Annotated in this window: 40 protein-coding genes (1 of these 40 running past the window's edge); 17 read left to right on the plus strand and 23 right to left on the minus strand. The window is 67.5% G+C overall.

Annotated features, from left to right (window positions below):
* A partial coding sequence (locus VGK20_01610; protein ID HEY2772726.1) for a hypothetical protein occupies positions 1–845 on the minus strand: 845 nt, incomplete at its 3' end.
* On the opposite strand from VGK20_01610, the gene VGK20_01615 reads away from it, so the two are divergent.
* Positions 844–966 (plus strand): hypothetical protein, encoded by a 123-nt coding sequence (locus VGK20_01615; GenBank protein ID HEY2772727.1) that lies wholly within the window; start codon positions 844–846, stop codon positions 964–966. The genes VGK20_01610 and VGK20_01615 overlap by 2 nt on opposite strands.
* A gap of 365 nt (positions 967–1,331) precedes the next feature.
* On the opposite strand, the gene VGK20_01620 is transcribed toward VGK20_01615, so the two are convergent.
* The 6 genes from VGK20_01620 to VGK20_01645 form a co-directional block, all read right to left on the minus strand.
* Positions 1,332–2,963, minus strand: coding sequence for an AMP-binding protein (locus tag VGK20_01620; protein HEY2772728.1), 1,632 nt, complete (start codon positions 2,961–2,963; stop codon positions 1,332–1,334).
* A 14-nt stretch (positions 2,964–2,977) separates the two neighbouring features.
* Positions 2,978–3,742, minus strand: a complete 765-nt coding sequence (locus tag VGK20_01625) for an SDR family NAD(P)-dependent oxidoreductase (protein HEY2772729.1) — start codon at positions 3,740–3,742, stop codon at positions 2,978–2,980.
* Positions 3,743–3,798: 56 nt separating this feature from the next.
* Complete coding sequence (locus VGK20_01630) at positions 3,799–4,995, minus strand: amidohydrolase family protein (GenBank protein HEY2772730.1); 1,197 nt, start codon at positions 4,993–4,995, stop codon at positions 3,799–3,801.
* Between the two features lie 201 nt (positions 4,996–5,196).
* Positions 5,197–13,029: a hypothetical protein gene (locus VGK20_01635; protein HEY2772731.1), complete on the minus strand. Its 7,833-nt coding sequence runs from the start codon at positions 13,027–13,029 to the stop codon at positions 5,197–5,199.
* 499 nt (positions 13,030–13,528) lie between these two features.
* Positions 13,529–20,434 carry a hypothetical protein gene (locus VGK20_01640; GenBank protein ID HEY2772732.1) on the minus strand — a complete coding sequence of 2,302 codons (6,906 nt, stop codon included), beginning with the start codon at positions 20,432–20,434 and terminating at the stop codon, positions 13,529–13,531.
* 409 nt (positions 20,435–20,843) lie between these two features.
* Positions 20,844–21,602, minus strand: a complete 759-nt coding sequence (locus tag VGK20_01645) for an SDR family oxidoreductase (GenBank protein ID HEY2772733.1) — start codon at positions 21,600–21,602, stop codon at positions 20,844–20,846.
* Between the two features lie 206 nt (positions 21,603–21,808).
* Here VGK20_01645 and VGK20_01650 point away from each other — a divergent pair, with 206 nt between their 5' ends.
* The 3 genes from VGK20_01650 to VGK20_01660 are packed head-to-tail and all read left to right on the plus strand — an operon-like array spanning position 21,809 to position 23,825.
* A complete protein-coding gene (locus tag VGK20_01650) occupies positions 21,809–22,207 on the plus strand; it encodes a CbiX/SirB N-terminal domain-containing protein (protein HEY2772734.1) in 399 nt (132 codons plus the stop codon).
* Between the two features lie 57 nt (positions 22,208–22,264).
* On the plus strand, positions 22,265–23,137 hold the full coding sequence (locus VGK20_01655; protein HEY2772735.1) for an LLM class F420-dependent oxidoreductase: 873 nt from the start codon (positions 22,265–22,267) through the stop codon (positions 23,135–23,137).
* Between the two features lie 4 nt (positions 23,138–23,141).
* Positions 23,142–23,825 (plus strand): TetR/AcrR family transcriptional regulator, encoded by a 684-nt coding sequence (locus tag VGK20_01660; GenBank protein HEY2772736.1) that lies wholly within the window; start codon positions 23,142–23,144, stop codon positions 23,823–23,825.
* Positions 23,826–24,224: 399 nt separating this feature from the next.
* Here the strand turns inward: VGK20_01660 and VGK20_01665 are convergent, their stop codons facing one another.
* The 6 genes from VGK20_01665 to VGK20_01690 all read right to left on the minus strand — a co-directional run bounded on the left by VGK20_01665 (position 24,225) and on the right by VGK20_01690 (position 30,112).
* The gene (locus VGK20_01665) at positions 24,225–25,154 is read right to left on the minus strand and encodes a cyclase family protein (protein HEY2772737.1); all 930 of its coding nucleotides are present in this window, start codon (positions 25,152–25,154) and stop codon (positions 24,225–24,227) included.
* A gap of 52 nt (positions 25,155–25,206) precedes the next feature.
* On the minus strand, positions 25,207–26,445 hold the full coding sequence (locus VGK20_01670) for an LLM class flavin-dependent oxidoreductase (protein HEY2772738.1): 1,239 nt from the start codon (positions 26,443–26,445) through the stop codon (positions 25,207–25,209).
* Positions 26,446–26,786: 341 nt separating this feature from the next.
* Positions 26,787–27,257 carry a VOC family protein gene (locus VGK20_01675; protein HEY2772739.1) on the minus strand — a complete coding sequence of 157 codons (471 nt, stop codon included), beginning with the start codon at positions 27,255–27,257 and terminating at the stop codon, positions 26,787–26,789.
* Between the two features lie 34 nt (positions 27,258–27,291).
* Complete coding sequence (locus VGK20_01680; GenBank protein ID HEY2772740.1) at positions 27,292–28,566, minus strand: alpha/beta hydrolase; 1,275 nt, start codon at positions 28,564–28,566, stop codon at positions 27,292–27,294.
* Between the two features lie 8 nt (positions 28,567–28,574).
* Complete coding sequence (locus tag VGK20_01685; protein HEY2772741.1) at positions 28,575–29,693, minus strand: homogentisate 1,2-dioxygenase; 1,119 nt, start codon at positions 29,691–29,693, stop codon at positions 28,575–28,577.
* The gene (locus tag VGK20_01690; GenBank protein ID HEY2772742.1) at positions 29,690–30,112 is read right to left on the minus strand and encodes a nuclear transport factor 2 family protein; all 423 of its coding nucleotides are present in this window, start codon (positions 30,110–30,112) and stop codon (positions 29,690–29,692) included. Before VGK20_01690 ends, VGK20_01685 begins: the two co-directional genes overlap by 4 nt.
* Positions 30,113–30,271: 159 nt before the next feature.
* Between VGK20_01690 and VGK20_01695 the strand changes: the two genes are divergently transcribed.
* Positions 30,272–30,943, plus strand: coding sequence for an O-methyltransferase (locus tag VGK20_01695; GenBank protein HEY2772743.1), 672 nt, complete (start codon positions 30,272–30,274; stop codon positions 30,941–30,943).
* Positions 30,943–31,947, plus strand: coding sequence for an LLM class F420-dependent oxidoreductase (locus tag VGK20_01700; protein ID HEY2772744.1), 1,005 nt, complete (start codon positions 30,943–30,945; stop codon positions 31,945–31,947). Before VGK20_01695 ends, VGK20_01700 begins: the two co-directional genes overlap by 1 nt.
* 45 nt (positions 31,948–31,992) lie before the next feature.
* On the opposite strand, the gene VGK20_01705 is transcribed toward VGK20_01700, so the two are convergent.
* Entirely contained in the window at positions 31,993–32,829 is an 837-nt protein-coding gene (locus VGK20_01705; protein HEY2772745.1) for an SDR family oxidoreductase, read from the minus strand.
* A gap of 134 nt (positions 32,830–32,963) precedes the next feature.
* On the opposite strand from VGK20_01705, the gene VGK20_01710 reads away from it, so the two are divergent.
* Positions 32,964–34,187, plus strand: a complete 1,224-nt coding sequence (locus VGK20_01710; protein ID HEY2772746.1) for an SDR family NAD(P)-dependent oxidoreductase — start codon at positions 32,964–32,966, stop codon at positions 34,185–34,187.
* Here VGK20_01710 and mtgA read toward each other — a convergent pair.
* The 3 genes from mtgA to VGK20_01725 are packed head-to-tail and all read right to left on the minus strand — an operon-like array spanning position 34,153 to position 36,350.
* Positions 34,153–34,848, minus strand: coding sequence for a monofunctional biosynthetic peptidoglycan transglycosylase (gene mtgA, locus VGK20_01715; protein HEY2772747.1), 696 nt, complete (start codon positions 34,846–34,848; stop codon positions 34,153–34,155). The genes VGK20_01710 and mtgA overlap by 35 nt on opposite strands.
* A 25-nt stretch (positions 34,849–34,873) precedes the next feature.
* Positions 34,874–35,650 carry an SDR family NAD(P)-dependent oxidoreductase gene (locus VGK20_01720; protein HEY2772748.1) on the minus strand — a complete coding sequence of 259 codons (777 nt, stop codon included), beginning with the start codon at positions 35,648–35,650 and terminating at the stop codon, positions 34,874–34,876.
* Positions 35,651–35,681: 31 nt separating this feature from the next.
* Positions 35,682–36,350, minus strand: a complete 669-nt coding sequence (locus VGK20_01725; GenBank protein ID HEY2772749.1) for a 2-hydroxychromene-2-carboxylate isomerase — start codon at positions 36,348–36,350, stop codon at positions 35,682–35,684.
* A gap of 160 nt (positions 36,351–36,510) precedes the next feature.
* On the opposite strand from VGK20_01725, the gene VGK20_01730 reads away from it, so the two are divergent.
* Entirely contained in the window at positions 36,511–37,278 is a 768-nt protein-coding gene (locus tag VGK20_01730; protein HEY2772750.1) for an NAD kinase, read from the plus strand.
* A gap of 16 nt (positions 37,279–37,294) precedes the next feature.
* Here the strand turns inward: VGK20_01730 and VGK20_01735 are convergent, their stop codons facing one another.
* From VGK20_01735 to VGK20_01750, 4 genes are all read right to left on the minus strand, one after another.
* A complete protein-coding gene (locus VGK20_01735) occupies positions 37,295–37,927 on the minus strand; it encodes a choice-of-anchor V domain-containing protein (protein HEY2772751.1) in 633 nt (210 codons plus the stop codon).
* Complete coding sequence (locus tag VGK20_01740; GenBank protein HEY2772752.1) at positions 37,920–38,360, minus strand: hypothetical protein; 441 nt, start codon at positions 38,358–38,360, stop codon at positions 37,920–37,922. The genes VGK20_01735 and VGK20_01740 overlap by 8 nt, the downstream gene beginning before the upstream one ends.
* Positions 38,361–38,569: 209 nt before the next feature.
* A complete protein-coding gene (locus VGK20_01745; protein ID HEY2772753.1) occupies positions 38,570–40,366 on the minus strand; it encodes an FAD-dependent oxidoreductase in 1,797 nt (598 codons plus the stop codon).
* A gap of 9 nt (positions 40,367–40,375) precedes the next feature.
* The gene (locus tag VGK20_01750; GenBank protein ID HEY2772754.1) at positions 40,376–41,347 is read right to left on the minus strand and encodes a Rieske 2Fe-2S domain-containing protein; all 972 of its coding nucleotides are present in this window, start codon (positions 41,345–41,347) and stop codon (positions 40,376–40,378) included.
* Positions 41,348–41,617: 270 nt separating this feature from the next.
* Here VGK20_01750 and VGK20_01755 point away from each other — a divergent pair, with 270 nt between their 5' ends.
* From VGK20_01755 to VGK20_01770, 4 genes are read left to right on the plus strand one after another with little or no spacing between them, the layout of a single operon-like run.
* Positions 41,618–42,403 (plus strand): SDR family oxidoreductase, encoded by a 786-nt coding sequence (locus tag VGK20_01755; GenBank protein HEY2772755.1) that lies wholly within the window; start codon positions 41,618–41,620, stop codon positions 42,401–42,403.
* 30 nt (positions 42,404–42,433) lie between these two features.
* On the plus strand, positions 42,434–43,228 hold the full coding sequence (locus VGK20_01760; GenBank protein ID HEY2772756.1) for an enoyl-CoA hydratase-related protein: 795 nt from the start codon (positions 42,434–42,436) through the stop codon (positions 43,226–43,228).
* On the plus strand, positions 43,225–44,454 hold the full coding sequence (locus VGK20_01765) for an MFS transporter (protein HEY2772757.1): 1,230 nt from the start codon (positions 43,225–43,227) through the stop codon (positions 44,452–44,454). Before VGK20_01760 ends, VGK20_01765 begins: the two co-directional genes overlap by 4 nt.
* Positions 44,451–46,043: a hypothetical protein gene (locus VGK20_01770; GenBank protein HEY2772758.1), complete on the plus strand. Its 1,593-nt coding sequence runs from the start codon at positions 44,451–44,453 to the stop codon at positions 46,041–46,043. Before VGK20_01765 ends, VGK20_01770 begins: the two co-directional genes overlap by 4 nt.
* A gap of 36 nt (positions 46,044–46,079) precedes the next feature.
* Here the strand turns inward: VGK20_01770 and VGK20_01775 are convergent, their stop codons facing one another.
* Positions 46,080–47,630: a glucan biosynthesis protein gene (locus VGK20_01775; protein HEY2772759.1), complete on the minus strand. Its 1,551-nt coding sequence runs from the start codon at positions 47,628–47,630 to the stop codon at positions 46,080–46,082.
* Positions 47,631–47,854: 224 nt separating this feature from the next.
* On the opposite strand from VGK20_01775, the gene VGK20_01780 reads away from it, so the two are divergent.
* A complete protein-coding gene (locus VGK20_01780) occupies positions 47,855–48,634 on the plus strand; it encodes a hypothetical protein (protein ID HEY2772760.1) in 780 nt (259 codons plus the stop codon).
* A 76-nt stretch (positions 48,635–48,710) separates the two neighbouring features.
* On the opposite strand, the gene VGK20_01785 is transcribed toward VGK20_01780, so the two are convergent.
* Positions 48,711–50,297 (minus strand): MBL fold metallo-hydrolase, encoded by a 1,587-nt coding sequence (locus VGK20_01785; GenBank protein ID HEY2772761.1) that lies wholly within the window; start codon positions 50,295–50,297, stop codon positions 48,711–48,713.
* 189 nt (positions 50,298–50,486) lie between these two features.
* On the opposite strand from VGK20_01785, the gene VGK20_01790 reads away from it, so the two are divergent.
* The 4 genes from VGK20_01790 to VGK20_01805 all read left to right on the plus strand — a co-directional run.
* Positions 50,487–52,106, plus strand: coding sequence for a glycosyltransferase family 39 protein (locus VGK20_01790; protein HEY2772762.1), 1,620 nt, complete (start codon positions 50,487–50,489; stop codon positions 52,104–52,106).
* A 131-nt stretch (positions 52,107–52,237) separates the two neighbouring features.
* The gene (locus tag VGK20_01795) at positions 52,238–53,863 is read left to right on the plus strand and encodes an acyl-CoA synthetase (GenBank protein ID HEY2772763.1); all 1,626 of its coding nucleotides are present in this window, start codon (positions 52,238–52,240) and stop codon (positions 53,861–53,863) included.
* 77 nt (positions 53,864–53,940) lie between these two features.
* Complete coding sequence (locus VGK20_01800; GenBank protein ID HEY2772764.1) at positions 53,941–55,797, plus strand: autotransporter assembly complex family protein; 1,857 nt, start codon at positions 53,941–53,943, stop codon at positions 55,795–55,797.
* 8 nt (positions 55,798–55,805) lie between these two features.
* A protein-coding gene (locus VGK20_01805; GenBank protein HEY2772765.1) for a translocation/assembly module TamB domain-containing protein crosses the window boundary here: on the plus strand, positions 55,806–57,671 show its start. Its footprint extends 2,538 nt past the window's final position; only the first 1,866 of its 4,404 coding nucleotides appear in the window; the start codon lies at positions 55,806–55,808; its stop codon lies off the right edge, out of view.

The following is a 57,671-nucleotide window of genomic DNA, read 5'->3' on the forward strand; positions in this document are numbered from 1 at the left end:
GAGTTCGGCGCGCCGCGGCAGGCACCGTCAAGGCAGGTATCGCCGACGGTGCAGAAATTGCCGTCGTCGCAGGATCCGGTGCGCGCGGCGTTGCTGCACGCCTGGAGGTCGGGGTTGCAGGAGTCGGTGGTGCAGTCGTTGTTGTCGTTGCACGGGTTGGCCGTGCCGACGCAGTCGCCGTTGGTGCAGGTGTCGCCGACGGTGCAGAAGTTGCCGTCGTCGCAGGAGCCCGTGTTCGGCGTGCTGCCGCATCCGAAGATGTCGGCGCCAGGCGCACCGTGGCCCAGGCACACTTCATTCGTGCACGGATTGCCGTCGCTGGCGCAGTCGCTGTTGACCGCACAGGTCGGGACCGACTGGTCGGTCTCCACCTGCTGGCACTGGCACTTGGAGCCGGCGCTGGGCAATGCCTCGGAAGGGCCGGTGCACGTGTGGTTCTTGTTGACGTCCCAGCTCGTGCAGACGTTCATGTCGAACGTGCCGTTGCCGTTGCTGTCGGTACAGAGGACCGAGACGCCGAAGACCGGAACGGAGTCGGCATTGCCGTCGTAGTCGCCGCAGGTGTCGGCAGGATCCTGGCTCGATTCGAGGTTCGGAGCCGGCGGGATCGGCAAGTCATAGACGTCGCAGTTGCCGCCCGAAAGGGCATCGGAGCCGTCGGCGCCGATGTAGATGCCGACGTCGAAACGGTTAGCGTGTCCGGAGCTGATGTTGACCGTGCCGTCGAACGTGAACGTGTCGCCGACGAACTCGCACGCGTGAATCACATTGGTGACGGAGATCGACGAGACGGAGAAGTCGTTGGCGGTGCAGTTCAGGTTGGTCAGGCCGGAGGCTGCCGCCATGCAGTTGGCGGCGTGCGCGGCCGGTGTGCTCGAGATCACGCCGATGGTGGCCAGCAACGCGATCGTCGCCGACAAGCTCGTGCTGCGGCGCCTGGCCGAAGACTCGCGAAACTTCATGTAGACCCCCTGGACGTCGCGGCGTGGCCGCGCCTGCTGTTTTGCGAGTTCCCGATGGAAGCCGCGTTCCCTGGTTTTTTTGCCGCGCCCGCCTCGCGCCCGAGCCGCGTCCCCTGCAGCGACAGACAAGTCGCCGCGCCGACTGCGCCAGCCCCAAACTGGCACCCCCCGGATTGGGGGACCATGGCTGGACGTATTGTCAGTTGCAAGGAAAAAATACCTGAATTTGCGGGAAAAATTCGTCACGCTGGCCGACCGGCGAAACCGGGATTGCGCGGCTGCAAGGGTCCGCCGGGGGTGGTCGGGAGTTCCTGCAAGAGCCGGCTGAGAGCGGTGCCGGCACGCCGGCCGGACCAGGCTTCGTGCCTGTCAGTCGTCGAGCCCGAGCTGGCGCCGAAGCTCTCGCTTGACGATCTTCCCCATCGAGTTGCGCGGCACGCTGGCGACGAAGTGGAAGCGTTCGGGCACCTTGTAGCGGGCCAGGGCGGTCGCGCAGACTTCGCGCAGCTCCTCGGCTGTCACGCTGCCTGCTCCGTCGGCAACCTGGACGGCCGCGACGACCCGCTCGCCGAGCCTTTCGTCAGCAATTCCGAATACCGCACACGCCGCAACGCGCGGGTCCGCATGCAGAACCCTTTCGACTTCGGCCGGGTAGACGTTGGCTCCGCCTCTGAGAATGAGGTCGCCGCGGCGGCCGCGGATGTAGAGCTGGCCGGAGGCGGGGTCGCGCACACCGAGGTCGCCGGTGTGCAGCACGCCGTCCACCAGAGCCGCCGCCGTCTGGTCCGGCTTGTTCCAGTAGCCGAGCATCGGCGTGTACACGCCGGCAAACGGTCCTTGCGACGAAGGGGCGACGCAGATTTCGCCGACCTCGCCGTCGGCAACCTGGCGTCCGTTCTCGTCGAGCAGCCGGATTTCGATCTGCGGTAGCGGCCGGCCGATCAGGCCGGGCTGCGGCGGCGTGTCGCCCGGTGAGCGGGTCACGGCGGTCGGTGCCTCGGTCATGCCGTAGCCGATCGACACGTCGGCGCCGAACCTCTCGCGGTACAGGCGAAGAAAAGACGGCGGACACTCGGCGCCGCCCACTTCGGGCCGCACGAGGCTGGCCAGGTCTGCCCCGCTTACCTGCGGGTGCGTCAGAAGGTCGTGGTAGGTGGCCGGCACCGCGGCAAAATGCGCGACGTTTTCGTTTCGCACCCACTCGGCGACGCCCTCGGCATCGACGCGGTCGATGCACACGCATGTCCCGTCGATCTGGAACACCAGCAGCGGCACGAGGACCATCAGGTTGAGCACGCCGAGCGGCAGCAGCACCCCGTGGATCTGCCCGATCGGATGGGCGCCGGTCGCAGCAGCGACGGCGCCGGGCAGCACGAGGTTGTGCTGGCTGTGCACGGCGCCTTTGGGGAAACCCGTCGTGCCGCTCGTGTAGGCAATCGCCGCGGGCGCGAACGGATCGATCGCGACTCGCTCGGCCACGTCGTTTCCGGCGTGCGCAAGGGCAGCATTCCACTTCGACTGCGCATCGCCGGGATCGGCATCGAGGACGTGGCGCAGCGACGGCACCGCGGCGCGCACGCCGTCCACCTGCGCGCACATCGCGCGATCGCCGAGGAACACGCACGCTTCGCAATCGGCGAGGATGTACGCTTTTTCGGCGGGCGCCAGCGGCCTGGCCACGCCCACCCACAGTGCTCCGAGGCGCATCGTCGCGAGGAATGCAATGACGATCTCGGCGTGGTTGCCGAGGCTTGCTGCAACTCGGTCTCCCGCACCGACGCCGAGCGATGCAAGCGCTGCCGCAGCGCGGTCGACGGCAACGTCGAGCGTGCGGTACGTGTAACGCGAGTGCCTGGCTACCAGCGCGGTCCTGTCCGGGCAGCGTGCAAGCGGTCCTGCCAGGATGTCGGCGACCGTCTGCGGCCCTGTTCCCGGAATCGGCGGCCGCGACGCGGGCACGACGAGATGGCGGGCGCGGACGAGCGATGCCGTGTCTTCCACGCCGATCCCGCTGCCTACGGTCTCATGTACCAGCCGCCGCTGATGTTGATCGCTTCGCCCGTGATGAAGGCCGAGCGGTCCGAGCCGAGGAAAGCCACGAGCTCGGCGACTTCTTCGGGCTTGCCGAAGCGTCGCAGCGGCGTGCGATCGACTTCGCTCTGGAACTGGTCGGCATAGCGGGCGACGAACTTCGACCAGATCAGGCCCGGCGCGATCGCGTTGCAGCGCACGCCGAACGGGCCGCCCTCGAACGCGACACTGCGCGTGAGGCCGAACAGCGCGGCTTTTGCACACGCGTACGGCGCCTCGCGGCCTTCGTTCGCATCGCCGAGCCAGCCGGCGATCGACGAGATGTTGACGATGGCGCCGCGACGCCTCTCGATCATCCCCGGCAGCAGCAGCCGCGTCAGGTGGAATGCTGCCGTGATGTCGACGTCGAGCACGCGGTCCCAGTCGGTCATCGTGAATTCGCGAATCGGCGCGAGCACGTTTTCGGCCGCGTTGTTGACGAGCACGTCGACCGGACCGAGCGACGCTTCGATCTCGCCGATGACGTCGCGCATGCGCGCGCGGTCGGCGATGTCACCGGGAAACGCAAGCACCCGCGCGCCGGTGTCGGCGGCAATCCGATGCGCGACTTCCCGGCAACGCCGTTCGTGGATGTCGACCACTGCCACCTGTCCGCCTTCGCGCGCGATGCGTTCGGCGCTGTGGCTTCCGATACCCGCACCGGCGCCGCCGGTGACCAGCGCGACCTTGCCTTCGAAGTCTCTCGACATGGGGGACTGCCTTTTTTCTGACGCTCGCTCGGGCGGTGGATATACGGGCAGTCGCTTCAGGAATTCAGGCCGACCAGGCGGCGCTGGTTGTCGCGCATGATCAGGCGCGTATCGGCGGCGCTCATCTTTTCGCAGCCGTGCACGAAATCGACCGGTTCGGCGAGTCCCTCGGGATGCGGAAAATCGGAGCCGAAGACGACGTGATCGGTGCCGATCAGGCTGCAAAGGTGCGGGATGTCCTCTTCGTGGTACGGCGAGACGTAGACGTGGCGGCGGAACACCTCGCTCGGTCTTCCCGACCAGCGGCCCCCGATCCACGGCCCGTTGCGGCCCATGCCCTTCATCTTGTCCATCGCCTTGAGCAGGTACGGAACCCACAGGCAGCCGTTCTCGACGCTGACGACCTTGACGTTCGGGAAGCGGCCGAACAGGTTGTGGAAGATCAGCGCCGACATCGTGTCCATGATCGGACGGTCGCCGTAGAAATTGCACCACTGGAAGGCCGACTGGCTGTGCGAGCTCGGGTTGGGCTGCTCTCCCCAGGCCACCGACATCGCCTCGTTGTAACCGGACTCGCCGACGTGGAACGCCACTGCCAGGCCCGCTTCGTTCACCCGCGACCAGAACGCATCGAACACCGGATCGGCCGGTGATTTGCCGCCCTGGGGCCCGGGCCTCATGCCGATGATGCGCGCACCGCGCGACAGCACCCACTCCAGGTCCTTGACCGCTTCGGCCGGATCGAGAAGCGACAGGATCGGCGGCGCGAAGATGCGGCCGAGGTACGAGAAGCCCCACTCCTCGTCGAGCCAGCGATTGAACGCGCGCAGGTTGGCGTAGCTTTGCTCGACGTCGTCCTTCATGAAGTGCTCGACGCAGACGGCGAGCGTCGGGAACAGCAACGCGCTCTCGAGCTTCTGGGCGTCCATCAACGCGAGGCGCGCTTCGCGGTTCACGTAAGCCGGCTGCACCGGCTCCTTGATGCCGTCGTCGCCGCCGGAGTGTTCACCGGTCAGGTAGCGCAGGTAGTCGCGAAGAGATCCCGGCTTCAGCGTGACGTCGTAATTCAGCTCCATGTCGGCCAGGAAAGTGAACGGTTTTTCGCCGATGCGGACGCTCTCGGTGCCGTTGGCCCCGCGCACGACGCGCACCGCCTTGTCGCGATGCTTCGGCTCGATGAAGCGCGTGAACGCGTCGCGGGTCTCGTAGTAGTGGTTGTCGCCGTCGAAGCTGAGGTAGTCGAGATGAGTCATCCGGCGGTTTCCTTCCTGCGGGGGCGCCTGCGGCGCCCCCGAATTCGCGTGCGCCTGCGGCCCCGACGAGTCACCCGAACAAGAACATGTTCTAGTCGGGCAGACAAGGGCCGGCCTGGCGGCGGGGCCGTCGATCGATCGTGCGGGAGGAAGTTCCCGGGCCCGGGCCACCGCAGTGGCCCGCGCCCGGGGGGAAGGGGATCAGCGGACCGACGTCGAAGAAGCCGTGCTGGCCGAAGCGCCACTGCCGTCGCTCACCGTCACGCTGACCGGCAGCGAAGTTCCGCTCGCGAGGCTGCTGGAGACCAGCGTCCTTACTTTCACCGATCCGCTCGCCGAGGCGAGGTTGCTGAAGACGACGTCGTTTCCGGAGACCGTCGCACCGTTCGGCGTCGTGCTTTGCTCGCTCATGCCGTCGGGCAGCGTCAGCACCAGCGTTCCGGTGCCGGTGAGATTGGCGTAGTCGGCCGAGACGTCCGACGTCAGGCCGGACGTCACCGTCCGCGGCAGCGTCAGCGACACGGTTGGTCCCGACGCCGTCGAGCCGTCACGTACGATCGTCGAAGCCTGGCCGTTGTACGTCGTGCCGCTGCCGTCCAGCGCGGAGGCGGCGATCTGCAGCGTCGAGCCCGCAACCGCGCTCGAGCTGACGGCAACGCGCAGCTTGACCGATCCGCTGGTGTCCGTGAGCCGCCACTGCGCGCCGTCGGGCAGCAGCGACGCGCTCGGCACGGCCAGCACCGGCGTCATCTCCGGCGGCAGTGTCATGGTCAGCGTCGAGGGACTCACCAGTCCCGAGTACGAAATCGCCACGTCGGTCGTCGTGCCCGGAGTCACCGAGCGCAGCGCCGTCACGTCGAGGGCCGGAGTGCCGGACCCGCCGCCCGTCGTGCCGAGGCCGATCACGGTCTGGGTCTCGGATGCAACGATGGTGCCGGTCTCGTCGCTCATCGTCATGCTGCCGACGAGCACGGTGCCGGTGGCGACGTCCGCCGCGATCTGTGCGTCGATCTTGACCGACCCGGACGGGTCCATCAGGTCGCTGAACGTCAGGGTGCGCTCACTGCCACCGCTCGGCGCCGGCTGCGAGCGCAGCACCGTCACTTCGTCCGGCAGCGAGATCGTCAGCTGGTTGTGCCCGACGGCTTCGCGGTAACGCGCGGTGTAGCGCAGCGTCAGGCCCGCGCGACTGTAGGTCTGCGAGCGGATCGACGCGAACAGCTTGTTCGACGCCGTGACGACGCTGGTCTGCTCGCACACGGCGTTGTTGCCCGCACCGTCGTTCATCGTCGCACTGCTCGGCAGCACGGTCTGGTCGGGAGCGAGCGGGCTCACCTGCGTGTTCACCTTCACCTTGCCGGCGGTGGCCGCGAGCGAGTCCCAGAACAGCGTCTGGCCCTGCTGCGCAGTCGGCGTCGGATAGGCGCTGATGATCGTCACATCGTCGGGCATGGTCAGGTTGACCGAGTTGCTCTCCGAGCCGTTCTTGTAACGCAGCTCGTACTTCACGAAGCTGCCGGGCGTCGCGTAGATCTGCGCGCGCAGGAAGCACGACAGCGTAGCGCCGCCGGTGCCGTCGTCGCGCACGTGGAACACGTTGTCGGCGGTCGCGTAGTGCCCGGCCGGATCCGACAGCGTCGCGACGTTCAGGACCGACGCGCCGGAGCTCATCGTGGGATCGATCGTCGCGGTGATGAAGCCCTGGCCGACCGTGCCCGCCTTGAACGGGTCGGCAGTGAAGGTCGCAGTGTTGCCTGAGACGGACGCGGAGGCGTCGCCGGACGACGCCGACACGAGCGTCAGTCCCGCCGGCAGCGGATCGCTGATCGTCACGTCGGCCAGGTCGTCGGCGCACGCGTTCGACCATTGCAGCGTGTACTGGATCGTGCCGCCCGGGTTGTCGTTGCCCGAGTGCACCTTGCGCAGCGCGACCGGGCAGAGGTCCGCCTGCGAACGCACGTTCAGCTTGTCGGTGGCCTCGGCCGACGGGATGCCGGCGGTCGTCAGCGACGCCGTGTTGACGATCGTCGTCCCCGGCTCGGTGCTGTCGGCGATGCGCACCGTGATCGTGCCCTGGCCGACGTCGCCGCCGCCCCACGAATCCATGTGGAACGTGACGGTGTTGCCGCTGATCGTCGTCGTCGCCACCGGCGACGAGGCCGACTCGACGGTCATGCCGCCCGGAATCGGATCGGTGACGTTCAGATCCGAGACCGGATTTCGGCACGAGTTCGACCACTGCAGCGTGTACGTGACCTCGCCGCCCGGCGTGGTATCGCCGGTGTGGGTCTTGCGCAGCGATGCCGCGCAGTCTTCGCAGACCTGGTTGGTCTGGCAGACCCCGGAAAGACAGGTATCGGGCTGGTCGCAGGAGCTGGAGGCCTGCGAACCGCACGCCGATCCGTCCGGCTTGAAGCCGTCGGACGGGCAAGAGCCGTTGCCGTCGCAGTTCTCGGCGACGTCGCACTCACCGGCGGCGAGGCGGCACACGATAGACGCGGATGCGTGATTGACCAGGCAGCTTCCCGAACCGTCGCAGGTATCGGGTGCGTCGCAGATCGAGCTGCTCGAGCTTCCGCACGCGAAACCTGCCGAGCGGAAGGCGTCGGCAGGGCACGACGTCGAGGCGCCGGTGCAGTTCTCGGCGGCGTCGCACTGCGAAACCGCCGCGCGGCAGGTCGTGGCCGATGCCGCGAACGAATCGGCGGTGCAGGTGGCCGAGGCGCCGGTGCAGTTCTCGGCGACGTCACAGACACCGCCCGATCCGCGGCACACGGTCGTCGAAGCGACGAACGCGTCGGCCGGGCAGGACGCCGAGGCGCCGGTGCAGCTCTCCGCGACGTCGCAGACTCCCGCCGACGGGCGGCAGGCCGTGGTCGAAGAGGCGAACGTGTTGGCGGGACACGCGGCCGACGTGCCCGTGCAGTTCTCGGCAACGTCACAGATGCCGCCCGATGCGCGACACGTCGTCGTCGATGCGACGAACGAATCGGCGGGGCAGGCGCCGGAAGTGCCGGTGCAGTTCTCGGCCGGATCGCAGATTCCGGCCGACGGACGGCAGACGCTCGTCGATGCGGTGAACGAGTCGGCCGGACACGCTGCTGCGATGCCGCTGCAGTTCTCGGACGGATCACAGATGCCGGTCGAAGCGCGGCACAGCGCCGCCGCCGACAGGAACGCGTCTCCAGGGCACGCCGCGGAAGTTCCGCTGCAGTTCTCGGCGGTGTCGCAGACTCCGGCGGAGGGGCGGCACGTCGTCGTCGAAGAGACGAACGCGTCGCCGGGGCAGGCGCCGGAGGTTCCGGTGCAGCTCTCGGCTACGTCGCAGATGCCGCCGGATGCGCGGCACGTCGTCGTCGACGAAACGAACGCATCGGCAGGGCAGGCGGCAGCAGTGCCGGTGCAGCTTTCGGGCGTGTCGCAGACTCCCGTGGAGGTGCGACACGTCGTCGTCGACGAAACGAACGCGTCGGCCGGGCACGCGCCGGAGGTCCCGGTGCAGTTTTCGGCGACGTCGCAGACGCCGCCGGATGCGCGGCATGTCGTCGTCGACGCGGTGAATGTATCGGCAGGGCACGACGCTGCGGTACCGGTGCAGCTCTCGGACGGGTCGCAGACGCCCGTCGATGCGCGGCACGTCGACGTCGAAGAGACGAACGCATCCGCCGGGCAGGCGCCGGAGGTTCCGGTGCAGTTTTCCGCAACGTCGCAGATGCCGCCGGATGCGCGGCAGACGGTCGTCGATGCGGTGAACGTATCGGCAGGGCACGCCGCTGCGGTTCCGCTGCAGTTTTCGGACGGATCGCAGACGCCGGTCGATGCGCGGCACAGCGTGGTCGACGCATCGAACGCATCGGCCGGACACGCGCCGGAAGTGCCGGTGCAGTTTTCGGCGACGTCGCAGACTCCGCCGCTCGGGCGGCACACCGTCGTCGATGCGGTGAACGTATCGGCGGGGCACGCCGCTGCGGTTCCGCTGCAGTTTTCGGACGGGTCGCAGACGCCGGTCGATGCGCGGCACGCGGTGGTCGAGGCGACGAAAGAATCGGCCGGGCATGTCGACGACAGTCCGGTACAGTTCTCGGCGACGTCACAGACGCCGCCCGAGGCGCGGCACGTGACGGTGGGAAGCGCGAAGAGGTCGAGCGGGCACGAGGCGAGCAGGCCGGTGCAGTTCTCGGCCACGTCGCAGATGCTGACCGCATCGCGGCAAACGGTGGCGGAGCTGACCAGGACATCGGCCGGGCAGGTCGCCGAGGTTCCGGTACAGTTTTCGGCGACGTCGCAGACGCCGCCGGACGCGCGGCAAGTGGTAGTGGACGCGACGAACGCATCGGCGGGGCACGCACCAGAAGTGCCGGTGCAGTTTTCGGCGACGTCGCAGACACCGCCGGACGCGCGGCAAACGGTCGTGGATGCCGCGATCGCATCGGCGGGACATGCCGCGGCGGTTCCGGTGCAGTTCTCGGACGGATCGCAGACGCCGGTCGACGCGCGGCACAGCGTCGTCGATGCGACGAACGCATCGGCCGGGCACGCGCCGGAAATTCCGGTGCAGTTTTCCGCCACGTCGCAGACGCCGGCCGAAGCGCGGCACGTGACGGTGGGAAGGGCGAAGACGTCGAGCGGACACGTCGCGAGCAGGCCGGTGCAGTTCTCCGACGGATCGCAGACGCCGGTGGATGCGCGGCACAACGTGGTCGACGCGACGAACGCGTCGGCCGGACACGTCGACGACGTCCCGGTGCAGTTTTCGGCGACGTCGCAGACGCCGGCGATTGAGCGGCAAAGAGTCGTCGATGCAGAGAACGCATCGGCAGGACAAGCGCCGGAAGTTCCGGTGCAGTTCTCGGCCACGTCGCAGACGCCGGTGGCTGCGCGGCAAGTCGCCGTCGAGGCGACGAACGAGTCGGCCGGGCACGCCGCTGCCGTTCCGGTGCAGTTCTCGGCCACGTCGCAGACGCCGGTCGATGCGCGGCACGCGGTGGTCGAGGCGACGAACGAATCGGCAGGACATGTCGACGACAGTCCGGTGCAGTTTTCGGCGACGTCGCAGACGCCGGCCGAGGCGCGGCACGTGACGGTGGGGAGCGCAAAGAGGTCGAGCGGGCACGAGGCGAGCAGTCCGGTGCAGTTCTCGGCGACGTCGCAGATGCTGACCGCATCGCGGCAATCGGTCGTGGAACTGGCCAGGGTTTCGGCCGGGCAGGTCGCCGAGGTTCCGGTGCAGCTCTCGGCGACGTCGCAGACACCGGTCGTCGCGCGGCACGTCGTCGTCGAAGACACGAAGGCGTCGGTGGGGCAGGCGGCGGAAGTTCCGGTGCAGTTCTCCGCGACGTCACAGACGCCGGCCGAGGCGCGGCACGCGGTGGTCGAGGCGACGAACGAATCGGCAGGACACGAGGCCGAAACCCCGGTGCAGTTCTCGGCAACGTCACAGATGCCACCCGACGCGCGACAGGTCGTTGTGGACGCGACGAAGCTGTCGGCGGGACATGCGGCCGAGGTTCCGGTACAGTTCTCGGCGACGTCGCAGACACCTCCCGAGGCGCGGCAGGTCGTCGTGGAGGCGACGAACGCATCGGCCGGGCACGCACCGGTCGTTCCGGTGCAGTTCTCGGCGACGTCGCACACACCGCCCGTCGAGCGACAGACCGTCGTCGATGCGGAGAACGCATCGGCGGGACATGCCGTCGCAGTTCCAGTGCAATTCTCTGACGGATCGCAGACGCCGGTCGATGCGCGGCACGCGGTGGTCGAGGCGACGAACGAATCGGCAGGGCATGTCGACGACAGTCCGGTGCAGTTTTCGGCGACGTCGCAGACGCCGGCCGAGGCGCGGCACGTGACGGTGGCAAGCGCGAAGAGGTCGAGAGGGCACGAGGCGAGCAGGCCGGTGCAGTTCTCGGCGACGTCGCAGATGCTGACCGCGGTGCGGCAGACGGTCGTGGATCCGGCAAGGGCATCGGCAGGGCAGGCCGCCGAAGTTCCGGTGCAGCTCTCGGCGACGTCGCAGACACCGGTCGTCGCGCGGCACGTCGTCGTCGAAGTCACGAAAGCGTCGGTGGGGCAGGCGACGGAAGTTCCGGTGCAGTTCTCCGCGACGTCACAGACGCCGGCCGAGGCGCGACACGCGGTGGTCGAGGCGACGAACGAATCGGCAGGACACGAGGCCGAAGTCCCGGTGCAGTTCTCGGCAACGTCACAGATGCCACCCGACGCGCGACAGGTCGTTGTCGATGCGACGAAACTGTCGGCGGGGCATGCGGCGGATGTTCCGGTGCAGTTCTCGGCGACGTCGCAGATGCCGCCCGAGCTGCGGCAAGTCGTGGTGGACGCGACGAAGCTGTCGGCCGGACATGCGGCGGATGTTCCGGTGCAGTTCTCGGCGACGTCACAGACACCGCCCGCGGTGCGGCATGTCGTCGTCGAGGCTACGAAGCTGTCGGCGGGGCATGCGGCCGACGTGCCGGTGCAGTTCTCGGCGACGTCGCAGATTCCGGCCGAGGTGCGGCACGCGGTGGTCGAGGCAACGAAAGCATCGGCGGGGCATGCGGCCGACGTCCCGGTGCAGTTTTCGGCGACGTCGCAGATTCCCGCCGACGAGCGGCACGCCGTGGTCGAGGCAACGAAAGAATCGGCGGGGCAAGCCGCCGATGTCCCGGTGCAGTTCTCGGCGACGTCGCAGATTCCAGCCGACGAGCGGCATGCCGTGGTCGATGCTACGAAAGAATCACCGGGGCACGCCGCCGAAGTTCCGGTGCAGTTCTCGGCGACGTCGCAGATGCCGCCAGAAGTGCGGCATGTCGTCGTCGAGGCTACGAACGAGTCGGCAGGGCAGGCCGCCGATGTCCCGGTGCACTTCTCGGCCACGTCGCAGATGCCGTTCGTCGTGCGACACGTCGTTGTCGAGGCTACGAATGAGTCGGCCGGGCACGCTGCCGAGGTGCCGGTGCAGTTTTCGGCCGCGTCGCAGACCCCAGCCACGGCGCGGCACGCAGTCGTCGATGCGACGAACGAGTCCGACGGGCATGCAGCGGAGGTCCCGGTACAGTTTTCGGCACTGTCGCAGATTCCGGCGGAGGCGCGGCAGGCGGTCGTCGAGGCGACGAAGGAATCGGCAGGACACGCGCCCGAGGTCCCGGTGCATTTCTCGGCATTGTCGCAGATGCCCGCCGAGTTGCGGCACGTCGTCGTCGAGGCGACGAAGCTGTCGGCCGGACAGGCTGAAGAAGTTCCCGTGCAGGTTTCGGCCGTGTCACAGATGCCGGACGCCGAGCGGCACACGGTGCCGGCCGTCACGAAAAAGCCGCCCGAGCAGCAGGCGCCCGTCGTGCAGTGCGTGACGGCGATCGCCGGGCTCGGCTCGACCTGGACACATTTGCACTTGGAGTTGGTCGCCGGCCACGCCTGCGTGTAGTCCGCGCAGTTGTTGCCGGCGTTGTTGTCGTAGCTGGAGCAGATGTTCAGATCGAGGAAACCGTTGTTGTCGGAGTCGTAGCAGCTGACCGTGATGTCACCCGTGTTGATGACGAAATTGCCGGTGACCGAGGCCGAGCCCGGGTAGTCGGGGCAGAAGTCGCCGTCGATGTTCTGGCCCTGGTCATAGGGCGCAGGGGCGCCGGGAGTGCGGATGAGATCGATGTAGCACTGCGTGCTGGTCTCGGCGCTGACGCCGTCCTTCGCGATGTAGACGGCGCCGTCGTAGCGCTGCGGGGATGTCGGGGCGATGGTGATGTCCGCGTGGAACGTGACGGTGTCGGTGGGAAGCCCGTTGCAGCCGCCGCCGGTGACGACCGCGTTCGACATTCCCGCGACGCCGAAGTCCGCGGCCGTGCAGCTCGAGATGGATTTACCGTTCAGCGCGGCTCGCGGCGTGATGCACAGGTCGGGGCCGTTCGGATTGACGACCTGGGCGCCGGCGCCGGCGCCGCTGCCGAGCAATGCGATCGATGCGGCGAGCAGCGATAGCGCGACGCGCGAACGCCTGCTCGACGAAGGAGATGACCGCCGCGAAGAAGAAGAAACCGTCATCCGACCCCCTTTCGTCGCTGACGCAGCGCTTTTGACACGCTCATCGACGACGGCAGTCGCTCGGCGTACAGCGTCGAGCGGCTCAAAAAGCGATGGATTCGTGAAGAGGAGGCGGGGGGCAGTGAGCGCGCGAACCCTTCCCCGGGATTCTCCGCAATGCGCTCCGTAGTTTCCCCGACCCGATCCCCTCGCCAGGAACCACTTCGCGACCGTTACCCACCCAAGAAAACGGCCGCTGCGGAATGCATATTCGCCGCGGAAACGTACTGAAGCAAACGGGTTTCGCGTGGCCTGTGCCGCGTGCCGGGGCAAACCGGGCGGCCGGATTTCCGGATCTGTGGCGGCAGTCACGACCCAGAGGACGGCCTTCCGCAGCCCGGGGTTATCCGGGCGAAAAAAAGGTGAATCTGGTCGTGATGGGACGCCCGGAAGCAGGAAGACGGGATTGGCGGCGGCTGCCGGCCCCGGATCCGGGCCCGGCAGCCGCCGCTGGGATTGCTCAGCGAACCGACGTGGTACCGGCGGCGCTGGCGCTGGCACCGGTCGTGTCACCGATCTGGCCACTGACAGCCAGCGAGCTGCCGCTTGCGGCGCTTGCCGGGATGAGCACGCGCACCTTGGCCGTGCCCGATGCGTCGGTCAGCCCGTTCCAGGTCACGTTGCTGCTGCTGATCGCCGCACCGCTCGGCACCGTGCTCTGGGCCGTGACGCCGGACGGCAGTGTGATGACGAGGTGCCCGGTGCCCTGCAGGCCGGCCCAGTCGGCGTAGAAGTCCGACGTGAGTCCCGCGGTCACCGTGCGCGGCAGCGTCAGCGTCATCGACAGGCCCGGCGACGATGTCGTGTCGTCACGCACGATCGTCGAGGCCTGCGCCGTCTGGCTCGCTCCGCTGCCGTCAGTCTCGGATCCGTTGATGACCAGCGCCTTGCCGGCCGCGGCGGACACACCGACCATCACGCGCAGCTTGATCGAGCCGCTGCTCGTCGCGATGCCGGACCAGGTGGCCTGGCCGTCGGTCAGCGTGCCTGACGGCACCGCCAGCGTCGGTACGAGCTCCGGCGGCAGCGTCACCGTGATCGTCGCAGGCGGCTGCAGGGCGTCGTAGCGGATCGTGATGTCGGTCGTCGTCCCCGGCGTCACCGACTTGACGGTCGTCAGCGTGAGCGCCGAGGTGCCGCCCGCGGTCGAACTCGCGTCCCCGACCACCGTCTGCGTTTCGGCGCCGACGATGTCCTTGGTTTCGTCGGTCATCGTCAGGCTGCCCACCAGCACGGTGCCGTTGGCGACGTTGCCGACCTGCGTGTCGATCTTCACGACGCCCGCCGGAACCGGCAGGTCTTTGAAGATCAGCGTGTTGTCGGTTCCGCCGCTGGGCGCCGGCAGCGCGCGCAGCACGGTGACGTCACTCGGCAGTGAGACCGTCATCTGGTTGTGGCCGACTGCATCACGGTAGCGCGCGGTGTAGCGCACGCCGAGGCCCGGCCGGCTGTGGGTCTGCGCCTTGATCGACGCGAACAGCACCTGCGAACGCGAGACCACGCCCTCGTGCTCGCAGACGGCAACGTCACCGGCGTGGTCGTCGACGAACGCGCTCGTCGACAGCACGGTCTGGTCGGTCACCAGCAGTCCGACCTGGGTCTCGACCGACACCTTGCCGGCCGTCAGCGCCAGGTTGTCCCATTCCAGAGTCTGCCCGTCCTGCTTCGACGGCGGCGGGAAAGCGCTCTCGATGTTGACCTCGTCAGGCAGCGTCAGCGACAGCGCGTTGTTCTCGGTGCCGTTGCGGTAGCGCACCTGGTACTTCACGAAGCTGCCGGGCGACGCGAACACCTGGCCCGACACGGCGCACGACAGGCTCGTCGTTGCCGTGCTTCCGCCTCGGACGCGGAACAGGCTGTCGGCCGTTTCGTGGTGACCGGCCGGGTCGGAGAGCGTCGCGACGTTGAGGATCGACTCGCCGACGGGTGCCTGCGGATCGATCGTCGCGGTGATCAGGCCCTGGCCGACGGTGCCGGCGCTCCAGCTCGCCATGTGGAAGATGGCCGAGTTGCCGTCGATCGTGACGTCGGCATCCGACGACGTGGCCGACAGGAGCAGCACTCCGTCCGGCATCGGATCGGAGATCGTCACGTCGGTGACGTCGGCCTGGCACGCGTTCGACCACTGCAGCGTGTACTGGATCTGGCCGCCCGGGTTGTCGTTGCCCGAGTGCACCTTGCGCAGCGAGACCGGGCACAGCTCGTCGATGCTGCGTACCGTCAGCTTGTCGCTGCCGGTCGCGCTGTGCGAAGCGTCGTCGACGTAATGGGCGACGTTCTCGATCGTCGAGCCCGGCGACGCATCGTCGGCAACCCTGGCCGTGATCGTGCCCTGGGCAACGTCGCCGCCGGCAAACGTGCCCATGTTGAACGTCACGGTGTTGCCGGCAGTCGACGCCGACGCGTCCGGCGAGCTTGCCGACACCAGCTCGAGTCCGTTCGGCAGCGTATCGCTGATGACGGCGTTCGAGATCGGATCGCGGCAGGAGTTCGACCACTGCAGTGTGAACTCGACCGTGCCGCCGGGGGTCGTGTCGCCGTTGTGGATCTTGCGCAGCGTAACCGAGCAGTCCTCGCAGATGATGTTGTCCTGGCACGAGCCGGCAAGGCAGGTGTCGGGCTTGTCGCACGTCGTCTCGGCCGGGGAGCCGCACGGCGAGCCGTCGGACTTGACGGAGTCGCCGGGGCAGTGGCCGAAGCCGTCGCAGTTCTCGGCAACGTCGCAATCGCTGGCGGCCGGGCGGCAGACCTTGGAGATCGGCGCCAGGTTGCTCTGGCAGGTGCCGGAGCCGTCGCAGGTGTCGGCGCCGTCGCAGACGCTTTGCGCCGAGCTGCCGCAGCTCGAGCCGGACGGCTTCTTGCCGTCGGCGGGGCAGCTGGCCGCTGCGCCGTTGCAGTTCTCGGCTGCATCGCACTGGTCGGCTGCCGGACGGCAGACGGTGGAAGCACCGAGGAAACCGTTGGCCGGGCACGTCGCGCTGACGCCGGTGCAGCTTTCGGCGACGTCGCAGACGCCGGAGGCCGGGCGGCACACGGTGGACGCAGCGACGAAGCTGTTGGCCGGGCACGCAGCCGAAGCTCCCGTGCACTGCTCGGCGACGTCGCAGACCCCACCTGCTGCGCGACAGGTGACCGAGGCCGATGCGAAGTTGTCCGGCGGACAGAATGCGAACGAGCCGGTGCAGTTCTCGGGAACGTCGCACACACCGGCCGAAGCACGGCAGACCCTGGACGCGGACGCGAGTGCGTCGCCGGGGCACGCAGCCGAGTTGCCGGTGCACTGCTCGGCAACGTCGCAGACGCCTGCCGCGGCACGACACGTGGTCGTCGCCGAGACGAAGGTGTCGCCGGGGCAGGTGGCAGAGCCGCCGGTGCAGTTTTCCGCGACGTCGCAGACGCCTGCGCTCGGCCGGCACGTGGTGGCCGCACCGGCAAACGTATTGGCAGGGCAAAGCGGCGATGCACCGGTGCAGTTCTCGGCGATGTCGCAGACACCGGCCGCTGCGCGGCAAGTCACTGCAGCCGAAAGGAAGGCATCGGCCGGACAGGCGCCGCCTGCGCCGGTGCAGTTCTCCGGCGTGTCGCAAATGCCGGCCGGCGCACGACAGACGGTGGTCGGCGGCAGCAGCGTATCGGCCGGGCAGCTGCCGCTTGCGCCGCTGCAGTGCTCGACCGGATCACACACTCCGGTGGAGACACGACAGATCGTCGCTGCGGACAGGAACGTATCGACCGGACACGTCGCGCCGCTGCCGGTGCAGTTCTCGGACGCATCGCAGACGCCGGTCGACGCGCGACAGGTCGTCGCTGCCGACTGGAACGAATTGCCGGGGCACGAGGCCGATGCGCCGCTGCAGTTCTCCGCGACGTCGCAGACGCCGGCTGACGCGCGACAGAGCGTCGCAGCGCTGAGGAATCCGTCGCCGGGGCAGCTCGCGCTGATTCCGGTGCAGTTCTCGGGCGTGTCGCAGACACCGGCCTTTGCGCGGCACACGGTGGCCGCGCTCAGGAACGAGTTGGCCGGACACACAATCGAGGTGCCGGTGCAGTTCTCATCGGTGTCGCAGACGCCGGCGGCTGCGCGGCACGTGAAGTTCGAATTCGCGAACGAGTCGGACGGGCAGGCGGCCTCGGTGCCCGTGCAGTGCTCGGCCAGGTCGCAGACGCCGGCCGTACCGCGGCACGAGGTCGTCGTGCCGAGGAACAGGTCGGACGGACACGCCGCCGACGTGCCGGTGCAGTTCTCCGCGATGTCGCAGACGCCGGCGACGGCGCGGCAGGTCGTCGTCGACGCGAGGAAACTGTCGGCCGGGCATGCAACCGATGCGCCCGTGCACTTCTCGGCCGGATCGCAAACGCCTGCCGAAGGACGGCACGTCGTCGTCGAGGAGACGAAGACATCGGTCGGGCACGCGGCAGAGGTGCCCGTGCAATCTTCGGCAACGTCGCAGATGCCGCCCGACGCGCGGCAGGTCGTGGTCGAGGAAACGAAAGCATCGGCCGGACACGCGCCCGAGGTTCCGGTGCAGTTCTCGGCGACATCGCAGACGCCGCCGGTCGAGCGGCAGACCGTCGTGGACGCGGTGAACGTATCGGCAGGGCATGCCGCTGCAGTTCCGCTGCAGTTTTCGGACGGGTCGCAGACGCCGGTCGATGCGCGGCAGAGCGTGGTCGATGCGACGAACGCATCGGCAGGACACGCACCGGAGGTTCCGGTGCAGTTCTCGGCAACGTCACAGACGCCGCCGGACGGGCGGCAGACGGTCGTCGATGCGGTGAATGTGTCGGCAGGGCATGCCGCCGCGGTTCCGCTGCAATTTTCGGATGGATCGCAGACACCGGTCGATGCGCGGCAGAGCGTAGTCGACGCAACGAACGCATCGGCCGGGCACGCGCCCGAGGTTCCGGTGCAGTTCTCGGCGACGTCGCAGACGCCGCCCGACGAACGGCAGACGGTCGTCGATGCAAGGAAGGTGTCGCCTGGACAGGCCCCGGAAGTTCCCGTGCAGTTCTCGGCCGGATCGCAGACACCGCTCGAAGCGCGACAGGTCGTCGTCGAGGCGACGAATGCATCGGCCGGACATGCAGCGTCGGTTCCGGTGCAGCTCTCGGAAGGATCGCAGACCCCGGTGGACGCACGGCAGACCGTCGTCGATGCGACGAACGTATCGCCAGGACAGGCGCCGCTGGTGCCGGTGCAGTTTTCGGCGACGTCGCAGATACCGCCGGTCGAGCGGCAGACCGTCGTCGACGCGGTGAACGTATCGGCGGGGCACGCCGCTGCGGTTCCAGTGCAATTTTCAGACGGATCGCAGACGCCGGTCGACGCGCGGCACAGCGCGGTCGACGCCACGAACGCATCGGCCGGGCATGCGCCGGAGGTTCCGGTGCAGTTCTCGGCGACGTCGCAAACGCCGCCCGACGCACGGCAGACCGTCGTCGATGCGGTGAACGTATCGGCGGGGCAAGCCGCAGCCGTTCCGCTGCAATTCTCGGACGGGTCGCAGACGCCGGTCGATGCGCGGCACAGCGTGGTCGACGCGACGAACGCATCGGCCGGGCACGCGCCGGAGGTTCCGGTGCAGTTCTCGGCGACGTCGCAGACGCCGCCCGACGAACGGCAGACGGTCGTCGACGCGGTGAACGTATCGGCAGGGCACGCCGCCGCGGTTCCGCTGCAATTTTCGGACGGGTCGCAGACGCCGGTCGATGCGCGGCAGAGCGTAGTCGATGCGGCGAACGCATCGGCAGGACACGCGCCGGAGGTTCCGGTGCAGTTCTCGGCGACGTCGCAGACGCCGCCCGACGAACGGCAGACGGTTGTCGATGAGGTGAATGTATCGGCCGGGCACGCGGCGGAGGTTCCGGTGCAGTTTTCGGCAACGTCGCAGATACCGCCCGAGGAACGGCAAGTGGTCGTCGAAGCGACGAAAGCGTCGGCCGGGCACGCGGCGGAGGTTCCGGTGCAGTTCTCGGCAACGTCGCAGATGCCGCCCGAGGAACGGCAAGTCGTCGTCGAAGCGACGAAAGCGTCGGCCGGGCACGCGGCGGAGGTGCCGGTGCAGTTCTCGGCAGCGTCGCAGACGCCGCCCGAGGCGCGGCACGTCGTGGTCGAAGCGACGAAAGCGTCGGCCGGGCACGCGGCGGAGGTGCCGGTGCAGTTTTCGGCAACGTCGCAAAGGCCGCCCGAGGCGCGGCAAGTCGTCGTCGACGCGACAAAGGCGTCGGCCGGGCACGCGGCAGAGGTGCCGGTGCAGTTCTCGGCGACGTCGCAGATGCCGCCCGATGCACGGCAAGTCGTCGTCGATGCGACGAAGGCGTCGGCCGGGCACGCCGCCGACGCGCCGGTGCAGTTCTCGGCGACGTCGCAGATGCCGCCCGAAGCGCGGCAGGTCGTCGTCGAAGCGACGAAGGCGTTGGCTGGGCATGCGGCGGAAGCGCCGGTGCAGTTTTCGGCAACGTCGCAGATGCCGCCCGATGCGCGGCACGCCGTGGTCGATGCGACGAACGAGTCGGCCGGGCACGCGCTCGAAGTGCCGGTGCAGTTTTCCGCGGTGTCGCAGACGCCGGCCGATGGACGGCACACGGTGGTGCTCGGCAGGAAAGAGCCGGCCACGCAGCAGGCACCAACCACGCACGTAGGTACCACTATCTGGGGAATCGTATCTACATGGGCGCAATTGCACTTCGAGGCGGTTTGAGGGTTGGCCTGATCCACGCTGTTGCAAATGGGGGCAGTGTTGTTGGCCCACGATGTACAGACGGCGAGATCGAGGATGCCGTCACTCCCCGCGACCTGGGTAGCGTTGACGATGAAATCCGAGCACGCCAACGTCACGCCGGTGAAGTGGGAAGAGTAGGTGCCGCTGCTATTGCCGTCCGGGCATGAGTCGCCGTCCTGCACCCACGGTTGACCGGGAATGGGGTACGTGTCGGTCAGCAGGGTTGCCGAGCAAGTACCGGTAAGCGCATCCACACCGTCTGCGCCCAGCCACAAGCCGATGTCGTAGCGATCGGGTGCATTGGACGTGGCGATCAAATCTCCATCGATCGTGATCGTGTCCGAAGGGCTGGTGCAGATGATGTCGGCCGAGTTGACCGTGTCGATGTTAATGTGGGTGACCGCGAAGTCGTTGGCCGTGCAGTTCAGGCTCGTGCCGGCCTGGTCCTCCAGGCATATATGGGGGTAGACGGCCCAAGCGTCTCTGCTCCAGGCGACTGTGAGTATTGTTACTGCGACTGCAGCCGACGCGACGCGTGTGAAGAACGCGCGCCCCCCGTACGTACGCCCCCGCGTATTCATGCCGGACACAGTCGTGAGCCTGGCAGCCACCCACGGCTTCCGAGAACAGGTTGCCTCAGTCATCAGATCCCCCTTTCGACGATCCACGCACGAAGCCCGTCCGCTTCGTTGCCGGTGTTTCGCCCGCTTCCGCTTAGCGGTCCGGATTCCCGCCGAATCCGGAAATGCTTTGCCCACGGGTGAAGAGATCCTCTTCACAGCAGGGCTCGCCGGCTCTGGTGAACCGTCGCCCTGCGATTCGTCGGACCGTCGCTGCGAGCGCGCTCCGCGAAGAGACTCACCCGCCGGGCCCGTAGGCAATCCTTGTCAACCCCGGATTCCGCCGGCTGCGTACTTCCCGCGGCCGTTCCCCGGAATCCCCCTGGAGGGGGCGGATTATGCGTCAAAATGCCTTGAGAAGTCTAGGGAAAAATATGGCAGTCCGGCTGACATTGGGTGCGGCCGCAGACCCGCAAACAGCGTGCGAACGTCGTCAGAAGACTGCGTAGCCGCCGTCGACCCGGATCGTGTCGCCGGTGTGGAATCGCGACGCCTTCGACGCGAGGTAAACGGCGATGCCCTCGAAGTCTTCGGGGAGGCCCCAGCGCCGTGCCGGCGTCCTTTGCACGACGGTGTCCCTCAGCTTTTCCCAGGCCCTGGCCGCTTCGGTCATGTCGGTCTCGATCCAGCCCGGCAGGATCGCGTTGGCCTGAATGTCGTGGCGCGCCAGCTCGACGGCCAGCGAGCGCACCAGCGCACAAAGTCCCGCCTTGCTCGCCGAGTACTGGGCCTGGCGCGGCATCCCGTGGATCGAGCCGATCGACGCGATGCCGACGAGCTTGCCGCCGCCGCCGCGCTCGATCATGTGACGTGATGCCTCACGAAATACGAGGAAGGCCCCGACAAGGTTGACGTTCATCACCGACTCCCAATCGGATACGGACATCTCGGTGAACGGCCGCGCCAGGCCGGCCCCGGCATTGGCGAAGCAGGAGTCGATGCGGCCGAAGCGGTCGACCGCCTGCTTCATGCAACTCGAAACCTGGTCCTCGCGTGTCACGTCGACCGCGAAGGCCTCGGCATCCGCGCCGAGGGAGCGCAGCTCGGCGATCGCCGCGTCGTTCTTGGCAGCGTTCCTGCCCCAGACCGCAATGGCGGCGCCGGAGCGGGCCAGGCCTCGGGCCATGCCGAGTCCGATCCCTCCGTTGCCGCCCGTTACCAGCGCGACGTGTCCCGCAAGGTCGAAAAGCATTCGGCCTTCTAGCCGGAAGCGCCCGAGTGTCCAGCTCGCGCGTCGCGCACTGCAATGCAATGCCGCCGCGGGCGCTGGCAAGGGCGCGGCCGGACTGGCAATCTCGCGTCTTTCGGCCGGCCTCGAGTGGCCTCGTCACTCGCCCTGGCCAGGCCCGTTCGCCGCGACCGTGAAGGCGCCACTTAATAAGGCGCCATATAATAAGGATGGAAAGCGAAGGTCCCGTTGCGCTGGTCATCGTCGATCACGGCAGTCGCGTGCCCGCATCCAACGCGGCGCTCGATGACGTGGTCGCGACCGTCTCGGCGCGCTGCGGCAGCGAGTTCATCGCCGTGCTCGCGGCACACATGGAGCTGGCCTCACCGACCATCGGCGAGGCAATCGATGCCGCCGTGCGGGCGGGAGCAGCCAAGGTGGTGATTGCGCTGTATTTTCTCGCGCCGGGACGCCATTCCGAGACCGACGTCCCGGCTCTCGCAGCCGAGGCCGCGGCCCGGCATCCCGGCTTGACCGTGACGGTCACGGCCTGCCTCGGGCCCGACCCGTTGCTGGCCGACCTCGTCGCCCGCCGCGCCCGAAGTGCGCCAGGCGCAAACAGAATCTGACCGGAGTTCGTCCCGCCTCGTGTTTTTTGACAGATTTGTTCCCAAGGAGACCCGAGCGTGAAGTTCGCAGCGGCACTGGCTTTCAACGACCCCACCCATTTTCTCGAGCTGGCTCGCACCGCGGACGAAGCGGGATGGGACTGGTTCGCAGTCTCCGACCACATCGTCTTCCCGGAGAAGCTCTCGAGCGCCTATCCGTACGCCAAGGACGGAAAGCCGTACTGGACCGGCGCGACACCGTGGCCCGATCCGTGGACGGCGATCGCCGCGATGGCCGCGGTGACCAGCCGCCTGCGCTTCATGACCAACATCTACATCCTGCCGGCGCGAAACCCCCTGCTCATCGCCAAGCAGATAGGCACGGTCGCGGTGATGTCGGGCGGACGCGTCGCGCTCGGCATCGGCACCGGGTGGATGAAAGAGGAGTTCGAGCTGCTCGGCACCGACTTCCATACGCGCGGCAAGCGCATGGACGAGCAGGTCGAGATCCTGCGCAAGCTGTGGCGCGGCGGCATGCAGGAGCACCACGGCAAGCACTACTCGTTCGACCGCCTCGAGATGAGCCCCGTTCCGACGGAGCCGGTGCCGGTTCTCGTCGGCGGCATCAGCGACATCGCGCTGAAGAGGGCCGCACGCATCGGTGACGGCTGGATCGCCGTGCAGCACACGACCAGCGAGCTTCGCGAGCTGCTCGGCAAGCTCGGGGCCCTGCGCAAGGAGTTCGGCACCGACTCACGACCGTTCGAAGCGGTGGTCGCGTGCACCGACGTGTTCGACGTCGACGGCTACCGCCGCATCGAGGACCTCGGCGCGACGACGATGACGACTGCGCCGTGGATGCTCTACGGCGCCGATCCGAACTCGCTCGAAGAAAAGAAGGATGCGCTCAAGCGCTTCGGCGACGAGGTGATCTCGAGGTTCAAGGGGTGAAGCGATGACAGCCGTCAAGAAACCCAAGCGCATCCGCCGCACCGCCGAGGAGGCCAAGAGCATCATCCTCGATGCGGCCGAGAAGAGGCTTGGACAGTACGGGCCTGCCGGCATCAAGCTGCAGGAGCTGGCGGCCGACGTCGGCGTTTCGCATCCGGCGATCCTGCATCACTTCGGCAGCCGCGACGGCCTCGTCGAGGCCGTCGTGAGACGCGCTCTCGACACGCTTCGCGAAGCGGTGCTCGACGAAGTGCGCCAGCAGATGACGCGCGAAGTGGACATTCCGTCGATCCTCGACGCCGTGTTCGGCATTCTCGCCGAGCGCGGGCATGCGCGCCTGGTGGCGTGGCTCATTCTCGAAGGCACCAACGCGCGCGACGACAGCCGCCTGATGCGCGCGCTGGCCGAAGCGGCGCACGTGCGCATGGTGAGCGGCGGGTGGACCAAGGGTCGTCGCTTCGAGTTCGAAGACATGCTCTTCGTCGTGATGATGGTCGGCGCGGCGGCGCTCGGCACCGGCGTCGTCGGCGAAGCGATGCGGTTCAGCTCGGGACTGGAGGCGGACGAAGGCGCCGAGGGGCGCTTCCGGCACTGGTTCAGCGCGCTGCTGTCGCGCTACCTGGCGGCGCAGGGGGAGTTCGCGCCGGCGACGGCGCGCAAGAAGGAAGAATCGGACGCGGCCAGCTGATCCCCCTACGCCTCGCTGATTCCCCCGCGGCGTTGCGTACTGCCTTGGCGGGCGGCGGTGGGCATTCGCGCTCGCTACGTCCTCGGGCGCATGAATCGCAGTCTCATGAACGGACGCTGGTGGGCGCGCTGCGGAGCCGCGAGCGCGAACGCCCACCGCCGCCCGCTCGCTGCGTTCTCCTTGTCGCGGCGCCCGCTCGCGACGTCTTCGGGTTCGCGCTGCTCGCTCGCTTCGGTTTCCTGGTTGCGGCGCTCGGTTGCGACGTCCTCGGTTCGCGCCGCTCGCTTGCGACGTTTTCGGCGTTGCGCCGGCGGCTCGCGACGTTTTTGGTTTTGCGGCGGCTTGGTCGCGAGGGTTTCGGGTTCGAGCCGTATCGCGCTGGTCGCTTTCGACAGGGTGCTACTTGATTGCCAGGGGGTTGATCGGGGAGCCGATGCCGCCGGTGACTCGCAGGGGCGGCGCGGTCAGCAGGAAATCCCAGCACCCGTCGGCTTCGCAGTCGCGGGCGAGCTCGTCGAGTTCGAACATCTCGCCGAACGGCATTCCCATGTCGCGGATGCACAGCAGGTGAAGCGGATACAGGAGCGAAGGATCCTCGCACGGCATCACTTCGACGGCGGTCGTGTCGGAGCAGACCGCGGCAAGATCGCGCTCACGGATCCATTCGGCGGCGTCGAGGCCGAGACCGGGGCCCTGCCAGAGGTAAGTTTCGCGGTCCCCGTCCTTCGTGAACACCGAAAGGTGACCGGTGCGAAGCACGAGGATGTCGCCGGGCAGAAGCCGGCAGCCCTGGGCGGCAAGCGCGTCGTCGAGCTCCGAGGGGCGGATCGCAGTGCCGGGCGCGATGCGTTCGACGCCGCGATGGCGGGCCAGGTCGACGAGCACTCCGCGTGAGACGATGCCTGGCGACGCAAGCTTGTCGATGCCGTTGCGCGTGGCGCCGCCGGCGCCGAGGTGCTCGCCGGCCGCATAGCCGTTGTAGAGCTTCCCGTCGTAGTGCACGTGCGCGAGGCTGTCCCACTGCGTGGACGATTGCAGCGGCAGCGACAGCACGTCGTCCGAGTAGCAGAAGCCGCGCGGGTCTTCGCCGATCAGCGTGCCGATCGCGGTCATGTAGTGCTGGGGATTGAAGCGGCCGATTACCGATCCGGTCTGCGGCCCTTCGGGCCCGAGCGAGAGGCCGAGACTGAAGACGTCCCCGCGCCGCACGCACGCCACCGCGCGCCGGACGACCTCGGGCGTGATCAGGTTGAGCGTGCCGCGCTCGTCGTCGGCACCCCAACGCCCCCAGTTCGAAACCTTCCCCGCAATATCCCGGACTCTTTTCATAACTCTTGTGTAATGGGGTCAGGCACCACAGGAATAGTGCCTGTCCTCATTCCTAGTAGTGGAACTCCGGAAGCACCTTGGTGACGAACAGCTCGAGCTGCTCGGCCTGCACGTCCATCGGCACCGTGCCCTGGTAGAAGAAGTTCCACGAGATCCACTCGAGGTCTCCATCGCCGTGGCACTTGACCAGTGCGGCAAGCTGCTTCTTGACGTCGTCGATGGTGCCGCAGAGCTGGTAGCCGCGGTCGATCATCCTCTGCGTCGCCGCGTGCTCGTCCTTGAACTTCAGCGGCATGATCGCCTTGTCGTCGTCTGGAGTGCGGAACACTTCGCCGAAACCGAACAGGTTGAAATAGTGGTGGTACTCGTACCCGGTCGTGCGCGCGGCCAGCTCGAAGGCCTCTTCGCGCGTCTTGCCGATCGTGATCGCGCGCACGGCACCGAGCCTCTGCCCGAGCTTCAGGTCGTGGCCCGCCTTGGCCGCTTCGCTCTGGTAGAGCTTCGCCCACTTCTGGAAGCCCTGCGGCGAAGCTTCGAAGATCCACGGGAGGATCCCGCGACGGGCGCAGTCGATCAGTGATTTTTCCGACAGAGTAAACGGCGCCCAGATCGGAGGATGAGGGTGCTGGTACGGCCTCGGCACGACGCCGATCTTGCGAATCACGCCGTTGTCGTCGATCTCGCCGGGCGCTCCGTACTTGCGCGTCCACTCCGGAGCCGCCCAGCCGTCGATTCCGGAGAAAGGGAAGGGAACCTTGTAGTGTTGCCCGTCGTACGAGAAGCAGTCCTCGGTCCAGGCCTTCTGCACGATCTCGAGCTTCTCGTCGTACACGTCGCGGTTGGCGGCGTCGCCCTTGTCGCCCATGCCGGTCGCCGACTCGGCACCTTGGCCTAGCACTTTCATCCACTTCTTCTGGTAGCCACGCGCGAACGCGACCGCGACGCGGCCCTTGGTGAGCTGGTCGAGGATCGCGATGTCTTCGGCAACGCGGATCGGATCGGCCGTCGGCAGCACCACCGACATCGGCGCGAATGTAATTTGCTTGGTGCGCGCCGCGAAGTCCGCGTACAGCAGCACCGGGTTGACCGAGACCTCGCCGCCTTCGGTGTGGAAGTGGTGCTCGGTGGTCGAGAACGCGTCGACGCCGAGCTCGTCGGCGTGGATGACCAGGCGTCGCAGCTCCTCGAGCATCATCTGGTAGCGCTCGGTGTTGCGCCCGATCGGCCGCAGCGAGCTGCGCTCCTCGTTGGTGGACGGAATGGTGGGCATCGCGAACAGGTCGAGCTTCAAGATTGGTCTCCTCGCGGGGCGATTGCCGCGGCCGCACCGTAAGACAGGCTGCGCCGGGGGCGGCTGGAACGTGTTCTACCTGCGCTCCCCGGCCGTTTCCAGCCCGCGCGCGTCCCGAGCGACGCGGTTGGGGACAGGCACTATGCCATTGCTTGAATGGGGTCAGGCACCAGAGGAATGGGGTCAGGCACCACAGGAATGGGGTCAGGCACCAGAGGAATGGGGTCAGGCACCACAGGAATGGGGTCAGGCACCAGAGGAATGGGGTCAGGCACCAGAAGAATGGGGTCAGGCACCACAGGAATGGGGTCAGGCACCACAGGAATGGTGCCTGACCCCATTCAGAGCGGCTTGCCGAAGGGGATGTAGGGATCGCCGGGGATTTCTACCAGCTCGACCAGGGTGCCGTCGGGGTCGGCGACGAACACGAGGCGAGAGCCGTACGCGGGATAGTCGGTCCGCGTCGAGTCGAGCACCGTGACCGACGCCTCGCGCATCTTCGCGAGCGTCGCGTCCAGGTCGTCCACGCGCAGCATGATCGCAGCCAGCCCCGTGCGGTTCATCTGTCGCGGAGGATCCGGCGGCGGCGACTTCGGCGCGCGGAACTCGAACAGCGCCAGGCGCACGCCGTCGCGCTCGAGGAAGACGGTGGTCTGATCGACGCCGCGAAGACCGAGAAGCCGGTCGGCATCCTCGCCGCGGACATCCGTCTGCGTCATCGCGCGAAAGCCGAGCAGGTCACGATAGAACGGAACCGACCGGGACAAGTCGGAGACGCAGATGCCGATGTGACCGAAACGAACGACTGCCATGGGTGATGGTTGCTCCGCCGCAGGTACGGTCGCTTCAGGCCGCGGGGAAGCGCTCCCGCAGCCACGCCGCGATGATCTTCATTGCGCCCGCTCGTCCGGTCGCGCCGGGCTTGCACTTCGGAGGCAGCCCGAGGTGGTCGCCGTCGACGTAGTGCATCTGCTTGTCGCGCGCCCCCGAAGCCGCATGGACCGCCTCGAGGTCCGAAATCCACACGACGTTGTCGCTCGTGTAGCTGATGACCAGCGTCGGCGCCTGGATCTTCGGGATGCACTCGAGCGTGGACGCGCGCGACGAGAGTCCGGACCAGGTCGACAGCCACGCGCGCGGCGTCTGGATCTTGCCGAAGCCCGCCTCGAGCGAATTGAAGATGTCGGGCCGCGGCGAGAAAAATGACCCGTAGTCGCGCTCGGACGCGTGCAGCGAAAGGTCGCAATACGCCGGATTGGCCTCGGTGCGGTGGATCTCCATGAAACGCCCGCAGAAGGCGCGACGCCAGACGAACTGCTTCTGCTTGAGGCTCAGGCCCTCGAAGGCCTCGTCGCCCATTTCTCGCTGGTGGTGGCGCTGCACCTCGATGTAGCTGCGTGCGATCGCGTCGACCCGGGCGACGCGACCTCGCTGCGCGGAGCGGTAGCGCGCGAGGAACTCCTCGCTGTAGCTGCTCGAAGCGTCGGGTTCCCGAAAGCCGTTGTCCGGGTTGAACATGTCGAGGCCGGGATCGACCGACAGCGGCCCGTCCTCGCGGATCACGGAAGGGTCGATGCACGTCAGCATCAGCGCGCCCTGCCCGAGATGCGTGGCGAGCTGCACGATGCCGTCGGCAACGGGCATCTCGAAGGCATTGAGGTCGTAGGGGTCGCCGGCAGCGGTCGTCGTCAGTCGATCCGGCGGCGCCGTGGCTGCCTGGGACTGGTAGAACGTGTACAGCGCGCCGCCGCCGCTGTTGCCGAGCAGCACGATGCGCTCGAAGCCGCGCTTCTTCAGCTCGCGCATCGAAGCGGCGATGTCGGTGATCAGCATCTCGTGAATCAGGCCGATGTCGTTGTTGACCCAGCGTCCGGCCTGGCCGAACGCCGCGTAACCTGCGTCGAGCAGCGCCGGAATCGCGTAGTGGCGGCTCATGTCGCCGCGCGGATGCATCATGCAGACGACGGTGCGCTCGCCGCCTCGCGTGTAGAGTACGCCGTGCGACTCGCCTCGGTCCTGGGCCAGCAGCGGAATGTTTTCGATCGTCACGCCCGAAGGCAGCGAGTCGAAGGACCACAGGCTGGGCCCGAGCTGGGGATAGCGAAGGAGCTGGATCGCCACGGCCGCGTTCACCCGCCCTGGATGAGCTGCACGGCGCTGCGTGCCGTCGCGCGAGCTTCGGGGGCGATGGCAAGCGGCTTTACCGCGTCGATGTTGACCGCCTGCAGGTCGTAGTACGAAATCGCGTCCCAGTGCTGCTCGGCCATCGCGCGCGCCTCTTCGCCCGGGCCGTGCACGGAGCCGCGCGGATGCACCATGAAGGTGGCGCGCAGCATCGGCGCTCCCATCATCGTGCCGTCGTGCAGGAACCCGATCTCGTCGTAGTCCATGTTGCGGTGGTAGTACGGAAGCCGCGCGGTACCGCGCTCCATCTCCGCCGGCCGCGGCACGAAGTTGCAGATCACCCAGCCCGTTCCCTGGAACAACGCGAACGCCGTCGGCGGCACGTGGTTGCGGTCGCTCACCACCGCGCGGAAGTCGAGGTTGTGGAAACGGAACGGAAACAGGTCTCCCTTCCAGCCGACGACGTCGAGAGGATGGTGCGCGTAGAAGAACGACGTGAACGCGCCGCAGCGCTTGACGCGCACTTCGTATTCGGCGCGGCCGTCGTTGGCGTAGGCCGTGGGCTCAGGGATGCCGAGAACGGTCGGATCGTAGGGGTTGTGGCGCCCGAGCAGCGTGTGCTCGGCCAGCGTCACCTCGCCGCTGCTTTCCAGATGCAGGAAGTAGTTGTCGCGGGTCGACGGAACGACTCGAAAAGTGACACCCTTCGGGAGCACGATGTAGTCGCCGGGCTTGAAATCCAGGGGTCCGAACTCGGTTTCGACCACGCCTTCGCCGCGGTGGGTGAACCAGATCTCATCGCCGTCGGCATTGCGGTACCAGTACGGCATCGGCTCGCTGCGGCGGCTCACCGAGATCACCAGGTCGTCGTTGTAGAAACAGCGCGTGGGGCGCCCGCGCGAGTCGCTGCGATCGTCGGCGTCGATCTTCTGGCCGTCCAGGTCCAGCGGCGCGAAATCGCCCTCGACCCGGGTCCACGCCGTCGGCTCGTTGCGGCGGTACATTTCGGCCACTCGGCCCTGGAAGCCTCCGCGCCCGATCTCCTCTTCCTTCAGGCCCGACGGAACCCGCACGTGGGCCTGCTTCGGAACTTCGCCCTTGCTCAGGTGGATCCAGGACTTCACGAGAACAGGGTCCTTTGTGCGTAGAGCGTGTCCACGTACTCCTTGACGCCTGCGATCTTGCGATCCGCTTCGCCCGGGCCGCCGCGAACCTCGAACAGGAAATGGTAGAAGTTCGAGTAGTCGGCGCCTTTGGCGGTCGTCGCGCAGATGTGCACTTCGACGGCGACCTTGTGCTCGTCGGCGACCATGCCGAGGATCTCGATTTTCATCGGCTTGGGCGCATACAGCGACACGCCCTTGGCGAACATGCCGAGCACGGCGTCCTTTCCTTTGTAAGTACCGGCCATCGGCGACGAAGGCGGCACCCACCAGGTGACGTCGTCGGCGAAGGCGGCGACGACCTTGTCGCTGGCTCCGCTGGAGACCGCGTCGAAATAATCGCGGATCAGCTTCTTGTTCGCTTCGGGGGTGGATGCCATGTGCTGCTCTGCTCCTGTCGAGTGGCTTGGACGGGCGCCGATGCTACCCTCAGCGCGCCGCCCGAAGCAAGAACATGTTCTAGACCCGGCCCGGAACTCCTCGACATCGTTGGGGCAGCCGCGCCGCGGCCCGAAGGACGAGCGCGAGGAGACCAGTCCATGTCGGAAACTCCGAAAGCCTTTCACCTGACTCCCCGGATCCAGAAGTACGTCGTCGACCACAGCGCCGCGGTCGACGAAGTGCAGCGCTCGCTCATCGCCGAGACGGAGGGCCTGGGGTTCATTTCGATCATGCAGATCTCGCCGGAGCAGGGCGCGTTCATGGAGCTGTTCGCGCGCGCGATCGGCGCTCGCCGCATCATCGAGGTCGGCACTTTCACCGGTTACTCCGCGCTGTGCTTCGCGCGCGCCCTGCCCGAAGGCGGCAAGCTGCTGTGCTGCGACATCAGCGAAGAGTGGACCTCGATCGGACGTCGCCACTGGGAAAAGGCCGGCGTCGCCGGACGCATCGAGCTGAAGATCGCTCCTGCCGGCGAGACCCTCGCCGCGCTTCCGGCCGATCCTGTCTGGGACCTCGCGTTCATCGATGCCGACAAGGGCGGCTACCGGACCTACTACGAAGAGATCCTCGAGCGCCTGAGACCGGGCGGCGTCATTCTCGTCGACAACGTGCTGTGGATGGGAACCGTGGCCGATCCGACGATGGCAGGCGAAGACGTCGAAGCGATCCGCGCGTTCAACGACTTCGTCGCGTCCGACTCGCGTGTCGAGGTTGCAATGCTGACGATCGGCGACGGTCTTTCGATGATCCGCAAGAAGGGAGGCCACTGATGGAGCTGGGATTGATGGTCGGCTATTGGCAGGGCGGCGGTCCCTGGGATTTCGTCACGCACGCGCAACTTGCCGAGAGCCTGGGCTTCGAGTCGGTGTGGACGGCCGAAGCGTACGGGTCCGACGCGTTTTCTCCGCTTTGCTGGATCGGCGCCCACACGTCGCGGATCAAGCTCGGGACCGGCGTCTGCCAGATTTCCGCGCGCACGCCCGCTTGCGTCGCGATGACGGCAACTACCATCGATCACATGTCGGGCGGGCGGCTGATCCTCGGAATCGGCGTGTCCGGGCCGCAAGTGGTCGAGGGCTGGTACGGGATGCCGTTCGCGAAGCCTTTTACCCGCACGCGCGAGTTCATCGAGATCCTGCGCGCGATCTGGAAGCGCGAGGGGCCGGTTACCTACGAAGGCAAGTACTACCAGCTTCCGTATGGCGGCCCCGGCTCGGTGGGTCTAGGCAAGCCGCTGAAATCGATCACGCACCCGCTGCGCGAGCGCATCCCGATCTATCTCGGCGCCGAAGGCCCGAAGAACGTCAGGATGGCCACCGAGATCGCCGACGGCTGGCTGCCGCTGTTCTTCTCGCCGTACCGGCCGGAGGTGTACGCCGAGTCGCTGTCGCTCGTAAAGCCGGGCTTCGAGATCGCGTGCACTGCGCAGGTCGTCGTCGGCGACGACGTCGCGAGCTGCCTCATCCCGGTCAAGTGGATGCTCGCGTTCTACATCGGCGGCATGGGCGCCAAGGACAAGAACTTCCACATGAACATCATGGGACGCATGGGCTTCGAGGCCGAGGTCACCGAAGTGCAGCGCCTCTTCCTCGAAGGAAAGCGCGCCGAGGCGGCCGACGCGGTGCCAGACCAGCTTGCCGACGAGATTTCCCTGGTCGGCCCGCCGGGACGCATCAAGGAAAGGCTCGAGGCCTGGAAGAAGAGCCCGGTGACGAAGCTGCTGGCGGGAACCCAGGATCCGAACGCACTGCGCGCGCTGGCAGCGGCGATGTAGCTGGAGTCCTCGGCCGCGGGCGCGTTGCACCTGCGGCCGAGGACGCTAGGCGCGCGACGTGCCTTCGTCCATGCCGCTCGGGAACGCCTTCTCGAACTCGCCCTTGTAGATGTTCGGCCCGGCCGCGGTAAGCCCGCCGTCGACCACCAGCTCGATGCCGGTGACGAAGCGCGCGTCGTCGCTGGCCAGGAACACGGCTGCGCCGGCGATGTCGGTCGCGCGCCCGGCCGTCTTCATCGGCTGCGAGGCCGCCATGACGCCGTCCATCGCTTCCTCGTTTCCGCGGTGGACCAGCGGCGTGTTGATGCCCCCGGGGCAGATCGTGTTGGCGCGGATGTTGTTCCTTGCCAGCTGGACCGCCACCGCGCGCGTCATGTTGATGACGGCAGCCTTGCACGCGGTGTAGGCCACCGGTCCGCAGCCTCCGCTCAGGCCGGCAACCGAGCCGGTACTCAGAAGGCAGCCGCCCTGGCCCTGCTCGAGCATCACGCGCGCTCCGTGCTTCATGCCGAGGAACACGCCGCGCACGAGCACGGAAAACGTCTTGTCCCAAGCGGCGGCGTCGATTTTGTCGATCTTGCCGAGAGCGCCCGGGTAACCGGCATTGTTGAAGACGACGTCGAGGCGGCCGAACTGGGAGCGGGCCTTCTCGATCATTGCCGAGACTTCGGCTTCGTCGGCCACGTCGGTCCTTTGTGCGACGACGCTGGCGCGGAAGCCCTGGCCTGCCGCCAGCTCGAGCGTTTCGGCCAGAGTGCGGTCGTTGATGTCGCTGGCGACGACTTTTGCGCCTTCGGCCAGGAATCGAAGGACGGTATCGCGGCCGATGCCGCTGCCGCCGCCGGTGATCACCGCAACTTTGCCTTCCAGACGTCCTGCCATGTCGTGTCCTGCCTTGGGAATATTGCGTTCGAGCCGCGATTCTTAGTTGCGAACCGAAGCGGAGTCCAGAGCGCAAGGCCGCGTGACGAGGCCGGCGCCTGTGTTAAGGTGCGCCCCGAACCGGAGGAAAACACATGCAACGTTTCACGAGCTGGCTCAGGCATCGTCTCGCGCAGCGTCCAACGTGGATGAATGCGCTGATGCTGTTCGCGGCGTTCCACGTCTTCCTTTATTCGCCGTGGGACATTTTCGTAAAGCCGCTGGCCAGGGACCAGGACGTCTGGTTCGGCATCATCTTCACGGGATGGGCCGCCAAGGTCGGCGACACCCTTCATTTTCTCGTCTACGCGGTCGCGCTCTACGGGTTCTGGCGCATGCGCCGCTGGCTGCGGCCGTGGGCGGCGCTCTACGTCGGCCAGATGGCGTTCGGGATGCTGGTCTGGCCGATCCTCTATGTCGGCGGGTTTCGCGGGTGGCTGATGGGTATCGTCTCGGGCGCGGTTTTTGCGCTGCTTGCGTGCGCAATCTGGCGCTCCCGCGACGCGTTCCGCGAAAATCCGGTGGACTTCGTGCAGCGCTACGGCCGCTGGGCCGTCGTTACCGGCGCCACGGCCGGCATCGGCCTCGAATTCGCACGTGCGCTGGCGGCCCGCGGTGTCTCCTGCGTGCTGGCCGCACGCCGCGGCGACCGTCTCGAGACGCTGGCCGAAGAGCTGAAGGCGTCGAGCGGAGTCGATACGCGCATCGTCGAAGTGGACCTCGCAAGCGATGCCGGACCGGACGAGCTTGCCGACGCGGTGGCCGACCTCGACGTCGGGCTTCTCGTCAGCAATGCGGGAGTCGGTTACGCGGGGCGCTTCGAGAAGCAGGAGCTTTCGCGCCTGAAGCAGATGATCGCGCTCAACTGCACGGCCAACGTCACGCTCGCTGCGCGCCTGCTTCCGTCGATGCTGTCGCGGGGGCGCGGCGCCATCATCATCACCGGCTCGGTTGCAGGGCGCCAGCCGGTTCCATTCCACGGCCTCTACTCGGCGACCAAGGGTTTCGAGCTGCTTCTCGGCGAGGCGCTGTGGGCCGAGGTTCGCGACCGTGGCGTCGACGTGCTCGTGGTCCAGCCCGGGCCGGTGGCCACCGAGTTCGAGCAGGTGGCCGGCGAGGCGCGGCAGAATCCCGGCGCCGACGAGAGCCCTCAGTCGGTCGTCGAGACTGCGCTCGATGCGCTCGGCAAGCAGCCGTCGGTGGTCACGGGCTGGCTGAACGGGATCCGCGCCAACGCCAGCCGTTTCGTGCCGCGCACGCTGATGGTCTGCATCGCGAGCGATTTCATGGAGGGCCAGACGCCGGCGGCGATGCGTTGATGCGCCTGAGCCACGCGGTGCCGCCGAGCGCGTCCATCTGACGCAGAATCCACTGCTGTCGATGGCGCACGAAGGGCGACGGCGCATCGGCCCGGAAGCTCTCCGGATCGGGAAGAACGGCTGCGAGCAGCGCGCACTCGGGCGCAGTGAGCTGTCCCGGCGTCTTCGAGAAATAGTGCCGTGAGGCCGCGCCGATCCCGTAGATGCCGTCGCCCAGCTCGGCGACGTTCGCGTAGACGTCGAGGATGCGCCGCTTCGTCCAGATCTTCTCGACGATCACGGTAAGCGGCGCTTCCAGCGCCTTGCGCAGCCAGCTTCGGTCGGGCCACAGGAAGAGGTTCTTGGCCACTTGCTGGGAGATCGTGCTCGCCCCGCGCACGCTGCCGCCGCGGCTGTTGTGCTTTGCGGCGCTCTCGATGGCCTGGAAATCGAAGCCGGAATGCTCGGCAAACCTCTGGTCTTCGGCGGCGACCATTGCGACCAGGCAAAGAGGCGCGATCCCGGTGTGCGAAGTCCAGCGGTAGTCGATCCATCCGCCGCGATGGATGCTGTCCTCGACCATGAACGCCGTCAGCGGCGGCGGCACCACGGCCAGCACCGCGACGATGACGACCACCGTCGCGACGAATGCGAGCGTCAGCCTGAGGATCAGCAGCAGCAATCGAGGCGACGCAGCCGGCCGGAGCTCAGGCGCAGGTCGCCATTCCGCCGTCGACCGGGATGACGGCGCCGGTGACGTACGCTCCGGCGCGGGATGCGAGATAGATCGCGACGCCGGCCATGTCCTCGGGTTCGCCGATGCGTCCGCGCGGCACCTGGGCGACGATCATGTCTCCGAAGCGCTCGAGGGTTTCCTTCATCATCTTGCTCTGGAAAGGACCCGGCGCCACCGCGTTGACGGTGATGTTCTCGGACGCCAGGCGCTTGGCCAGGCTGCGGGTCAGGTGATGCACCGCCGCCTTGCTGGCCGAGTACGCGTACGTCTCGAGCACCGGCACGTGGATGCCGTCGATCGAGCCGATGTTGATTACTCGCGCCGGATCTTCCTTGGTCGCAGCGTTGCGGAGAAGCGGCAGCAGCTCACGAGTCAGGTTGAACACCGATTTGACGTTGGTCGCGAGCACTTTCTGGAAGGCATCGTCGCTGTAATCTTCCAGTGACGCTCCCCAGTTGGTCCCCGCGTTGTTGACGAGGACGTGCAGCTTCTGTTCCCGCGACGAAAGCCCGGACGCGAGAGCCTTGACGCCGTCTTCGGTGCTGATGTCGCCGGCGATCGCAATGCACGTGCCCGGCCCCGCGGCGTTCAGCTCGGCGGCCACTTCGTCGCAGGCCTGCTGCTTGCGCGACGCGACGTAGACGCGCGCGCCGGCCTCGACATAGCCGCGCGCGATCATCAGGCCGATGCCGCGCGAGCCGCCGGTGACCAGCGCCGTCTTTCCTTCGATCGAAAACAGGTTCTTCATCCGGATATTGTCTCCGCGGGCGCCGTTGCCGTCAGCTGGCGGCGGCCGCTGATTTCTGGTCGCTCTTCCTGCCGCTGTTTTTGCCGCTGTTTTTGTCGTTCTTTTTGGCCAGCGCGTGCTCGACGAGCACCAGGCGATCGTTGCCGAAATACATGTCGTCGCCGTCGATGAACATCGTCGGCGAGCCGAAGCCGCCGCGCGCGATCAACTCCTCGGTATTGGAACGCAGCTCGTCCTTGACTGCCGGATCGGCCGCGGCGGCAAGCAACGCTGCGGCGTCCAGCCCGATTCCCGCGGCGATGTCCGCGAGCACGTCGTCGCGCGAAATATCGCGCAGATCTCCCCAGTAGGCTTCGAAGACGCGGCGTGACCACAGCGGCAAGAGGCCGGTTCGATTCGCGACCAGGGCCGCGCGCATCGCCTTGACGCTGCTCACGGGGAAAACCGCCGGCTGGCCGATGCGCAGCCCGTACAAGGACGCCCAGTCCTGCAGGTCCTTCACGTACCAGCGCAGCTTCGGCATGACGGGGCTGCGGCGCTGCTCGTAGACGCTCTGGTTGACCGCGTTGAACACGCCGCCGACGAGGATCGGCCTCCACACGAGCGTGGCTCCGGCGCTGGCCGTCACTTCCTCGATGCGGTGGAACGCAAGGTAGGTCCAGGGGCTCGAGCAGTCGTAGAAGAATTCGAGGTTGGCCATGCGATTTCTGCGGCGGATTCGAAGATCCTGCGACGAAAAGGGCAGGGGGTCCAGCAGGCCGCAGATGTTGCCACGACGCCCGCGCGTTCCCAACCAGCGAGAGGGAAGCGGGCCGCGGCCCGCTGTGGCCATCGCGACGGTGCGCGGCTATGGTCGGCCGATGCCGCGCGAAAAACTCGCATTCGTGGCCTCGACGACTCCCGAAGCGCGCGAGGCGAAGGCGCGCCTGGTGGCGCGCTACGGCGGCGTCGCGGTCGGGGAGGCCGACGTGGTCGTCGCCCTCGGCGGCGACGGGTTCATGCTCGAGGCCCTGCACGGCCAGCTCCGGCGCTGCACGCCGATTTACGGCATGAACAAGGGGACGGTCGGCTTCCTGCTGAACGATTACAGCGAGGACGACCTCGTCGAGCGCATCCGCGGCGCGGTTTCGGCATCGATTCACCCGTTGTCGATGCATGCCAGCTGCCGCAACGGCGTTCTCGTGGACGCGGTCGCGATCAACGAGGTCGCGCTGCTGCGCCAGACCCGCCAGGCCGCCAAGATCCGCGTTTCGATCGACGGCCGCGTGCGCCTGGCCGAATTGATCTGCGACGGAGTGCTGGTGGCAACGCCGGCCGGCAGCACCGCGTACAATCTTTCTGCGCACGGGCCGATCCTGCCGGTCGGCTCCAACGTGCTCGCGCTGACGCCGATCAGCGCGTTCCGTCCGCGGCTGTGGCGCGGCGCGATCCTGCCGCGCGAGGTTTCGGTGCACTTCGAGGTTCTCGATCCCGGTCACCGCCCGGTCAGTGTCACGGCGGACACGACCGAGGTGCGCGACGTCGTCGACGTCCAGATCTGCGAGAACCGCGACGTGACGCTGCAGATGCTCTTCGATCCCGAGCACGCGCTCGAAGAGCGCATCCTCAAGGAACAGTTCATCCCGTAGCCCGGCGGCGTCGCCGTCAGCTTCCGGCGCTGGTCTCGGCGATCGGCGCCGGCGAATGCGTGTAGATCCGGTCTCCCTGGTTGGAGCCGTCGGCGTTGGCGCAGTTTCCGGCGGCGAAGAACCCGATGCGGCCGATCCTGGCGGCCGGCGCTTTCCAATCGAACGTCCATGACGTGCCGCCGGTCTGGCCGATCGCCGTGCCTCCGTAGTTGTGCTCGATGTAGGACCGCGTCCCCATCGCCGCCGGGAGCACCTGCGTCGTCGCACCGTCGGACGAGAATTCGCCGGCGCCCGAGCCGTCGCTCATCGCGATCGCCGTCATCTGGAAGCCCCAGCGCAGCACTTTCGCATCCTTGTGCGCCAGGTGCACCGTCAGCGTGTACGTCTTGCCGGGCTCGTACTTCGGCGGCACCCCGTCGATGGTGATCGAGCCGTCGCCGTCAGGGTTGGCGGGGAACTGGTTGTGGCACTGGATGCACAGGCTCTCGGCGGCCTGGCCGGCGATTGCGGGCGCACCCGTCACCGCCGGCTGAGGACCGGCCGAGGCGGCGAACGTGTTGCTCGCTCGCAGCACCAGCATGGATGCGACCAGCAGTGCAATGCGTGCGGCGCGCGCGCTCCGCCGGCCGGCGAGCCGGGCATCAGCCATTCGGATGCTCCGCAAAGCCCCGCAGCCATGCGGTCACTCCGCCAGCGAGATCCGCGACGCCGACCACGCGCGCGTCGCGCTGTTCGAGAATCGACGCGCTGCGGTCGCGCGCGTGAACGGTGACATCGTCGATGACGAAGTCGATGCCGGCAAGACTCTCCAGCGGCATGTCCCATCCGTCTACGTTTGCAATGGCCCCGCGGCGCGCGATCACCGCGAGCAGCCGCGGCGGCGCGAACAGCGCAAGCGTCGTCGAGAGCACGCCGCCTTGCCCGTCGCCGCCGAGCACGAACGGGCGCTCGAGCGCGAGGACGAAATTTTCGACCTCGCCGATCGCATCGGCGAAGCTCGCCGCTTCGGGCCGCTCGTGATCGTCGCCGAGGTACCACGAAAATCCGGCGTAGGAATCCGACGAGCGAAGGTTGCTCTGCATCGGGTTGCAGGGACGCGCGGCCTGCAGCGCGAAGATGTCCGGCTCGCTTCCAGCCAGGGTGCGCGCGTCGCCAAGTCCGCCGCCGGCGTCGCCGCCGCGCGCATGCAGCCAGACGACGACCGGAAGAAGGTCACCGGCGCTTCCCGCCGAGTGGGAGCGAAGGAGCGAGCAGTCCGGCGCAGGGCCGGAAGTCGGGCGCCCTGGCGGGTTCAGTCGATTTCCTTGACCGGCGCGGCCGCCGCGCCCTTTCCTGCGAGCATCGCGAACGTGATCGCCGGTCCGAGGGTGCCGCCGCCGCCGTAGTAGTACTGGCCGGTCGGCGACGCGATGCAGTTGCCGGCACCGTACAGGCCCGCGATCGGCTCGCCGTCGGCGCCGAGCACCTGCGCGCTCGCGCTGGTCGCCGGACCGCCGTTGGTGTCGAGCGTCCCGGCCGCAAGGATGATCGCGTACAGGTGACCGGTCGGGTCGATCGGATGCATCGTCGGATTGAGCGTCTGGCCGATTGCCTGCGAGGTGCCCTGGTTCGGATACGACCAGACGTGCGAGAACCAGAGGCGGTCGTAGAGTTTCTCGCCGCGATGGAAGTCGACGTCGATGCCGTGGCCGGCAAACTCGTTGTAGCGCTTGAAGGTCGTCGACAGCGTTGCGGCGAACCCTTCGTCGAGCCGTACGCCGCCGGTCTTCGGCGCGAGCCTCAGCAGACGCTGGTCGATCGCGTCGGCCAGCTCCTGGGGGTTGGCACCGGTGATCACGTACGGTGCCTGGGTTCCGGCCGGCGGGATCGGGAAACGTCCGCCGAACAACTCGGCGCTGCGCTGGTCGTAAACCATCAGCATCAGCATGTTCGGCCATTCGTGCCGCGAAGGATCCCACGCAAAATGCACGCGCGTGCGCTCGTTGTAGTTCGAGCATTCGTTGACGACGCGGCGCCCGTAGCGGTTGACGAGGACCATCGAGTCGCCCGGCGGCATGAAGACGTCGTCGGGAGTGCTCGAGAACTGCAGCGCCTGCTCGAGCACGATCTCGGCGCGCCACGCCGAGCTCATGTTGCCGAGGCGCGCTCCTGCGGCGGTGGCCATGTAGACGAAGTCGCCTTCGTTGGTCGGCACCGCGCAGCCGCCGAAGATCGGTCCGGGCTGGAACGCCGTGGTCAGCTCGCGATTCTGCGTGAAGCCGCCGCTTCCGAACACGACGCCTTTTTTGGCGCGAAGCCGCACGATCGTCTTGTCGATCTTTTCCGCCTCGATGCCGACGACCTCGCCGGCGTGGTTGCGAAGGATCGTCACGACACGGTGGCCCATCAGCGTCGCGATCTTGCGCGAGTCGATCGCGGCCCTGAGCTGGCGGACCATCTCGTCGCCGAGCCCGAACGAGCCGTCGGGTTTTTTCGCCCACAGGCGCCGGTCCACCGGCGTGATGTCGTCGACGGCTTCTTCGAAGTAATCGGGCATCGCGCCGAACGGCGGCATGTCGGCCGGCTGCGAGATCAGCGCTTTCATGTTCTCGAGCTCGTCGACGACGACGGGGCCGTTGTCGTAGAGGGCTTTGAGAAGGTCGTACTGGAGCTGGGAGAGGCCGAGCGTCTTGTCGTCGGCGCGAAAGAGCTGGGGATACGAAAAGCGCGCCATCTTCGCGATCGTCTTGTCGCGAGGCTCTTCGACGCCGCGCTCGCGCAGGAAGCGGTTGTTCGGGATCCAGTAGACTCCGCCGGACTTCGACGTCGTGCCGCCGAACAGCAGGGCCTTCTCGACGAGGGCCACCGACGCACCGGCCTCGTGCGCGAACAGCGCCGCGACCGATCCCGCCGCGCCGCTGCCGACGACGACGACGTCCACTTCCTGGTCGAACTTGAGCTTGTCGGCGGCGCGGGCCTCGCGCACGCCCGGCAGCGTAGCGGCGCCGGCACCGGCGGCGGCCACGCCCGCGAGCCTCAGAAAGTCACGGCGAGAAATTCCCGGACGCGCCGGCGGCGCGCCCCCTGCTGCGGAGCTGTCGTCGTTCACGCGCCGATCTCAGGCTGCAGCGGCGGCGCCGGTCGGCGCCGAGTAGAACTGCCGCGTCCACTGGCGGTACTCCCCGATCGGGCCGTCGGATTCGCAAAGGGCCGGCCGCGCCTGGAATCCCTTGTGTTCCCAGATCTGGAAGTCCTGCTGGATCGCCAGCGACTGGTCGTCCATGTACAGCTTGAGCAGCGCGCGCGTCTCGTCTTCGCTGCGGCCGTCCTTCTTGCCGATCACGCCGAAATGGATGCGCGTGATCTCGTCGTCGACCGGCGTGAGCCCTGCGACGATCACCGTCGTGAACATCCCGGAGTAGATCAGCCAGTCGAACCCGAGCCCCCAGTTCTGCGCCTGGATGTTGAAGTCGTCGCTGACGCCGCCCATCGTCTGCACGTCCTTGCGCGTCCAGATCGCCCACTTGAACATGTGCTGGTGGAATTCGTGGGAGCGATTCTTCGGCGCGTCCATCAGGTGCACGAAGTTGAAGTGGGGCCAGTCGATCGCGTTCTCCATGATGTCCTGGGGATGCGTGCGGACGTCCCAGGAGTATTTGTCGTAGCTGGAGGTCCAGTCGTCGGCGCCGAAGTACTCGATCGCCGGGATCTCGAAATCGGGCGCCGCGCCTTCGGCGTGGTACCAGACGAACACGAGCCCGCTGTGCTCGAGCACCGGGTAGGCGCCGGCGCGCGCCTTGGCGGGAATCTTGTCGGTGTACGGGATGTGGCGGCAGGTGCCGCCGGTATCGAACTGCCAGCTGTGGAAGGGACAGACGAGGCGGTTGCCTTCGACTTTTCCGCCATACCCGAAGTGGGCGCCGAGGTGAGGGCAGAACGGCTCGAAGGCCCCGGCTTTTCCGTCTTCGCCGCGGAACAGCACGATGTCGCGGCCGAGGTAGTGGACGGTCTTCACTTCGCCTTTGGCAAGCTCGTCCGAATAGCAGACCTGGTACCAGCTGTTGGGGATGCCGAACGGAAATCGGGCCATCGCGATGAACCTCCGGGGCAGATACGTGGGGTCAGGCACCAGCGGCCACGTGCGCAATCACGCCTCGGTGGATAGCTGGCGTCGGACCCCGGATTTCGCCCATATAGAACGTGTTCCAGTGCCCGTGCAAGGGGCGGGCGGCGCGGCTACCATGCGGCGCGCAGCCGCCGACGGGGCGGGGGCAGGCCGGGGGACCGGCCGGCGGCGGATCTGGCAATGAAACCGGGACGAGCGGGACAAGCAGACCAAGAGGGACAAGGAGGAGAGGCGATGACAGCGCGTCGGTGCCTGGAGGGAAAAGTCGCGGTGGTTACCGGTGCCGGGTCCGGCATCGGAAGGGCCACGGCCCTGCGCTTCGCGCGCGAAGGCGCCGCGGTCGTCGTCGGCGACCTGCAGGCAGCGAGCGCCGAAGCTGCGGCGGCGGAGATCGTCGCATCGGGGGGCCTTGCGGTGGCGCGCACCGTGGACGTCGCGGTCTCCGCCGAAGTCGATGCCCTGATCGACGATGCCGTCAGCCACTTCGGGCGCATCGACATCCTGATGAACAACGCGGCCGCCCCCCATGGTGCGCCGATCCTGGCAACTACCGATGCCGACTGGCGCCGCGTGATGTCGGTAACGCTCGACGGAGTCTTCTTCGGGCTTCGCGCGGCACTCGGGCGCATGACTGCCCAGCGCTCGGGCAGCATCCTCAACATTTCGTCGGGAGCGGGTCTCGGCGGCGAGGTGATGCTCGGTGCCTACGGCGCGGCCAAGGCCGCCGTGATCAACCTGACCAAGACCGCTGCCGTCGAGAACGCCGGTTACGGCGTGCGCATCAACTGCATCTGCCCCGGGCCGATCTCGACGCCGCCGCTGCATGCATGGCTCGGTGCGATTCCGGGCGGGGTCGACGCGTTCTCGCGACAGATTCCCGCACGTCGCATCGGCGAGCCGGAGGAGATCGCTGCAGTCGCGACGTTCCTCGCCAGCGACGAAGCCTCTTACGTGACCGGCGCCGTCGTTGTCGTCGACGGCGGGGTGAATGCCCGGACGGGGACGCCGCGGTTCGACTAGAAGGCGGTACCTGCTGTAGAGAGCGGCGCGATGGGATACGACGACATCCTCGTGGAGAACTCCGGCGGCATCGCGTGGGTCACGATCAATCGCGAAGCCAAGGGCAACGCATTCCGCGTGCAGACCGTGCGCGAGCTGATCGACGCGCTCGAGCAGGCCCGCCGGGACGCCGACGTGCGCAGCATCGTGCTGACGGGCGCGGGAACCCGCTTCTTCTGCATCGGCGGCGACCACGATCACGGCGGTGAGGCGGATCACGACGACCGCATCCACTACGGCAACGTCTTCCCCGTCACCGACCTCTACGACCTGATCGACAAGGTGCCGAAACCCATCGTCGCGATGGTCGCCGGTTTCGCCGTCGGAGGCGGCAACGTGCTCGCGCTGATGTGCGATCTGACGATCGCGTCCACTGCGGCGACCTTCCGCCAGGTCGGGCCGATGATGGGCAGCTTCGATGCCGGCTTCGGCACCTGGTACCTCGAGGAAGCCGTCGGCCGCAAGAAGGCGAAAGAGATCTGGATGCTCAATCGCAAGTACGCAGCGGCCGAGGCGCTCGCGATGGGGCTCATCAACGAAGTCGTCGAGCCCGAAAAGCTTCGCGCGCGAGTCGTCGAGATCTGCGAGGAGCTGGCCGATCGCGGGCCCCAGGCGCTGGCAGCGATCAAGGCCTCGTTCCACGCGCGCCACGGCGGTGTTGCCGGCCTTTCGCGCGTCGCGCTCGACCTGCTGACGCCGAACTACTACCGCAGCGACGAGAGCAGGGAGCTCGGCCGCGCCTTCGGCGCAAAGCAGAAGCCGGATCGAAAGAAGTTCTACCGATGACGCGCGCCGGCTGGCGCGGCGGGCCCGGCTTCGTGCTGCTGACGCTGACGCTGGTCAACACCGTCAACTGGGCCGACCGCCAGGTCGTCCCGATCCTGGTTCCCGCGATCAAGGCCGATCTTGCCCTCACCGATACCCAGCTCGGCCTCGTCGGCGGCCTGGCCTTTTCGCTGATCTACGCGCTGTCGGCGTTTCTCTTCGGATTTCTCGCCGACCGGAGCAGCCGCCGCCGCGTCATCCTGTTCGGGCTGGTGTGCTGGAGCGTGGCGACCGCTGCCGGCGCTTTCGCGCACGACTTCTGGTCCTTGTTCGCTGCGCGCTTCGTCACGGGAATCGGCGAGGCTTCGCTGTATCCCTGCGCGATGTCGCTGCTCACCGATGCGTTCCCCACCGAGCGTCAGGGGAATGCGATCGGAATGTTCGGTGCTTCCACGGCGGTCGGCAGCGGCCTCGGGATCGGGCTCGGCGGCCCGCTGGTCGCCCACCTCGGCTGGCGCAGCGTCTTTCTTCTTTACGGAGGCGCGGGCCTGCTCGTGCTTCCGCTGCTGCTGATGATGGAGGAGCCGGCGCGAAGCGGCAGCGAAGTCGCGCTGGCGCACGATCCTCCCGTTTCGATCATCCGCGGCGCTCTCGGCGACGTCCGTCTGCTGGCCGTCTGGCTGACCGGAACCCTGCTGATTGCAGCGGCGACGGGATGGATCACGTGGGCGCCGACGTATTTCGTCCGCGATCTCCAGTTCGACGTCGGAAGCGTCGCGGGGATCTTCGGCATCGCGCAGCTTTTCGGCGGTGTGGCCGGCAGCATTGCCGGGGGCCGCCTCGGCGACCGTTATCGCAAGCGGCGCGTGGCCGGACAGCTGTCGGTCGCCGCGCTCGCGTCGCTGGCGGCCGTGCCGCTGTTCGGCGTCGCGCTTCTCGACGTTCCGCACCCGCTGCTGATGACGTGCGCCGTTCTCGGGCCTTTCGCGATCTTCGCGGCTTTTCCGAGCCTGCAAAGCCAGGTCGCCGAGATCGTCCCGGCGCGCCGCCGTGGGCTCGTCTTCGCAGTGCACGTGTTTTTTCTGAGCGGAATCGGCGCCGCGCTCGGGCCTTTCCTCGTAGGATTTCTCTCGGACCGCACCGGGAGCCTGCGCGCCGCGCTGCTTGCGCCGCTGCTCGGCGTGCTTCTTGCCTCGCTGAGCGCGATGTTCGCCGCGCGCGTCGTCAGGGCGCGTACACCGTCGTGAGCCTCGACCCGCTGCATCCGCCGAAGACCTCGGGTGCTGGCACGGCGCCGGTATCGTGGGCCGCGCAGGTCGCGGTTCCCCGCTACCTGACGCTGCGCGAAGGACACCGGCCCATCATCGTCGTCGCGCCGCACGGCGGGCGCAGGCTTCGCCCGATCCGGCGCGGTGACAGCGTCAACGATCTCTACACCGCCGAGATGGCCGCGCACCTGGCCGAGCGCCTGGGCGCGCACGCGATCATCAACGGCGGCCTCGATCGCAACGAGATCGACCTCAACCGGATTTCCCATCTTGCCGCGAAGGCGCCCGAGGTGCTCGCGCTGCTTTTGACTGCGATCGATGCGGCGGGCGCCGGCGGCGAGGTCCCCTTGGTGCTGTTCGTGCACGGCTGGAACATGGTTCTTGCCTGCTGCGACGTCGGCGTCGGCCTTCGGCGTCGGGGCCCGCGGCTTTCCGGACGGCATCCGACGCTCTCGCGCGGCCGCTTCGAAGGAACGATCGCCGATCTCGAACACGAAATGGCTGCGCGCCAGCTGACGGCGTCGATCGGGCGGCGCTATGCGGCCAGTGGTCGCGACAACGCTGCCCAGCTCTTCAGCGGCCGTCATCACGACCATGAGGATGCGCTGGTTGCGCGCCTGGCGCGTCTTTCGCTCGGCGGCCGCGTCGATGCGGCGCAGCTCGAGCTGGGCATTGCGCTGCGCTGGCCGGGTTGGAGGCGCGACGCCTGCATCGACGCGATAGTGGCTGCGCTCGAGCCGCGCGCCGGGTCGGGCCGCTTGCCGGTGGCTCCGGCGCGAAACTGGCTGGAGGCACCGATCGGCGAAGAAGAACCCGCGGCGCCGCTCGAGCGCGGGTTTTCGCTGCAGGCCGTGCTGCAGCGCGATGGCAGCGCAGCGCTGTTCTGCGGCGTCGAGGCGACGTCGGCCCATTCGATGGCGGCGCGCTTCTGCTTCGTGTTCGCCGACGGGACGATGATGCTGCTCGTCGGCGAAGGGGACTGGGACGGGCGCGCGGGTCACTACTCGCTCGAAGGCGCGTCGTGGGTTTCGTCCCCGGACGCCGGTCGCATCCGCATTTCGATTCGCGCTCCCTTCATCCGTTACCCGACGCACGACGCTTACCTCGACCTGGAAGCGGGACTGTCTCGTGCCGAGCTGGTCGACGCGCAGGTGGAGCTTTCGTACGAGGCGAGCGCGGAAAAGCACGGAAGGCTCCACGGGCATGTCGTCTTCGACGGGCGCCGCATGGACATCGGCGCCGTCGCATTCACCGATCGCGGCGGACGTCGCGGCGGCGATGCCTCGCGGGTGCGCGTGTTCGCCGCGGCGGCAGACGAGACGATGATCGTGGCGGTCCGCGACGACACGCTCGAGATCTGCGACGCGGAAGACGGGACGGCCGTCATCCGCACGATCCCGGAGCTCGCGGCGCCGCTGCGGGAGGCCCGCATCATCGCGCGAGTGCCGGTCTGGCGTCCTCTCGGCGAAGGTCGTTTCGCGCGCTGGACCTTCGGCATCGCGCAGTGCCGCCTCGGTGCCGGCGACGAGTGGGTGGCCGGGCTCTTCGATTCCCTCGAGATATTCTGAGCTTCGTGACTCGGAAGCCACGCAAGCGAGAAGTGCTCAGTGCACCACCGCCCACGACCACGTTTCGGTGAGCGCTCCCTTGTCGTCGCGCAGGAACGCGCGCAGCTCGATCGGCGCGTCGGTCTTCGGCTTGATCTGGAACGCGAGGCGCCATCCGCCGGTGTCGGGATTGCGCAGCACGTGGTGGTCGAGAAGCTCGGCGACCTCGGGAGGCGGCGTCGTGATCACCGCCGTCGGCGGGGAGGCGTCGGGAATCGCGTTCAGGTCTTCGCCGGCAAAATCGATCACGAATCGTTTCGTGTCGCCCTTGGCTCCGCTGTCCTGGCGGGTCGCGATGATGCGGCCGCCCGGCGGAACGGCGGGATCGTCGGTGTAGAACGAAACCGAATACGCGAAATCGAGCTGCTGGCCGGGCTGCACCGCGGTGTCGGGCACCCAGTACGCGACCATGTTGTCGACCAACTCGCTGTCGGACGGAATCTCGTCGAGCTCGACCCGCCCGTCCCCCCAGTCTCCGTGCGGCTGCACCCACGTGCTCGGTCTCTGTTCCGAGTGCGTCTCCAGGTCCTGGTAGTCGGCAAAGGCGCGGTCGCGCTGCAGCAGCCCGAAACCGCGCGGATTGTGCATCCGCGAGCTGCTCGCGTTGATGCGCATCGGGTTGTCCAGGGGCCTCCACAGCCACTCGCCGTTGTCGAAGTGCAGCAGCAGGCCGTCCGAGTCGTGCACCTCGGGACGGAAGTCGTCGAAGTGGCGGCGCGAGTCCTCGCCGAAGAAGAACATGCTGGTGAGCGGCGCGATGCCGAGCTTGGCGACCGGCCGGCGCGGGAACAGGTGGGAAGTCACGTCGATGACGGTGCTGGCTCCGGGCGTGATCTCGAAGCGGTAGGAGCCGGCGATGCTCGGTCCTTCCATCAGTGCGAGGATCACGAGGCTTTTTGCGTCGGGAGCAGGTTTCTCGAGCCAGAACTCCGAGAAGTGCGGGAACTCCTCGCCGCCGGGCTCGACGGTGTTGATCGCGATGCCGCGTGCCGAAAGGCCGTAGACGTTGTCACGGCCGAGGGCGCGGAAATACGTGGCGCCGAGGAAGACGATGAGGTCGTCGAAGTAGGCCTGCGAGCGAAGCTGGCAGTGGACGCGAAATCCCGCATATCCGATGTCGGGCGGGATCTTCGCCGCGAAGTCGTTCTTGCCGTAATCGAACGAATGGATGTCGAAGGGAACGGGATGCACGCCGCCGTCGTCGATCACGTTGACCGCGACCGTCCGGTCGTAATAGAGGCCGGGATGAAACATCTGGACCTGGAACGGAAGGCCATCGGTTTTCCACAGCGCCTTGTCGGGATTGAAGCGGATGTCGCGCCACTGGTCGTACGTCATCGAGCCGACGAGCATCCACTTGGGCACCTCGTGACGGTGGTCGACGTACTCCTCTTTGGAGAGCGCCTGGGCCCTGGTCGTGACGTCGTCGAGGGAGAACGCGCGGGCCGCCGCGGGTGCCGCCAGGAGCGTCGCCGCAGCGAAAAACCAGGTCGCAGCCGCTCGGGAAGGGCAAAAGGCCCGCAGGAAGTGCAAGGTCGGTCGGGTCATGTCCTGTGCTCGTGGCTTGCCGGATTCCGTCGTGGCGGCGTTGCCGCACCCGCCATCGGCGACCCCGGGCGAAAGGCGATATTCTTAAGGAAAAAGGCGCAACGCAACTGCGGCGACTGCAGCGGGCGAAGCGACGGCAGCCACAGAGGACGGCTGCGACAGGTAGCGCCTGCCGGGATCCGGCCGCTTTCGCGCAGCGCCGCTCGGCGGTACAAGGGACGGATATGAAACTCCTTCGCGTGTTCGCGGTGCTGTTCGCGCTGCTGGCAGTGTCGAACTTCCTCAAGCCGATCCTCGAGAACGGCGAGACCGGATTCGTGTTCCTCGGCCGGCGCCTGGCCGGTCCACCGAACCTGATCGCGGCATGGACGTTCATGGCGTTCCTCGTCGCCTACGCCGTGTCGCTGTGGCGGGAAAGGGCAGCCGCCCTTCCTCTCGGCATCGCGTACGCGTGCTATGTGACGGCCAACCTCTACCTGTTCACGATGAGGACTGCGCCGCCCACCGGAAACGCGAAAATCTTCGGCATCGTCTTCACCGTCCTCGCGCTGGCCGGATCCTGGGGCGTGGTCGCGCTGATGATCCGCGACGGCTTCGCATCGCGCGACAGCGCTCCCGGTCGCATCCTGCTGCGCGCTTTTGCGCTGCTGTTCGCGTTGATGGCGCTGTCGGATGCGATCAAGCCGTTCGCGTACACGGCGGACGTCGGGTTCGTGCTGTTCGGCCAGAGGCAGACCGGCATGGCCAATACCGTGGCTGCCCTCGTGTTCGCGTCGCTCCTTGCCACCTACGCGGCGAGCATCTGGCAGGAAAAGCGCCTCGCGCTCACGCTCGGCGCTGCGTACGCGGCCTACGTGATCGCGAATCTCGTGCTGTGGAATTTCCGAAAGCCGCCGGGAACCGAGCTGCCGCTTTCGTTCATCGTCCCCTATCTGTTCAGCGCCGTGGGGGTGTCCAACGGCGCAGCGCTGCTGCTGTGGCGCCACCGCGAGCGCCTGACCTGAATCGAAATGCGGGACAGCCCCGCAGGACGCCGTGATGGCGGGACCGTAACGTGTACCTGTTGCGGACTGCGCGCGTTCAGGCTTTCGCCCGCTTCGGCGCGTCGTCCTCCTCGATCTCCCGCACGCTGATGCGGCCGGCAGCGTTGGTGCACACGCCGTCGCCGAGCGAGAAACGCCAGTGGTGGCCCGGGCAGACGATCTGCCCGCCTTCGACTTCGGCCTCCGAAAGATCCGAGCCTCCGTGCGGGCACCAGCGCTGCACTTCGTAGCGGCGCCCTTCGTGCTCGAGCACGAACGTGTCGTGCGCGCGGTCGGCGGTCTCGACTTTCTGGATCGCGGCAAGGGCCCTGGAGTCGGACATTTTGAACAGCGTGAACAGGTGCTGGTTGTAGCGGTCGGGATCGCGGTGCGCCTTGAAGCGAAGCGACAGGAACGCGTCCTCCCAGCCGAGCTCCTCGCGCATCACCTGGTCGATCAGCGTCGAGGTCATTTCGAACTCGTACTGGCAAGGCTCGCCGTCCCAGGCGTAGACCAGCTCCGCTTTCGGCTCGGGGCGGAAGTCGACGACCCAGTCGCCGCCGTGCGCCCCGGTCACGCGAAACAGCACGCGGATGCCGATGTGCTCGACGAAATACGGATGACCCTTGAGAAACGGCAGGAAATGCCGGCGAAAGCGCTCGAACAGGCCCGGCGAAGCCGGCGTGATCGCGGCGAGCACGTCGGCGACGACGCGCTCTTTTTCGGCGCGGTGGCGCGCGTAGTACGCGCCGCGGTCGCGTTCGTAGTCGAATCCTTCGTACGCGGGGTCGCGTTCCAGACGGAACTCGCCGGCGGTGCCGCGCGCGCCGATATTCAGCCGGTCGCCGGGATTCATCACCATGCCCGGGATCGTCGACTCGCCCGCAAGGCGCCCGGCCGCCACCGGCGGCGTCGGGAACATGCTGGCTTCGCCGAAGAAAAACGGAGCCAGCTCCGGATCGAAGAAGCAGGGCGGTCCCGCGAACGGAATCGCCAGTCGCGGCTGCAGGGCCTTTGCCGCGGTTACGAACGACGCGATCGCCGATTCGCGGCGCTGGGCGGCGAGAAGTCGCTTGGTCGCTTCGTCGTACGTCGTGTAGACGAGCGGATACCAGATGGCCGGCGTGGCCTGCGCGAACAGCACGTCGATTCCCTCGGCGCGGATGTCGGCCACCGGCAGCGCGAGGTTGCAGTCGTTCAGGTTGAAGATCTTGTGGCCGTCCACCTCGATCAGTGCGCAGGAGTCGAACCAGTGCGGAGGGCAGTGGAAAGTCGGCGTCGAGATCTTGACGGTGAACCCCGGCGCGACCTCGAATGGCTCGAAGTTGTCCAGCTCGACGATGGTACGAAAGCCGAGACGCCGCAGGCGCGAGACGAGGCGCTTCTTGTGCGCGCGTCCCGTCAGCACCGGCACGCTGCGATCGATGCGCCCGAGGAACTCGGGGTCGTAGTGGTCGGGATGCTCGTGGGAAATGTAGAGCACGTCCGGCGACGACAGCGCTTCCAGATTGCCCTCGTACTGCGGGTACTGGAACCAGCTCGCGTTGTAGGATCCCTTGCGCGACATCCACGGGTCGCAGACCAGCAGCTTGCCGCCGTGGCGAAGAGCCAGGCCGCTGTGTCCGATGAATTCGATGCTCGTCATCCGGATCGTTTCCCCCGAAGCGCCGTCCCCGCGACGCCGCACCAGTACCTTTAATTGCTACGGCGAGCGGACGAAAATCGGCACCGGCGCGCATTCGGCGCAGTGCCGCGGCGCGTAACCCGGCATCCATCTTCGATTTGGGCGATTTGTGGCTTTTTTCGGCGCAGCGCGGCGCGTACATATGCGCGCGTGCCGTCCCGGAGCGCCTCTGCGGACAGCCCCGCCTCCCGCCGCATCCTCGCCGCGGGTGCCTGCGCACTGGCGATCGCCGCCGCAGTCGCCTGGACGGCGGCGTGGCACCTGCGCTTCACGTCGCTGTGGTACCCCGACGCCTGCGATTACGCGCAGCTCGGGCGCCGCATCCTGCGTGACGGCAGCATGACGACGGGCCAGTCCTTTCCGTATGTGCTGGCGTGGCTGCGCGCCCACGCGCTGGCCACGACGGCACCCTGGCCCAACGTCACCCGCTTCGTTCTTCCTGCGCTCGTTCGCGCTGCGTCCTTCTCGGTGTTCGGCGTCAGCGATTTTGCCGCGGTGCTGCCCGACGCGCTGTTCCACTGCGCGACCGTCGCGTTGTGCTTCGTGCTCGGCGCCCGCCTGGCCGGTCTTGCGGCGGGGTGGTCGGCGGCGGTCCTCGTCGCCTTCAGCCCGACGATGCTCGGCTACGCACTGAGCGGCCTCAGCGAAACCGGCGCGGGATTGCTCGTGCTCGCCGCCGCAGCGGCCGTCGCTTGCGTCGTTCCCGATGATCGCGCAGCGAAGGGCGCTGCGAGGAATGCCGCCGTTGCGGGGGCGTTGATCGGCCTCTGCTTCCTGCAGCGCTCGAATCTCGTTCTGCTCATCATCCCCGCCGTCGCGCTGATCCTCGGCGCACGCGGGCTCGGGGAGCTTCGCGCCCGAGCGCGCATCGCGGCCGTCTTGTGTGCGGCCTGCGTGGCCGTCGCCTCGCCGTGGCTGCTTCGCAACGCATGGAGTTTCGGAACGCCGACGCTTTCGCTGACGATGGATCGCAACGTCGGGTGGGCGCTGCTCGGCAAAGACGTTTTCTACGAGTTTACACTGATCGATGCGGGACAGGTGATTCGTTCCCACGCAGCGGACGTCGTCGCGCGCCTGGATCCGCGGCCTCTGGCCGGCCACTGGAGCGATTTTTTCGGCCCCGATTTCGGGCCGTTGCTCCCGGCGTTCGTCGTCGCGTCGGTTGCAGTATCGCTGCCGCCGCGCGCGCGCGTGCTGCGAACGCTGACGTGGGCGACACTGCTGCTGAGCTTCGTCGCGTTCGCCCCGCTCGTCGTGGGTAATTTCCTGGATCGTTACTACGAGCCGTTCGCGCCGCTGGTCGTCCTCCTGGTCGTCGTGCAGCTTGCGATCCTTGCGCGCCGCTTCGGGCGCGCCGGCCCGGCCGTTCTCGCGGTGGCATGCAGCCTTGCCCCGCTGTGGTGGATCAGCCACGGGTTCGCGTCGACCGTCGCGCGGCGCGACCCCGCTCTCGGCCAATGGGATCGCTGGGTTTCCGAGGCGGTGGCTCCCGATGCCGTCGTTGCATCCGACCAGTCCTGGTACGTCGCGTGGCAGGCCGACCGGCCGTCGGTGCGTTTCTATGGAGACGGCGCCCAGCTCGCCGAGCTCGAGCGCGGCTACACCCCGATTTCCGCCGTTTGGCTGACCGCGGCCGACAGCCGCCGATTCGAGCTCAGCATCGACGCTGCCGGCGGCGCCGCTCGCTGGCGGCTGGTTCGCCGCAGCGACGACGGCGGCTCGCTGTGGCTCGCGGCGCCTGCGACCCCGGTGACCCCGGCATCGCCCTGAACGCCTGCAAGGCCGCGATTTTTTGGAACCGAGCCGGCGTGCTACGAAGGCGGTCCCCGATGCGGCAGCACGCGCGCGTCGCTTTCTCGGGCGGGACGCGCGCGAGTCCCTTTGTCAGGCGGGAGCAGGAATTGAGCTGGAACATCGCAGACATCCTCGTCGCGATCGCCCCCGTTCTGGGTGACGAAAGCGCGCTCATTCATGCTGGGAGCGGCAGCGGCCGTCCGCCGCGTGTCGTTTCGTGGAAAGACTTCGACCGCAGGACCAACGCACTGGCGCGGCTTCTGATCGAGCGCGGCGCCAGGCCGAACGACAAGGTCGCGATCTATTCATACAACCGGCCCGAGTGGCTGGAGTCGGTGGCCGCGTGCCTCAAGGCCCGGCTGGTTCCCGTCAACGTCAATTACCGTTACCGCGACGAAGAGCTCCATTACCTGCTCGAGAACAGCGATGCGGTGGCGCTGCTGTTCGAGGGCACGTTCAGCGAAAACGCGGCGCGGCTCGCGCAGGCACTGCCGCTGCTTCACACGCTGGTACGCATCGACGACGGCGGGCCGCGCTGCAGCGGCGCGCTCGACTACGAGACCGTGGTCTCGGGACCTTCCGCGCCGCTGGAGCTCGAGCGCAGCGGCGACGACCTGATCCTGCTGTACACCGGTGGCACGACCGGCATGCCGAAGGGCGTGATGTGGAGGCAGGAGGATGTCTTCCGCACGCTCGGAGGCGGCGGCGATCCTCTCGGCACCAGCCCGAGGCCGGCCAACCTTGCCGAGCACGTCGCCAACGTCGCGGCCGGAATGCAAAGGCAGCGCCTTCTTCCGGCTTGCCCGCTGATGCACGGCACGGGACTGTTCACTGCGATCAACGCGCTGCTGAACGGCGGCAGCGTCGTCACCACCGACTCGCGCCGCCTCGATGCGCACGCGCTGTGGTCGGCAGTCGAGCAGCACCGCGTCGAGGCGATTTCCATCGTCGGCGACGTGTTCGCGCGCCCGATGCTGCAGGCATTGAACGAGCACCGATACGACCTGGACAGCCTGCGCCTGATCGTGTCGTCGGGCGTCATGTGGTCGCTGGAAAACAAGAAGGCCCTGCTCGAGCACCATCCGTCGATGCTCCTGTTCGACTCGCTCGGCTCCTCGGAAGCCACCGGCCTTGGCGCCTCGGTGATGGGAATGGGGATCGAGATGCAGACGGCGTCGTTCAAGGTGGGCGACCGGGTGCGCGTCGTCACCGACGACGGGCGCGACGTGGTGCCGGGAAGCGGCGAGAGGGGGATGGTTGCACGCAGCGGCCCGATCCCCGTCGGCTACTACAAGGACGAAGAGAAGACCGCGAAGACGTTTCGCACCATCGGCGGCGTGCGCTACTCGATCCCCGGAGATTTCGCGACGGTGGAGGTCGACGGCACGTTGAGGCTTCTCGGCCGCGGCTCGGCGTGCATCAACACGGGCGGTGAGAAGGTTTTTCCCGAGGAAGTCGAGGAAGTGCTCAAGCGGCACCCTGCCGTCGAGGACGCCGCAACCATTGGTCTGCCCGACCCGCAGTGGGGCCAGGCGATTCATTCCCTCGTCGTTCTCCGGGGCGGGCAGCAGTGCGCCGAGGCGTTGCTTCGCGAGCACGTGCGGGAACACCTTGCCGCGTACAAGATTCCCAAGCGCATTTTCATCGTCGACACGCTCGGCCGGTCTCCGTCGGGAAAGATGGACTACAAGGGCGTGACCGCGCGCGCGACCGAGCTCGCCGCGCGGACCTGACCGCCCTGGAGGGGCTCATTCGCCGCACTTCTGCCGAACCCTGCGCGCCTGCTGCGGCGGCGCGCCCGCTGCGCGCGGTGCCACTGGTGGTGGCGGCCCTGGCAATGCTTTCCACCGGTTGCGCGACGATCTCGCGCACTCTCCAGCCTCTCGGCCTCACGAAAGCTCCCGGTTACAACTACGACGTTCGCATCACCGGCGCCGATTCGGATGTGACCGACCGTATCGAGGAAGTCTCGGCGTTGTTCGCGAAAAAGGGACAGCCTCCGGCGACGGTGCAGGGCCTCAAGCGACGGACCCAGTCGGACCGTGACCTCTACCTTCGCGTGCTGCGCTCGCGAGGCTACTATGACGGCAAGGTCGAATGGTCGATCGACCAGGCCGCCAGGCCGCCGGTCGTCACGATGAAAGTGACGCCGGGCAGCGCGTATACGTTCTCCCGTTTCCAGATCGAGGGTCTTCCGCCGGAGGCGGCATCGCTGGCGACCGGCGACAGCCTGGACCCCGTCAAGACCGGCGCGCCGGCGCTTGCCGAGTCGGTGCTCAATGCCGAGACGGTGCTCGTTGCCGGCCTCGCCGCGCATGGTTTCCCGTACACGGCGCCTCCGGTGCACGAGGCCAGGATCGATCGCAGGTCGCGCACGATGGACGTCGTCGTGCACATCGACGCCGGTCCCCACGTTCGATTCGGTGAGCCGCGCGTCGCGGGAACCCAGCACGTCAGCAAGCAGTTCGTGATCAACAGGCTGCGGTTTCACGCCGGCGAAGCGTATTCGCCGGCGAAGATCGACGAGTCGCGCAAGATCCTGTTCGCCAGCGGCGTATTCTCGGCCGTCAGCATCACCCCGGCAAGCCGCGGTGAAGTCGGCCCCGACGGCCTCGCCCCGATCAACGTGCACGTGACCGAAGGCAAACCGCACACCGTGGGTGCGGGGCTCAAGTACTCGTCGGCCGACGGGATCGGCGGCAAGGCGTTCTGGGAGAACCGCAACCTCACAGGAATTGCCGACCGGCTGCGCGCCGAGCTGGAAGTCAGTCAGGAAATCTACACCGGCGGCCTCTCGTATCGGCGGCCGGATTTCTACAGCGTCAACCAGAGCCTGCTGCTCGATGCGAAAGCCGAAAACGACAAGCCGCCGGCGTACGATCGCTACGCACTTTCGACGTCGGCCGGGCTCGAGCGCCAGTTCTCGCGGCACCTGACCGTGACGGGCGGCCTTTCGCTGGAGCAGTCGTCGGTGCGCAGCGAAGCCGACCTGATCGACGGTCCCCCGGAAGTTCCCTCCAACGTCAGCGGCACCAAGCACTACACGCTGTTCGGGCTCCCGCTCGGGCTTCGCTACGACGGGACCGACAATCTTCTGGATCCCTCCCACGGCCACCGCACGCTGCTCAGCGTGACTCCGTTTGCGAGCGTGCTCGGCACGCGCGTGCAGATCGCGGTGATGAGGGCGACCGAAAGTTTTTACGTACCGCTCGACTCGCGCCACCGCGAGATCTGGGCCACGCGCCTGACGCTCGGCTCCGTGGTCGGCGCCGAGCGCAACGACATTCCTGCCGACAAGCGCATGTACGCCGGCGGCGGCGACTCGGTGCGCGGCTACCAGTACCAGTTTGTCGGCGACATCTTTCCGGACTCCTCCAGCGGGAAGCTCGAGTGGAAGCCGTCGGGAGGCCGCTCGCTGCTGCAGGCCGGCACCGAGCTTCGCTGGAAGGCGACCGAGCGCCTGGGCATCGTGCCGTTCGTCGAGGGGGCAGGCGTTTACGACGCCGGTTATCCCGATTTCCAGAAGACGTTCCGCTGGGCGGCCGGGCTCGGACTTCGCTACTTTACGGTGGCGGGACCGATCCGGCTGGACGTGGGTTTTCCGGTCAATGCTCGCAAGGCCGACGACATCTTCCAGATCTACATCAGCCTGGGGCAGGCGTTCTGATGCGCGCGATGCGAAGACTCCTGCTGTCGCTCGTCGCCGTCATCGCGGTGCTCGTCATTGTCGTCATGGCCTTGTACGGGGCGGTCGCGTCCGGCCGGCTGACGAGCCGCCTCGATGCGATCATCACGACGCTGGCGCAGAAGAAGGGCTCCTTCTTCGTTACGGCCGAGGGAGTTTCCGGAGACGATATTCCGGGGCACTTCCGCGTGCACAAGGTCGAAGTCGGCGATGCGTACGGCGTGTGGCTGACGGTCGAGGACGGCGAGGCGAGCTGGAACCCGTTCGACCTTTTTCATCCGTTCGACAGCGTCAAATGGCGCGTCAACGTCGACGACGTGCACGCGCGCCACGTGCTCTGGACGAGGCTTCCTCGAGACGGACCCGACGAGCCGGAGACGCCGTTCCACTGGGACCGCTTCATCCGGATTCTCGTCGGCCACATCCTCGTGGACGACTTCGAGCTTTCCGGCGCCATCCTCGGCGGCGCCGACGACCACGTTCGCGCCGAAGGGCACGGGGTGCTCGGCGAATGGGATCACGGGCGCGTGGTGCTCGATATCGTCCACGTCGATTCCGCAACCGGACACGCCCGCGTCGATCTCGAGACGCACGGGTCTCCGCTGCAATTGTCGGGAAGCATTGTCGCGGAGGAAGGAGCCGGCGGTGCGCTCGCGGCGCTCGCGCGGCTGCGCGACGCGGGCGCCGTGACGTTGAACGCGAGCGGTTCGGGGCCGATGCGCGACTGGAAAGGCAAGGCCGACGTCACGGCGGCCAATATCGGCGACCTCCACGCGACGACGTCGCTCGCATTCACCGCGGACGGTCCTTTCGAGGCCCGCGGGACGTTCGATCCGGCGCCCGCCCAACGAGAAAAATACCTCGTCGGGCCCGGCGCTCCGCTGGCGATCCATGCAAAGGGCGACTGGGCACCCCAGGTCGAAGTGAAGATCGACGAGGCCACGCTGGATGCCGATGGGCGCAAGCTTGCGGCCAGCGGCCGCCTCGATCTCGCGACCAGGCAGTTCCACGTTTCCGGCTCGCTGACGCGCCCTTCGGACGATGCCCCGGTCGTGCTCACGCTGCTCTCGGCGGCTTCTGCACGCATCGACGGCAGCGGTGTGCTCGGCGACGGCGGCTACCTCGATGCCACGCTCGACGTCGACGCACCGTCGCGTGCCGACGTGCATGCAAGGAGCGCCCACGCCGATTTCCACGCCAGGGACGTCAAGGGCGACAGCGTCCCGACTTACGATCTGGCGGCCACGTTCGATGCCCTCGGCCTCGGCGACGGACCGTTGCCGCTGTTCGGAGAGCACGGCAGCCTCCAGGCATCTGGATCGATCGATCTTTCCGCCGGCGTGCTCGATGCACCGCGTTTTCGCGCCGAAGGCAAGGACGTCGTCGTCGACGGACCGCTGTCGTTTTTCGATGACTGGAAATCGATGAAGGCTTCGCTCGCACTGCATGCGTCGTCGCTCGCGACGCTCTCGCAGCTTGCGAAGACGGATGTTGCAGGAAAGGCCGAGGCGACGTTCGAGGTGAATTCGCGATCGGCGCTGAAGGATCTCGACGTGGATGCTGCCGGCCAGGCATCCGGCGTCGCGATCGCCGAAGCCGGATGGAACGCGCTCATCGGACCCGAAGCGACGTTCAAGGCATCGCTTCACTCTGCTGCCGGCAAGCCCGGGCACGGTGATCTCGAGGTCGATGCGACCGGCATCCACGCGGCCGCAAAGGGGGACGTCGATGCGGACGGAGAAAATCTCACTGCCGACGGGAATTTTCGCCTCGACAATCTCGCACGCCTGGCCGAGCCCGCTCGTGCTGCGATCGCCGGACGCCTCGAAGGCAGCGTGAGCGCCCGCGGCACGCTC

The sequence above is a fragment of the Candidatus Binatia bacterium genome, assembly GCA_036493895.1.
Taxonomy (GTDB): Bacteria; Desulfobacterota; Binatia; order UBA1149; family CAITLU01; genus DATNBU01.

Bases quoted from the DNA above. Each gene is read 5' to 3' on its own strand.
- VGK20_01635 (HEY2772731.1), bottom strand. From the start codon at position 13,029: ATGACGGTTTCTTCTTCTTCGCGGCGGTCATCTCCTTCGTCGAGCAGG.
- VGK20_01705 (HEY2772745.1), bottom strand. From the start codon at position 32,829: ATGGCAGGACGTCTGGAAGGCAAAGTTGCGGTGATCACCGGCGGCGGC.
- VGK20_01760 (HEY2772756.1), top strand. From the start codon at position 42,434: ATGGGATACGACGACATCCTCGTGGAGAACTCCGGCGGCATCGCGTGG.
- VGK20_01695 (HEY2772743.1), top strand. From the start codon at position 30,272: ATGTCGGAAACTCCGAAAGCCTTTCACCTGACTCCCCGGATCCAGAAG.
- VGK20_01735 (HEY2772751.1), bottom strand. From the start codon at position 37,927: ATGGCTGATGCCCGGCTCGCCGGCCGGCGGAGCGCGCGCGCCGCACGC.
- VGK20_01665 (HEY2772737.1), bottom strand. From the start codon at position 25,154: ATGAAAAGAGTCCGGGATATTGCGGGGAAGGTTTCGAACTGGGGGCGT.
- VGK20_01725 (HEY2772749.1), bottom strand. From the start codon at position 36,350: ATGGCCAACCTCGAATTCTTCTACGACTGCTCGAGCCCCTGGACCTAC.
- VGK20_01775 (HEY2772759.1), bottom strand. From the start codon at position 47,630: ATGACCCGACCGACCTTGCACTTCCTGCGGGCCTTTTGCCCTTCCCGA.
- VGK20_01625 (HEY2772729.1), bottom strand. From the start codon at position 3,742: ATGTCGAGAGACTTCGAAGGCAAGGTCGCGCTGGTCACCGGCGGCGCC.
- VGK20_01645 (HEY2772733.1), bottom strand. From the start codon at position 21,602: ATGCTTTTCGACCTTGCGGGACACGTCGCGCTGGTAACGGGCGGCAAC.
- VGK20_01785 (HEY2772761.1), bottom strand. From the start codon at position 50,297: ATGACGAGCATCGAATTCATCGGACACAGCGGCCTGGCTCTTCGCCAC.
- VGK20_01700 (HEY2772744.1), top strand. From the start codon at position 30,943: ATGGAGCTGGGATTGATGGTCGGCTATTGGCAGGGCGGCGGTCCCTGG.
- VGK20_01630 (HEY2772730.1), bottom strand. From the start codon at position 4,995: ATGACTCATCTCGACTACCTCAGCTTCGACGGCGACAACCACTACTAC.
- VGK20_01755 (HEY2772755.1), top strand. From the start codon at position 41,618: ATGACAGCGCGTCGGTGCCTGGAGGGAAAAGTCGCGGTGGTTACCGGT.
- VGK20_01650 (HEY2772734.1), top strand. From the start codon at position 21,809: ATGGAAAGCGAAGGTCCCGTTGCGCTGGTCATCGTCGATCACGGCAGT.
- VGK20_01780 (HEY2772760.1), top strand. From the start codon at position 47,855: ATGAAACTCCTTCGCGTGTTCGCGGTGCTGTTCGCGCTGCTGGCAGTG.
- VGK20_01675 (HEY2772739.1), bottom strand. From the start codon at position 27,257: ATGGCAGTCGTTCGTTTCGGTCACATCGGCATCTGCGTCTCCGACTTG.
- VGK20_01720 (HEY2772748.1), bottom strand. From the start codon at position 35,650: ATGAAGAACCTGTTTTCGATCGAAGGAAAGACGGCGCTGGTCACCGGC.
- VGK20_01710 (HEY2772746.1), top strand. From the start codon at position 32,964: ATGCAACGTTTCACGAGCTGGCTCAGGCATCGTCTCGCGCAGCGTCCA.
- VGK20_01615 (HEY2772727.1), top strand. From the start codon at position 844: ATGCAGTTGGCGGCGTGCGCGGCCGGTGTGCTCGAGATCACGCCGATG.
- VGK20_01660 (HEY2772736.1), top strand. From the start codon at position 23,142: ATGACAGCCGTCAAGAAACCCAAGCGCATCCGCCGCACCGCCGAGGAG.
- VGK20_01640 (HEY2772732.1), bottom strand. From the start codon at position 20,434: ATGACTGAGGCAACCTGTTCTCGGAAGCCGTGGGTGGCTGCCAGGCTC.
- VGK20_01730 (HEY2772750.1), top strand. From the start codon at position 36,511: ATGCCGCGCGAAAAACTCGCATTCGTGGCCTCGACGACTCCCGAAGCG.
- VGK20_01750 (HEY2772754.1), bottom strand. From the start codon at position 41,347: ATGGCCCGATTTCCGTTCGGCATCCCCAACAGCTGGTACCAGGTCTGC.
- VGK20_01765 (HEY2772757.1), top strand. From the start codon at position 43,225: ATGACGCGCGCCGGCTGGCGCGGCGGGCCCGGCTTCGTGCTGCTGACG.
- VGK20_01690 (HEY2772742.1), bottom strand. From the start codon at position 30,112: ATGGCATCCACCCCCGAAGCGAACAAGAAGCTGATCCGCGATTATTTC.
- VGK20_01740 (HEY2772752.1), bottom strand. From the start codon at position 38,360: ATGCAGAGCAACCTTCGCTCGTCGGATTCCTACGCCGGATTTTCGTGG.